Annotated in this window: 50 protein-coding genes and 1 tRNA gene (2 of these 51 cut by a window edge); 18 read left to right on the forward strand and 33 right to left on the reverse strand. The window is 70.5% G+C overall.

The genetic code is table 11. From position 1 onward, the window contains the following. Positions 1-1748, reverse strand: partial view of an alpha/beta fold hydrolase gene (locus O7632_RS29990; protein ID WP_278119184.1) — the 5' portion only. The gene continues 1129 nt to the left of window position 1, outside the view; 1748 of the gene's 2877 nt are visible here — the first part of the coding sequence; its start codon is at positions 1746-1748; its stop codon lies off the left edge, out of view. 98 nt (positions 1749-1846) lie between these two features. On the opposite strand from O7632_RS29990, the gene O7632_RS29995 reads away from it, so the two are divergent. Beyond that, entirely contained in the window at positions 1847-4177 is a 2331-nt protein-coding gene (locus tag O7632_RS29995) for an AAA family ATPase (RefSeq protein ID WP_278119185.1), read from the forward strand. A 28-nt stretch (positions 4178-4205) separates the two neighbouring features. Here O7632_RS29995 and O7632_RS30000 read toward each other — a convergent pair whose 3' ends face one another. After that, positions 4206-4727, reverse strand: a complete 522-nt coding sequence (locus tag O7632_RS30000) for a GNAT family protein (protein ID WP_278119187.1) — start codon at positions 4725-4727, stop codon at positions 4206-4208. A 363-nt stretch (positions 4728-5090) separates the two neighbouring features. On the opposite strand from O7632_RS30000, the gene O7632_RS30005 reads away from it, so the two are divergent. Continuing rightward, positions 5091-5303: a hypothetical protein gene (locus O7632_RS30005; RefSeq protein ID WP_278119188.1), complete on the forward strand. Its 213-nt coding sequence runs from the start codon at positions 5091-5093 to the stop codon at positions 5301-5303. 43 nt (positions 5304-5346) lie between these two features. Here O7632_RS30005 and O7632_RS30010 read toward each other — a convergent pair whose 3' ends face one another. From O7632_RS30010 to O7632_RS30025, 4 genes are read right to left on the reverse strand one after another with little or no spacing between them, the layout of a single operon-like run. Then, positions 5347-5835, reverse strand: a complete 489-nt coding sequence (locus O7632_RS30010; RefSeq protein ID WP_278119189.1) for a DUF3263 domain-containing protein — start codon at positions 5833-5835, stop codon at positions 5347-5349. Then, on the reverse strand, positions 5805-6818 hold the full coding sequence (locus tag O7632_RS30015; RefSeq protein ID WP_278119191.1) for an ABC transporter permease subunit: 1014 nt from the start codon (positions 6816-6818) through the stop codon (positions 5805-5807). Before O7632_RS30015 ends, O7632_RS30010 begins: the two co-directional genes overlap by 31 nt. Further along, on the reverse strand, positions 6815-7843 hold the full coding sequence (locus tag O7632_RS30020; protein WP_278119192.1) for an ATP-binding cassette domain-containing protein: 1029 nt from the start codon (positions 7841-7843) through the stop codon (positions 6815-6817). The genes O7632_RS30015 and O7632_RS30020 overlap by 4 nt, the downstream gene beginning before the upstream one ends. Before the next feature lie 56 nt (positions 7844-7899). Next, the gene (locus O7632_RS30025; RefSeq protein WP_278119194.1) at positions 7900-8685 is read right to left on the reverse strand and encodes a DeoR/GlpR family DNA-binding transcription regulator; all 786 of its coding nucleotides are present in this window, start codon (positions 8683-8685) and stop codon (positions 7900-7902) included. A gap of 256 nt (positions 8686-8941) precedes the next feature. Between O7632_RS30025 and O7632_RS30030 the strand changes: the two genes are divergently transcribed. The 3 genes from O7632_RS30030 to nagA are packed head-to-tail and all read left to right on the forward strand — an operon-like array spanning position 8942 to position 12062. Then, positions 8942-9916, forward strand: a complete 975-nt coding sequence (locus O7632_RS30030) for a sugar isomerase (protein WP_278119196.1) — start codon at positions 8942-8944, stop codon at positions 9914-9916. 41 nt (positions 9917-9957) lie between these two features. Continuing rightward, a complete protein-coding gene (locus O7632_RS30035; protein WP_278120519.1) occupies positions 9958-10950 on the forward strand; it encodes an ROK family protein in 993 nt (330 codons plus the stop codon). After that, the gene (nagA, locus tag O7632_RS30040) at positions 10947-12062 is read left to right on the forward strand and encodes an N-acetylglucosamine-6-phosphate deacetylase (RefSeq protein WP_278119198.1); all 1116 of its coding nucleotides are present in this window, start codon (positions 10947-10949) and stop codon (positions 12060-12062) included. The genes O7632_RS30035 and nagA overlap by 4 nt, the downstream gene beginning before the upstream one ends. Before the next feature lie 7 nt (positions 12063-12069). Here the strand turns inward: nagA and O7632_RS30045 are convergent, their stop codons facing one another. The 9 genes from O7632_RS30045 to O7632_RS30085 all read right to left on the reverse strand — a co-directional run bounded on the left by O7632_RS30045 (position 12070) and on the right by O7632_RS30085 (position 18289). Next, entirely contained in the window at positions 12070-12330 is a 261-nt protein-coding gene (locus tag O7632_RS30045; RefSeq protein WP_278119200.1) for a hypothetical protein, read from the reverse strand. 21 nt (positions 12331-12351) lie between these two features. Further along, positions 12352-12609, reverse strand: coding sequence for a hypothetical protein (locus O7632_RS30050; RefSeq protein WP_278119201.1), 258 nt, complete (start codon positions 12607-12609; stop codon positions 12352-12354). Continuing rightward, entirely contained in the window at positions 12602-12775 is a 174-nt protein-coding gene (locus O7632_RS30055; RefSeq protein WP_278119203.1) for a hypothetical protein, read from the reverse strand. The genes O7632_RS30050 and O7632_RS30055 overlap by 8 nt, the downstream gene beginning before the upstream one ends. 96 nt (positions 12776-12871) lie before the next feature. Then, positions 12872-13561 (reverse strand): hypothetical protein, encoded by a 690-nt coding sequence (locus tag O7632_RS30060; protein ID WP_278119205.1) that lies wholly within the window; start codon positions 13559-13561, stop codon positions 12872-12874. A gap of 56 nt (positions 13562-13617) precedes the next feature. Beyond that, positions 13618-14829 (reverse strand): ISAs1 family transposase, encoded by a 1212-nt coding sequence (locus O7632_RS30065; protein WP_278111103.1) that lies wholly within the window; start codon positions 14827-14829, stop codon positions 13618-13620. A 117-nt stretch (positions 14830-14946) separates the two neighbouring features. Next, the gene (locus O7632_RS30070; RefSeq protein WP_278119207.1) at positions 14947-15834 is read right to left on the reverse strand and encodes a PfkB family carbohydrate kinase; all 888 of its coding nucleotides are present in this window, start codon (positions 15832-15834) and stop codon (positions 14947-14949) included. Positions 15835-15836: 2 nt separating this feature from the next. Next, on the reverse strand, positions 15837-16268 hold the full coding sequence (locus tag O7632_RS30075) for an NUDIX domain-containing protein (RefSeq protein ID WP_278119208.1): 432 nt from the start codon (positions 16266-16268) through the stop codon (positions 15837-15839). A gap of 81 nt (positions 16269-16349) precedes the next feature. Further along, positions 16350-17513: a radical SAM protein gene (locus tag O7632_RS30080; protein ID WP_278119209.1), complete on the reverse strand. Its 1164-nt coding sequence runs from the start codon at positions 17511-17513 to the stop codon at positions 16350-16352. Then, the gene (locus tag O7632_RS30085; protein ID WP_278119210.1) at positions 17510-18289 is read right to left on the reverse strand and encodes an AAA family ATPase; all 780 of its coding nucleotides are present in this window, start codon (positions 18287-18289) and stop codon (positions 17510-17512) included. Before O7632_RS30085 ends, O7632_RS30080 begins: the two co-directional genes overlap by 4 nt. Positions 18290-18638: 349 nt before the next feature. Here O7632_RS30085 and O7632_RS30090 point away from each other — a divergent pair, with 349 nt between their 5' ends. Together O7632_RS30090 and O7632_RS30095 are read left to right on the forward strand one after the other, a co-directional pair. Further along, positions 18639-19397 (forward strand): XRE family transcriptional regulator, encoded by a 759-nt coding sequence (locus O7632_RS30090; RefSeq protein WP_278119212.1) that lies wholly within the window; start codon positions 18639-18641, stop codon positions 19395-19397. A 5-nt stretch (positions 19398-19402) separates the two neighbouring features. Next, on the forward strand, positions 19403-19873 hold the full coding sequence (locus O7632_RS30095; protein ID WP_278119214.1) for an NUDIX domain-containing protein: 471 nt from the start codon (positions 19403-19405) through the stop codon (positions 19871-19873). Here the strand turns inward: O7632_RS30095 and O7632_RS30100 are convergent. Then, positions 19870-20421 (reverse strand): HD domain-containing protein, encoded by a 552-nt coding sequence (locus O7632_RS30100; RefSeq protein WP_278119216.1) that lies wholly within the window; start codon positions 20419-20421, stop codon positions 19870-19872. The two genes, O7632_RS30095 and O7632_RS30100, sit on opposite strands and share 4 nt — an antisense overlap. Before the next feature lie 201 nt (positions 20422-20622). Next, on the reverse strand, positions 20623-21414 hold the full coding sequence (locus O7632_RS30105) for a phosphatase PAP2 family protein (protein ID WP_278119218.1): 792 nt from the start codon (positions 21412-21414) through the stop codon (positions 20623-20625). A gap of 148 nt (positions 21415-21562) precedes the next feature. Between O7632_RS30105 and O7632_RS30110 the strand changes: the two genes are divergently transcribed. Continuing rightward, positions 21563-22783 (forward strand): DUF4032 domain-containing protein, encoded by a 1221-nt coding sequence (locus O7632_RS30110; RefSeq protein ID WP_278119220.1) that lies wholly within the window; start codon positions 21563-21565, stop codon positions 22781-22783. A gap of 91 nt (positions 22784-22874) precedes the next feature. Here the strand turns inward: O7632_RS30110 and O7632_RS30115 are convergent, their stop codons facing one another. Further along, on the reverse strand, positions 22875-24629 hold the full coding sequence (locus O7632_RS30115; protein ID WP_278119222.1) for an NAD-binding protein: 1755 nt from the start codon (positions 24627-24629) through the stop codon (positions 22875-22877). A gap of 112 nt (positions 24630-24741) precedes the next feature. Here O7632_RS30115 and O7632_RS30120 point away from each other — a divergent pair, with 112 nt between their 5' ends. Further along, positions 24742-26331 (forward strand): FAD-dependent oxidoreductase, encoded by a 1590-nt coding sequence (locus O7632_RS30120; RefSeq protein WP_278119223.1) that lies wholly within the window; start codon positions 24742-24744, stop codon positions 26329-26331. Positions 26332-26335: 4 nt separating this feature from the next. Here the strand turns inward: O7632_RS30120 and O7632_RS30125 are convergent, their stop codons facing one another. Together O7632_RS30125 and O7632_RS30130 are read right to left on the reverse strand one after the other, a co-directional pair. Then, positions 26336-27040, reverse strand: a complete 705-nt coding sequence (locus tag O7632_RS30125) for a hypothetical protein (RefSeq protein ID WP_278119224.1) — start codon at positions 27038-27040, stop codon at positions 26336-26338. 191 nt (positions 27041-27231) lie between these two features. Further along, on the reverse strand, positions 27232-28197 hold the full coding sequence (locus O7632_RS30130; protein ID WP_278119226.1) for an AraC family transcriptional regulator: 966 nt from the start codon (positions 28195-28197) through the stop codon (positions 27232-27234). Between the two features lie 233 nt (positions 28198-28430). Between O7632_RS30130 and O7632_RS30135 the strand changes: the two genes are divergently transcribed. Continuing rightward, positions 28431-29306, forward strand: coding sequence for an NAD(P)-dependent oxidoreductase (locus O7632_RS30135; protein ID WP_278119228.1), 876 nt, complete (start codon positions 28431-28433; stop codon positions 29304-29306). Between the two features lie 165 nt (positions 29307-29471). Here the strand turns inward: O7632_RS30135 and O7632_RS30140 are convergent. Next, positions 29472-29545: transfer RNA gene (locus O7632_RS30140), tRNA-Thr, on the reverse strand. 336 nt (positions 29546-29881) lie between these two features. On the opposite strand from O7632_RS30140, the gene ugpC reads away from it, so the two are divergent. Further along, positions 29882-30973, forward strand: a complete 1092-nt coding sequence (gene ugpC / locus O7632_RS30145; protein ID WP_278119229.1) for a sn-glycerol-3-phosphate ABC transporter ATP-binding protein UgpC — start codon at positions 29882-29884, stop codon at positions 30971-30973. 132 nt (positions 30974-31105) lie between these two features. Here the strand turns inward: ugpC and O7632_RS30150 are convergent, their stop codons facing one another. From O7632_RS30150 to O7632_RS30180, 7 genes are all read right to left on the reverse strand, one after another. Then, on the reverse strand, positions 31106-32971 hold the full coding sequence (locus O7632_RS30150; protein ID WP_278119231.1) for a family 16 glycoside hydrolase: 1866 nt from the start codon (positions 32969-32971) through the stop codon (positions 31106-31108). 240 nt (positions 32972-33211) lie between these two features. Continuing rightward, entirely contained in the window at positions 33212-34543 is a 1332-nt protein-coding gene (locus O7632_RS30155) for a pectate lyase (protein WP_347403615.1), read from the reverse strand. 278 nt (positions 34544-34821) lie between these two features. Continuing rightward, positions 34822-36027 carry a Gfo/Idh/MocA family oxidoreductase gene (locus O7632_RS30160; RefSeq protein WP_278119233.1) on the reverse strand — a complete coding sequence of 402 codons (1206 nt, stop codon included), beginning with the start codon at positions 36025-36027 and terminating at the stop codon, positions 34822-34824. A 41-nt stretch (positions 36028-36068) separates the two neighbouring features. Next, positions 36069-37568 (reverse strand): mannitol dehydrogenase family protein, encoded by a 1500-nt coding sequence (locus O7632_RS30165; protein ID WP_278120523.1) that lies wholly within the window; start codon positions 37566-37568, stop codon positions 36069-36071. 71 nt (positions 37569-37639) lie between these two features. Further along, a complete protein-coding gene (locus O7632_RS30170; RefSeq protein WP_278119235.1) occupies positions 37640-38950 on the reverse strand; it encodes an enolase C-terminal domain-like protein in 1311 nt (436 codons plus the stop codon). Continuing rightward, positions 38947-40449: a glucuronate isomerase gene (gene uxaC / locus O7632_RS30175; RefSeq protein WP_278119237.1), complete on the reverse strand. Its 1503-nt coding sequence runs from the start codon at positions 40447-40449 to the stop codon at positions 38947-38949. The genes O7632_RS30170 and uxaC overlap by 4 nt, the downstream gene beginning before the upstream one ends. Positions 40450-40588: 139 nt before the next feature. After that, positions 40589-41917: a Gfo/Idh/MocA family oxidoreductase gene (locus O7632_RS30180; RefSeq protein WP_278119239.1), complete on the reverse strand. Its 1329-nt coding sequence runs from the start codon at positions 41915-41917 to the stop codon at positions 40589-40591. A 291-nt stretch (positions 41918-42208) separates the two neighbouring features. Here O7632_RS30180 and O7632_RS30185 point away from each other — a divergent pair, with 291 nt between their 5' ends. The 5 genes from O7632_RS30185 (at position 42209) to O7632_RS30205 (ending at position 47212) form a co-directional block, all read left to right on the forward strand. Continuing rightward, a complete protein-coding gene (locus O7632_RS30185) occupies positions 42209-43243 on the forward strand; it encodes a LacI family DNA-binding transcriptional regulator (RefSeq protein ID WP_278120524.1) in 1035 nt (344 codons plus the stop codon). An 18-nt stretch (positions 43244-43261) separates the two neighbouring features. Further along, a complete protein-coding gene (locus tag O7632_RS30190) occupies positions 43262-44611 on the forward strand; it encodes an ABC transporter substrate-binding protein (protein WP_278119241.1) in 1350 nt (449 codons plus the stop codon). An 89-nt stretch (positions 44612-44700) separates the two neighbouring features. Further along, the gene (locus O7632_RS30195) at positions 44701-45693 is read left to right on the forward strand and encodes a sugar ABC transporter permease (RefSeq protein WP_278119242.1); all 993 of its coding nucleotides are present in this window, start codon (positions 44701-44703) and stop codon (positions 45691-45693) included. Further along, entirely contained in the window at positions 45693-46577 is an 885-nt protein-coding gene (locus tag O7632_RS30200; RefSeq protein ID WP_278119245.1) for a carbohydrate ABC transporter permease, read from the forward strand. Before O7632_RS30195 ends, O7632_RS30200 begins: the two co-directional genes overlap by 1 nt. A 5-nt stretch (positions 46578-46582) precedes the next feature. Beyond that, positions 46583-47212, forward strand: a complete 630-nt coding sequence (locus O7632_RS30205; protein WP_278119247.1) for a hypothetical protein — start codon at positions 46583-46585, stop codon at positions 47210-47212. A 102-nt stretch (positions 47213-47314) separates the two neighbouring features. Here O7632_RS30205 and O7632_RS30210 read toward each other — a convergent pair whose 3' ends face one another. The 3 genes from O7632_RS30210 to cysS all read right to left on the reverse strand — a co-directional run bounded on the left by O7632_RS30210 (position 47315) and on the right by cysS (position 52731). Then, the gene (locus tag O7632_RS30210) at positions 47315-50008 is read right to left on the reverse strand and encodes an Hsp70 family protein (protein ID WP_278119249.1); all 2694 of its coding nucleotides are present in this window, start codon (positions 50006-50008) and stop codon (positions 47315-47317) included. Between the two features lie 81 nt (positions 50009-50089). Beyond that, positions 50090-51229: a 23S rRNA (guanosine(2251)-2'-O)-methyltransferase RlmB gene (rlmB, locus tag O7632_RS30215; protein ID WP_278119251.1), complete on the reverse strand. Its 1140-nt coding sequence runs from the start codon at positions 51227-51229 to the stop codon at positions 50090-50092. After that, positions 51229-52731 (reverse strand): cysteine--tRNA ligase, encoded by a 1503-nt coding sequence (gene cysS, locus O7632_RS30220; protein ID WP_278119253.1) that lies wholly within the window; start codon positions 52729-52731, stop codon positions 51229-51231. The genes rlmB and cysS overlap by 1 nt, the downstream gene beginning before the upstream one ends. A 42-nt stretch (positions 52732-52773) precedes the next feature. On the opposite strand from cysS, the gene O7632_RS30225 reads away from it, so the two are divergent. Continuing rightward, the gene (locus O7632_RS30225) at positions 52774-53424 is read left to right on the forward strand and encodes a helix-turn-helix domain-containing protein (protein ID WP_278119256.1); all 651 of its coding nucleotides are present in this window, start codon (positions 52774-52776) and stop codon (positions 53422-53424) included. Between the two features lie 6 nt (positions 53425-53430). Here the strand turns inward: O7632_RS30225 and O7632_RS30230 are convergent, their stop codons facing one another. Together O7632_RS30230 and O7632_RS30235 are read right to left on the reverse strand one after the other, a co-directional pair. Beyond that, a complete protein-coding gene (locus O7632_RS30230) occupies positions 53431-54117 on the reverse strand; it encodes an HAD family hydrolase (protein ID WP_278119257.1) in 687 nt (228 codons plus the stop codon). A 19-nt stretch (positions 54118-54136) separates the two neighbouring features. After that, on the reverse strand, positions 54137-55531 hold the full coding sequence (locus O7632_RS30235) for a class II fumarate hydratase (RefSeq protein ID WP_278120526.1): 1395 nt from the start codon (positions 55529-55531) through the stop codon (positions 54137-54139). Positions 55532-55762: 231 nt separating this feature from the next. Between O7632_RS30235 and O7632_RS30240 the strand changes: the two genes are divergently transcribed. After that, a protein-coding gene (locus tag O7632_RS30240; protein ID WP_278119260.1) for an acyltransferase family protein crosses the window boundary here: on the forward strand, positions 55763-57671 show its 5' portion. The gene runs 272 nt beyond the window's last position; the window shows 1909 of its 2181 coding nt (coding positions 1-1909); its start codon is at positions 55763-55765; its stop codon lies beyond the right edge, outside the window.

Below are 57671 nucleotides of genomic sequence, written 5' to 3' on the forward strand. Positions count from 1 at the left end.
GTCGGCTCGACCGGGGTGGCGTACGCCTGGTCGGAGGTGGCGACGACGATCCGCAGCCGGTTGCCGGCCTCGAAGCGGTGCACGATCGCCGGCAGGGTCACCTCGACCGGTTCCGCGTCGGCGACGTCGGCCGGCAGGCCGGTCAGCCGTACCGGGGCGATCAGCCCGCTGGGCAGGGACATCGTGCCGTCCGGGTCGACGTCGTACAGCTTGACGAACAGCACCGCCTCGCCGGTCGGCGACGCGGCCCGGACCGACACGGTCGGCGCGCCGACGACGTCGACCGGGTCGGCCAGCGGAGCGGAGTCGAAGTGGGCGTGCTGGCCGGGCACCTCCCCGGCGACCCCGCCGAGCAGGCTGGCCAAGCCGCCGGAGAACGGCAGCGCGGAGATCGCCGCCGGGTTGCCGGCCGGCGGGTTGGCGATCGGCCGTGGCGGGCCGGCGACGTCGACCGTCGCGGCATCGGTGCCGGCGGTGCCGGGATAGTCGGTCACCTGGTAGCCGGTGGCGACCAGCCCACGGTCCATCGCGTCGAACCCGGCAACCCGCGACCAGGTGAAACTGCCGCTGGGCGGTTCCCCGGCGCCGGCGACGTAGTGGTCGAGCCACTGTGCGGTGAGGAACTTGACCCGGTCCTGGTCGTTGCTCGGTCCGCTGCCGCCGTCGTGGCCGCCGGTGAACCAGGCCACCCGTACCGGGGTGCCGTTGGCGGCGATGCCCCGGGCGTTGGCGTCGGCTTCGGCGAGCGGGAACAGGGTGTCCACCCCGCCCTGGATCAGCAGCGTCGGCGCGGTGATCTGGTCCAGTACGCGGTCCGGGCTGGAGCGGTCGAGCAGGGCGACCGCCTCCGGGGTACCGCGTCCGGTGGTGGCGATCGCCAGGTAGGCGGCGCAGACGTCGGCGGCGAACCGCCCGCAGGCCGGGTCGACACCGGCCAGCCCCGGCGGTACGGCGTTCGGGTCCGGCCGACCGGTGGGCTCGTCGGCGGAGGGCTCGTCAGCGGGCGGCTCGCCGACGGTGGGCTCGCCGTCGACCGACGGGTCACCGAGACCTGTCGCGGGGACCGCGCCGTTGCCGAAGAAGAGTCCCGCCCAGCCCTTCTTGAACACCCCGTCGACCGGGTCCGCACCGGTGGACTCCGGCAGGAACGACCGGGCCAGATCGTTCCAGGTGATCATCGGCACGATCGCGTCGACCCGGTCGTCCTGGGCGGCCAGCAGCAGAGCCAACGCGCCACCGTACGAGCCGCCGACCACACCGACCTGCGGATCCCCGGCGGCGTCGGTGCGCACCTCGGGTCGCTCGGCGAGCCAGTCGAGCAGCCCGGACGCGTCCCGTACCTCGTAGTCGGGGTCGTTGAGGTGGATCTGCCCGCCGCTGAGCCCGAAACCACGGGCCGTGTACGCCAGGACCGCGTAGCCGAGCCCGGCTAGCTCCTCGGCGTCGGTGGCGATCGTCTCTTTGCTGCCGCCGAACCCGTGAGCCAGCAACACCGCCGGAACCGGGTCGGTGGCCGACGCCGACGTCGGCAGGTAGAACGTGGTGTCCAGGTCGACCGGCTGGTCACCGGCCGGACCGGAGCGGACGGTGATCCGCTGCTCGGTGGCGGTGTACGGCAGCGACTCCGGCCAGAACGCCCAGGCGACCACCCCGGCGACGAGCGCGATGGTGAGCACCGCGCCGAGCAGCCGCCGACGGTGCGGCCGGGGCAGGGCACGACGGAGTCGGCCGGAGATCGAAGTCGACATGAGCCACACGGTACGGCGCGGCGCGAGCCCGTACCTGTGAACCCTCTCAGCGACCCCGACGCGGCCGGCGGGATGCGGCGGACCGATAGTCTCGGCGGGTGGCCGACCGCGAACTGACCTTGACCGCGAGCCTGCGACCAGCGGCGTTGGACGCCCGGCGGGGCATCGTACGGCTGCATCCGGAGGTGCTGGCCGCGCTCGGCATCGCCGCCGGCGATCCCGTCCGGCTGACCGGCCGGCGGGTCAGCGCCGGGGTCGCGGCCCGGGCCGAGGCCGGAGCCAGCCGCGCCCTGCTGTACGCCGACGACCTCACCCTGGGCAACCTCGGTCTGCGCGACGGCGGCCAGGTTACGGTGTCGCCGGTGCCGACGGTGGCCGCCCGAGTGGTGCTGCTCGACGGTCCGGCCGAGATCGTCGCGGTGGTCAGCCCGGAGATGCTGCGCCTGGCGCTGCTCGGCAAGGTGGTCACCCCCGGCGACGACGTGTCGCTGCTGCCGCAGGACATCTTCTCCGACTCGGCGCACCGGGGACTGATCGAGGCGGCGCGACGCAGCCTGGCGAACACCGTCGGGTTCCTGTGGACCAGCACCCTGCTGACCGTGCTCGCGGCCGAGCCGGTCGGGGTCGGCGCGTCAGCCGGATCGGGCCAGACCGGCGTGGCACCCGGACCGGGCCAGACCGGCGTGGCACCCGGACCGGGCCAGACCGGCGCATCGGTCGGATCCGACGGCGCGGTGCTGGTCACCATGGACACCGTCGTCGGCTGGGCGCACGGCCCGGTCACCCACGGATCGACCGGCGAAGAGGTACGCCCGCTCGGCGTCACGCCGCCGCCGGCCGCACCGGACTTCGTCGACGAACCGCTGCCGAGCCTGGCCGACCTGCCCGGCCTGCGGGCCCAGGCCGACGAGCTGACCGAACTGCTCGACCTCGGCTTCCACCACCGGGAGGTGCTGGCCCGGCTCGGCACCACGGTGTCCCTCGGGGTGCTGCTCAGCGGACCCGCAGGTTCGGGCAAGTCTGCGCTGGTCAAGGCGGTGGCCGCCGCGCTGGACGCGCGGGTCGTGGCGGTCTGGGCCCCGGAGGTCGCGGCGCTGACCAACGACGCTGCCGCGCGCCGGCTGCGCGAGGCCGCCGCCTCGGTACGGCGTGGCGACGCCGCCGTTCTGCTGATCGCCGACGTTGACGCGCTCGCCCCACGCGACGAGTCTGGCCCGCTGGCGACCGTGTTCCGGCAGCTGCTCGCCGAGACGGTGGCGGCCGGCGCGGCGGTGGTCTGCACCACCAGTCACCCGGAAGCACTCGACCCCGGCCTGCGCGGGCCGGACCTGCTCGCCGTACAGATCACGGTGCCGCTGCCGGACACGGCGATGCGTCGGGAACAGTTGACCGTGTTGACCAGGGCGATGCCGTTGGAGGAGGACGTCCGGCTCGACGAGGTGGCCGGCCGGACGCCCGGTTTCGTCGCCGCCGACCTCGCCGCGCTGGTCCGCGAAGCCGGGGTACGGGCGGCGCTGCGGCAGAAGTCGGCGGAGACGCCGATGGTGACGATGGCCGACTTCGACGCGGCGCTGGAGGTGGTCCGACCGACCTCGATGTCGACCTCCACTCTGGAGCTGTCGCGGGTGACGTTGGACGACGTCGGGGACATGGCGCAGGTCAAGGAGACACTCACCGAATCGGTGCTCTGGCCGTTGACCTATCCGGACACGTTCGCCCGGCTGGGCGTGCAGCCGCCGCGTGGGGTGCTGCTCTACGGTCCGCCCGGCTGCGGAAAGACGTTCTTGGTGACCGCGCTGGCCGGCACCGGCAAGGCGAACGTGTTGTCGGTCAAAGGTGCCGAACTGCTGTCCAAGTGGGTCGGCGAGAGCGAACGGGCGGTCCGCGAGTTGTTCCGCCGGGCCCGGGAGGCCGCTCCGACGTTGGTCTTCCTGGACGAGGTGGACGCCTTGGCCCCGGTCCGGGGTCAGTCCTCGGATGGTGGGACGACCGATCGGGTGGTGGCGGCCCTGCTCACCGAACTCGACGGGGTGGAGACGCTGCGCAACGTGGTGGTGGTCGGGGCAACCAACCGTCCCGACCTGATCGACCCGGCGTTACTGCGACCGGGGCGGCTGGAGCGGCTGGTATACGTACCGCCGCCGGACGGCGCGGCCCGAGGGGAGATCCTCAAGGCGGCGGCCCGCTCGGTCCCGCTGGCCGACGACGTCGACCTGGCCGCGCTGGGTGAGTCGTTGGACGGCTTCTCGGCGGCGGACTGCGCCGCGTTGATCCGGGAAGCCGCGCTGGCCGCGATGCGAGAGTCTCTCGAAGCGTCATCGGTGTCGGCGGCGCATGTCGCGGCAGCGCGGGAACGGGTCCGACCGTCGCTGGATCCGGCCCAGGTCGCCTGGCTGGCCGCGTACGCCGATCAGCAGGCGGCCAGATAGCCGTCCGCCGTCCGACGGGCTGCCTGGCTCACACCGCCAGGTCGGTGGCGTAGGCCTCGTCGAGCCAGAACCGGGCCCGAATTTGTCCGTCTTCGACGGATATGATCGCGCCGCACCGGCGGAGCAGGTTGATGGCGGACCGATTGGCGGTGGTGGTCCGGGCGATGACGACTTGGGCCCCGAGCCGGACCGCCTCGTCGAGGACGGCGCGCAGCGCGCCCGAGCCGATGCCGCGTCCCCGTGCCGAACGGCTGAGCCAGATGCCGGTCTCCACAGCGGCCGCCTCGTCAAGCTGGGTCAGTCGGATGCCGCCGACGACGTCACCGCCGATCGTGATCGCGTACATGATGGTGCCGGCCGGCCCGAGGCCGCCGCCGCCGTAGTGGGCCCGGTGGAAGTCGCGGAAGGCGTCCCGCCGAGCCGCCGTCCAGCCGGCAGGTCCTGGTACGAGTGGCATGACCTCGCCGGGGTCGGCCTCGGCCACGGCGGCGGACAGCAACGGCTCCAGCAGGTCGTCGCCCATCGGAGTCAATCGCACGTCATGCCGCACGCCGGTAGTCTCCCAGTCCGCCGTCGGGTCCGCGTTACTCATTCCGCACCCTCCACCTACCCAGCCGGTAGCCCTTCAGACGGGTAATTGCTCAGTCCGGAGGTCCTCGAAACGGGTGGGCCAGCTGATTCGACCCGGAACCCATCGACCATGAGAGATATTGCTGGTCAGCCTGACAGGTCCGGCTTGTCCGGGACCGGGCCAGGCGGCACGCGATCTGGGCCACTGAATTCACCCGGGAGCATCTCGCCAACCGTAAGGAATGGATCCAACACCGAAGGTAGCGTGACTCGTAGGTTGGTGTCGAGGACCGCAGGCCACCCGGCTGCGATCGGCACCAGGGAACGCAGGGGGTCAGCAGACATGTTGCAGCAGCTGCACGAGAAGGGCCTACGGGCCGAACACCTGTACGCGGCGGGGGTCGTCAGCATCGCCATCTCGTTCGTGAGCTGGACGCTGTCCAAGCGCTTCGAGGCCGCCGGGATCGACCGAGCCGACCGGTGGGGCATCTTCGTCGGCGAGTGGGCGCCCACCTTCATCGCCCTCGGCAACGGTCTCAAAATGTACGAGAAGTGATCACCCACGTCACCCAGGTCACCAGCTGACCAGCGGGTCGACGTCAGCGGCGCCGGGCCCGGGACCTCGCCGCTCGTAGTCGCCGCAGCCGGGCCACCAGCACCGGCTCGGCGGCCAGTGCGGACGGCTCGTCCAGCAACTGGTTGAGCAGCTGATAGTACCGCGTCGCGGAGATCCCGAACGTGTCGCGGATCGCCTGTTCCTTGGCCCCGGCATGCTTCCACCACTGCCGCTCGAAGTCGAGGATGCGCCGCTCACGGTCGCCAAGCCCCGGACGTTCGTCCGACGCCGCCAGTCCGGCGTCCCGCGTCGGGAGGTCGGTGTCCGACGCTGCCAGCTCGGTGTCGGTGTCGGTGTCGGTGCGCTGCCGGGGAACGCTCGGCACCGTACCAGGCGCCACCGCCGGACCGGACCCGGACCCGGGCTGGGTTTCGTCGGCGGCCGGCACCCTCACCAGCGTAATCGCCGCGACCAGCCGGCGCATCCGGCGACGTGCCAGGATCAGGTCACGTCGCGGCGTCGAATCATCCACGCCGCCACGCCGAGCACCACCAGCACTGTCACCGCGATCAACCCGCCGGTGTGTAGCCAGGTCAACTCCAACGTCGACGGCACGCACTCGGCACCCCCGGGCGGGCATGCCCGCCAGTCGCTCAGCTCGACCGCGCCGTCCATCCAGGCGATCCAGTACGTCGGGATCAGCCACGCCTCCACGTACCGCGCGTCGACGAGCTCGGCCAGGAAACCGAGTGCGGACTGTCCGAGTACGAGAAACGCGAGCACTCCGCCAAGAGCCAGGGCGGTGTGCCGGCCGATCGCGGCCAGTCCGAAGCCGACCGCCGCCGCCGCCGCGACCAGTACGAGTACCCGCGACTCGCTCAGGGCGAACGACTGCCAGGCACCACCGGTCATCCCGTCCGGGTCGCCCCGCAGCACGGCGGTCACCCAGTGCGCCGCGGTCCACACCCCGACCGCCGGTACGGTCACCGCGATGGTGCCGGTCAGCAGTGCGGCGAGTTTGGTGAACAGGACCTGGAGCCGCCGTGGCCGCCACAGCAGCAGGTTCATCATCCCGCCGGAGGTCCACTCGGCCCCGACGAAGGACGCTCCGACCACGAAGAAGACCAGCGTCAACAAGCTGGAGAAGGTGTGGAGGGTGGCCGGGAACTGGTCACGGAACTCGAAGGTCGCCGGGAGGTAGTGCTCGGCCAGGAACGACTCCCGAGGCGGCGGGGTGATGCTGGCACAGTCCGGTGGGAACTGTCCGGCGTCGGCGCCGCCGCTGGTCTTGCTCCGTTCGCACTCGGCCCGCCACTGCTCGGTCCAGGTGATGCTGAGCTGATACTCCCGTTCGGCGGTCCGTTCGGCCTCGGCGTAGGCGGCGGCGTCGAGCTTCTGGTTGGTGAGGAAGGTTCCGGCGGCGACGGCGGCCAGCACGAGTAGGCCGGCGAGCACCAGGTAGCGCACGAAGCGCCGCTTGACGAGACGGCGCAGTTCCGCCCGGTACAGGTTCATCGGCCTGCTCCCTGCTGCGCGGCGGCGGTGCCGGTGGCGGTGGCGGTGGCGGTCAGTTCCAGGAACACGCTTTCGAGATCCACCGAGACGGGTGCCAACTCGCTGACGTACAGGTCAGCGCCGGCCAGCGTACGGGTGACCCAGGCCGGCTGGTCGACACCGTGCACCACCAAGTGGTCCGGGTGCCGGGTGACGGTGACCGTGGCGGCGGTCCCGGTCGACGCGGCTTTGGTCGACGCGGCTTCGGCCGACGCGGCTTCGGCCGACGCGGCTTCGGTCAGCGCGGCTTCGGCGGCCGGCAGGTCGGTGACGGCTTCCAGGCGTACCAGCAGACCACCCCGGGAATGCGCGGCCAGCACCTCGGTCACCGGACCGGCGACCACCCGGCGCCCCCGGGAGATGATGGTCACCGAGTCGCAGATCAGCTGGATCTCGCCGAGGATGTGGCTGGACAGCACGACGGTCGTACCGCTGTCCACCAGGTCACGCATCAGCGTGCGCATCTCCCGGATGCCGGCCGGGTCGAGCCCGTTGGCCGGTTCGTCGAGAATCAGCAGCTGCGGTTCCTTGAGCAGGGCGGAGGCCACCGCGAGCCGTTGCCGCATGCCGAGAGAGTAGGTCCGGACCCGGTCACCGGCCCGCTCGGTCAGACCGACCAGGTCCAGCACCGCCGGGACCCGCTGTGGTGCCACTCCCCCGGCCTGGGCAAGCAACGACAGGGTGTCGCGGGCGGTGAAGTGCGGGAAGAACTGCGGGCTCTCCACGATGGCGCCGACCTTGCCGATCACCTCCGACAGGTGCTCGGGGACGGACTGGCCGAGGATGGCCATTTCACCGCCGTTCGGGGCGACCAGGCCGAGCAGCGTACGCAGGGTGGTGGTCTTGCCGGACCCGTTCGGGCCGAGGAAGCCGTGCACCTGACCGGCCTCGACGGACATGTCGAACCCGTCCAGGGCGTGTCGGACGCCATGTCGTCGGCTCCGGTACGTCTTGCGTAGTCCGGCTATCTCCAGTACCGCCGTCACCCGCGTCGCCTCCCCGCCGCTGTGCCAGGACGACGCACACCATACGCCGGTCGGGATCAGGCGGTGATGACCGTCAGTCCGAGTTGCCGGAACAGGTCGACGGTGGCCGGGTCGGCCCCGGAGTCGGTCACCAGCGTCTCGACCCGCTCGATCGGGCAGATCCGGGCGAACGCGTGCCCGCCCAGCTTCGACGAGTCGGCGATGATCACCACCCGCTTGGCCCGGGCGACCATCAGCGCGTTCATCGACGCCTCGCCTTCGTGGTGGGCGGCGGCCCCGAGTCGGGGGTCGATCGCGTCCACGCCGAGCAGGGCGACGTCGAGGGTGACCTCACGCAGCAACGCTCCGCCGAGCGGGCCGACCAGCTCGAACGACTGCGGGCGGACCACTCCGCCGGCCACCACGATCTTCATCCGGGAACGGACCAGAAGTTCGTTGGCGATGTTCAGCGCGTTGGTGACGACGGTGAGCTGGGCGCCCTCGGCGCTGGTGTTCAGGTCCGGCCGTACGGCCAGGGCGCGGGCCACTTCGGTGGTGGTGGTGCCGCCGTTGAGTCCGACCACCATGCCGGGTGCGACAAGCGCGGCGGCGGCGGTGCCGATGCGTTGCTTCTCGGCCGAGTGCTTGGCGGTCTTGTAGCGCAGCGGCAGGTCGTAGGAGACCCCGTTGGCCACCGCGCCACCTCGGGTACGGGTGATCATTTGCTGTTGGGCCAGCTGGTCGAAGTCGCGCCGAATGGTCGCCTGCGACACGTCGAGCCGGGCGGCGGCTTCCTCCACGCTGATCCGGCCGCTCTCGGTCAGCAGTTCGAGCAGTGTGTTCCACCGTGCGTACCGGTCCATCCCGCCCACCTCCTGCGCAGATGGTGACTGATTTGCTGCACACTAGTGCTCGAAACACCCGCTGGGCAAAAAGCTGATCTGCGTGAAATCACGCCGATGTTGCCAGTGGCTGACCGTCGCGCGCACAATGACGCTCGAAAAGCTGTCTGATTGAGCTGGAACGCGCAGCGCCGCGCGCAGGCACGTCCTTCTGCGCACACGCAGGCACCTCCACCCGTACGGGTGCCAGGTTCCGGGTTCGACGAGGAGAGTGGCGATGGCGTACGTCGACGCCGAGATCGCAAGCCAGCCGGAGTGCTGGCGGTTGGCCGCCAGGCAGGCGGACGACGTGGCGCACGCGCTGCCACGCCCCGGTGAACGGGTCGCCGTCGCCGGCTGCGGCACTTCCTGGTTCATGGCGATGGCGTACGCCGGGTTGCGGGAACGCGCCGGTCAGGGAGAGACCGACGCCTTCCAGGCCTCCGAGTTCCCGGTCGGTCGCGACTACGACCGGATCGTGGTGATCAGCCGCTCCGGCACCACCACGGAGGTGCTCGCCCTGCTCGGTCTGCTCGCCGCCGCCGACGACAGCCAGGGCCGTGGCCGTGGCCAGGGCCCTGGCGACCAGCGACCGACGACCGTCATCGTCGCCGACCCCCAGGCACCGGCGAGCGCCCTCGCCCGGCACACCGTCGCGCTGCCCTTCGCCGACGAACGCTCGGTGGTGCAGACCCGCTTCGCCACCAGCGTCCTGGCGCTGCTGCGCGCCCATCTCGGCGAAGACCTCACGGCCATCGCCGCCGACGCGGAGGTGGCGGTGCGCGCACCGCTGCCGATCAACCCGACCCTGGTCGACCAGGCCACCTTTCTCGGCCGCGGCTGGACGGTCGGACTGGCACACGAAGCCGCGTTGAAGTGCCGGGAAGCCGCGATCTTCTGGTCCGAGGCGTACCCGGCGATGGACTACCGGCACGGCCCGATCGCCATCGCCGCCGCCCACCGGGTCGTCTGGGCCTTCGGCGAGATCCCCGAGCAGCTCGCCGACGAGGTCACCGCGACGGGCGCGGCGTTCGTGCACAGCCGGACCAACGGGGTGTACGCGGTACTCGACCGCTGGGCGGCGGGCCGGCAGCCGCTCGATCCGATGGCCGACCTGATCCTGGCGCAACGCTTCGCCGTCGCGTTGGCGCAGAGCCGAGGGCTCGACCCGGACCATCCCCGGCACCTGACCCGTTCGGTCGTCCTGGCGTGACGGCGACACCGGTCGGTACGGCAGACCCGGCGACTGGTCCGGTGGCGTCCGACGGCGAGCAGGTCGTCGTCGCCCTCGACGTCGGCGGCACCAGCGTCAAATGTGCTCTCGTCGGTCGCGACGACCAGGCGGTACGGCACACCGAGCGGCATCCGACCGGGGCGGCCCGGGGACCGGCAGCCGTCATCGACACCATCTGCGACATCGCCGAACACCTCGCCGACAAGGCCCGGGCCGCCGGCCAGACACCGGTCGCCGCCGGAGTCGTCGTACCCGGGGTGGTGGACGAGACGGCCGGGGTGGCGATCTGGTCGGCGAACGTCGGCTTCCGCGACGTACCGCTGCGGGACCTGGTGGCCGCGCGGACCGGCCTGCCGACGGCGCTCGGCCACGACGTGCGGGCCGGCGGCGTCGCCGAGGCCCGACTCGGCGCCGGCCGGGACAGCCGACACGTCCTGTTCGTCGCGATCGGTACGGGGATCGCCGCGGCGGCGGTCGTCGACGGAGTCAGCTACGCCGGGGCGCACGGCGCGGCCGGCGAGCTGGGTCACGTCGTGGTCCGGCCGGGCGGACCCGACTGCGGTTGCCGGCAGTCCGGTTGTCTGGAGGCGCTGGCGTCGGCGTCGGCAATCGCCCGACGCTACGCCGAACGCGCCAGCTACGCCTCCGATGCTCCGAATGGCGAGGTGACAGCCGGGGCCGCCGAGGTGGCCCGGCGGGCGGCCAGCAGCGATCCGGTCGCCGCCGACGTGTGGGCGGAGGCGGTCGACGCGCTCGCCGACGGTCTGCTGATCGGCCAGGCGATGTTCGACCCGGCGGTGGTGGTGCTCGGCGGCGGCCTGGCCGAAGCCGGCGACCAGCTCCTCGTCCCGCTCGACCACACCTTGCGGCAGCGGGCTACCTTCCACCGGATGCCGCGCCTGGTCCGGGCGGCGCTCGGCGACGGGGCGGGCTGCCTCGGCGCCGCCCTGCTGGCGTCGGACACCGTACGGCCGGCACCGGGGCCGGCACCGGGCGCGGGGGCGGCTCGGTGAGGCTCCGGGGCCGGGTGGTCACCCCGGATCGGGTGATCGAGCAGGGCTATCTGACCATCGACGGCGCGACGATCAGCGCCGTCGGCACCGAGACCGACGCGGACGGTGCCGCGACGGCTGGCTCGGGTTGGCTGGTGCCCGGTTTCGTCGACCTGCACAACCACGGCGGCGGCGGGCAGACCTTCACCACCGGCGACCCCGACTCGGCCCGGCAGGCGGCCGCGTTCCACCTGGCGCACGGCACCACCACGCTGCTGGCCAGCCTGGTCAGTTCTCCCGTCGAGTTGATGCACCGGGCGGTACGGGCCTACGCGCCGCTGGTCGCCGACGGCACCCTCGCCGGGCTGCACTTCGAAGGCCCCTACCTGTCGACCGTACGGTGTGGCGCGCAGAACCCGGCGTACCTGCGGGATCCGGACCCGGCCGAGGTGTCGGACCTACTCGACGCAGGCGGCGGCACGATCAGGATGATGACCATCGCCCCGGAGCGGCGGGGCGCGCTGGCCGCGATCGGCCGGCTGACCGACGCCGGGGTGATCGCGGCGATCGGCCACACCGACGCCGACTACGACCAGACGCTGGCCGCCGTCGACGCCGGAGCACGCGTCGGTACGCACGTGTTCAACGGGATGCGGCCACCGCACCACCGGGAACCCGGCCCGGTCTTCGCGTTGCTGGGTGCCGCCCCGGTGGTCTGCGAGTTCGTGGCCGACGGGGTGCACCTGCACGACGGCACGCTGCGGTTCGCGGCGACCGTCACCGGGCCGGGACGGGCGGCGCTGGTCACCGACGCGATGGCGGCGGCGGGGATGCCGGACGGCCGGTACGAGTTGGGCGGGCAGTCGGTGGTGGTCGCGGACGCGGTGGCCAGGTTGTCCCGGGACGGGTCGATCGCCGGCAGCACGTTGACCATGGACGCGGCGCTGCGGCAGGCGGTACGGGCCGGCATCGACCTGGTGGACGCCTGCCGGATGGCGGCCACCACCCCGGCCGGGGTGCTCGGGCTGGCCGGCACGACCGGTGCGCTGGTCGCCGGGCAGCGCGCCGACGTCGTCGAACTCGACGACGAACTGCGGGTACGCCGGGTGATGCGGGCCGGCGTCTGGCAGTGAGCCACGGTCACCGGCTGGTCAGGGTGGTGGTGGACGGTAGGCGGTAGCCGAGTTGCTGGCCGTAGGTCATCAGTGGGCGCAGGGTCGGCAGCAGGGTGGTGGGTTCCGATCGCCAATGGCGTCCCCGGTTGCCGTCCAGTCGGCGGTGTCGGGCGGAGGTCGTCTGTCGGAGTCGGAGGGCGTGCAGTCGTCGGGACGCCGTCGACCGGCCGGAGCGCCAGTCGAGCCAGCGCAGCCACCAGTCACGCAATGCGTCGATGATCGTCATTCTTCTCTCCTTGATCACTTGTCAGTTCGTCCTACGTTTGGACAGTCGGTACAGCCCGCGTCGTTGAACGAATATCTCCCGCCGCTCGGCGGCTTCTCCACTGTGGTTGATCACGTATCCGGTGAGCCAGATCCAGCCGTGATAGGTGGGCTTCTGGTCGACGGAGATGACGCGGAAGGTGAGTCGTCGGTCGCCGGCGAACTGCACGCTGGCGTGCGCGCCGATCAGCAGTACGTCGCCGGGTTTCGGCTCTGGCGTCCGTAGCAGTCGGTTATTCACGGGGCGGTGCGTCGCGGCGCGGCCGTTCCACGCCGTCCGCGCCTCGTTCCGTCGGCCAGGTGGTGAGCCCGCATTGGGGGCACCACCGGGACTTCACTTTGAACAAGAACAGTCCGGCGCAGAAGCCGAGCAGCACCGCGCCGACGAGCGCACCGATGTCTAGCATCGATACCTCCAGATGGGTCGGGTTGACGCAAAGGTCATGACCACCTCCTTTGAAGCCGGCTCTGAGGCCGCCAAGGGCCAGGTGACCTGGGTCTGCTCAGTCGTGGTTTCGCGGTGCCGCGAAGACGCCAGACGCGCGTAGCGCGGCGATACGGTCGCTAAGGTGACCGCTGGTCATGCGCTTGGCTGCTGCCGCCTCCGGCGTTTCGTTGGCGGCCCCGTACTGCCACCACGCTCGCCCGCTCGTGCGGTCGGTGACGACGAAGCGGTCCTTTACGGCGGGACCACGCACGATCAGAGTGACGGCCTCACCGTGCGCGGTCACCGAGTGGATCATGCTGTGGTGCAGGGTGTAGGTGTCGCCAGGTTCCTCGACGCGGACCATGCGAGGAGTCAGCGCCGACACGTCCACTTCGTCGGTGAAGTCGTGGTCGGTGCCGTACAGGGTGTGCGTGTAGGAACCGGTCAGGATGCGGCTGGTGTAGGTCCAGCGGTGGTTGTGCGGCCGGTCGAAGTAGCCATCAAGGAAAATGTGCAGGCGCAGCCGCCATCCGGTCGGATCGTCGTGGAGGACAAGCTTGTCGAGGATGTCGTAGTGCTCGCACAGACTGGCGAGGTGGGCGTCGTCCGGGAGCCGTTCCACGAGGTCCGCCAGGATCGCCCGGTCGTCCGCGAGTTGGTCGAGCAGCTTCGTGGCGGCAGTGTTGACCGAGGCGACGTCGTTCCAGTTCAGTGCGGAGAGCGGGCTGATCATCTCGGTGTAGGTGATCTGGGCGGCGATGGTCACGGCAGATGCTCCTTGATGAGGCTGGTGTGAGTGCGTTGCTGGGGCATGTGCCAGGGCTATTGCGTAGTCGGGTAACTCCTGGTCACGGCGTCGATGAGGTCTGTAGAACGGCGGTTCGCTCGTCGGGTGGCGCGGGCGATGTTGGGTTCGCCGTTGCTGCGGTGGTAGCCGACCGCGGTGTTACGGAGTGTGGCGAAGACGGCGGGTCCGTTTCCGGTCCGGGCGTGATGGGCATCCTCACGTAACGTGACATCGCGGACGTAGTGCAGGCGGTTCTCGATATGCCACTCCGCCCGGGCCCAGGTGCCGAGGTCGGCGGGTCGGGCCTGTCCAGCGGGCAGGGACACCGTCAGGTACGCCGTTTCGCGGCTGGTCCTGCCCTTCACCGTGCGGGTACGGGTGATCCGGACGGCCTGCTGGGCGTAGGGGAAGCCGAGCCCGCCGGGGGTCGCCACGGTGACAGCTTTGACGGTGCGGGTCTCCGTGCGGCCGTGTCCGGTGTCCCGGGTCCGGGCTCCAACCGGGACCTGCGCCCAGGGAACAGCTTTGAGCTGGGCGAACGTGGTCGGCCGGTTGGCTTTGACCGTGACCATCAGATGTCCGCCGGCGGCGGCCAGGTACTCGGCGTGTCCGGTCTGGGCGTGCAGGGCGTCCGCGACGACCAGGACGTCGGTCAGCGATCCCAGCTGGGCGGCGACCAGGCGCAGCAGGGGCGTGAACGCCGGGATCTCATTCGACTTCGCGGCGATCTGGACCTGGGCGAGCACGACGCCGGTGCTGGTGTCGTAGGCCGACAGCAGATGGATCTGACGTCCGTCGGCGAGTCGGGCGCCGCGTACGACCTTGCCGTCGACGGCGATGACGAGGCGCCACCGCCGCCCGCTGCGGGTGACGGGTGTCGTGCGTGCCAGTAGCCAGCTGGCCAGCACCGTCGACAGGGCCTGCGCGTCGACGCGGATCAACAGCCGCCACACCGTGGTCGCGGCGGGAACCCGGTCGGTGAAGCCGAGCCTCGCCCACGCGGTGCGGTCCAGGTCCCGTACCCAGTCGGCGATCGCGGCGAAGGTACATGCCCCGGCCAGTACCGCGCACACCGCGACGGCGAGCACGCTGACCAGGGGGTAGCGGCGGCCACGCGGATCACGCGGATCGGGTACCGCCCTCAACGCGGCGAACAGGCCGTGATGCTCGCTGTCGGTGACCGCCGCCGGTGGTGGCGTATCGGTGGGTCGGTGCGGAAGCAGAATCTCGGTGGGTGATGATGGCATCGGCGGGTGCGGTCCTTCTCGTGATCATGTGGCTTCGCAACTTCATGATCACCAACGGGCCGCGCCCGTCCTGCATAGACCCCCGAATTCCTCCCGAACTCCCAGCTCAGCCAGCCCTCAACCGACTACGCAACAGCCCTGGGGCATGTGCCTTGCGGCAGCGCAGTGTGCGGTGGCGACGGCGCAAGCGGCGTTCAGGGCTTCGGCGAGCCCGGATCCAGCGAGGTGGGCGTGGGCGAGTCCGCCTGAGAACGCGGCTCCGGCCCCGTGGGTGTGGCGGATAGACATGCTCGGTGCGTTGGCCACAGTGGTGCTGGTGGCGGTGCGTGCGAACGCGCCGAGCTTGCCGAGAGTGATAACGACGGCGCCGGCGGCTGTCCGCTCGTGGAGCCCGGCGGCGAGCGTTTCGGCTTGGTCGGCCTGGGATTCGTCGAGGTTGGTCTGCACGAATGCCACTTGACGATTGCGCGCGGCCGATGCCACGGCTTCGGACAGCGGGTCGCCGCCGAGATTGAGCAGCAGTGGTGCCCTGCTGGAGCTGATCGCGGCGGCTGCCGCAAGGTCGATGATGCGATAGCAGTCGATGTAGGCGAGGCGTGCGGTGGTCAGCGGTGTCGGGTCGGTGTCGTTGAGGTGATCGATGGCGGTGCCGAGCCAGGCGAACCAGGTCCGAGTTCCTGCCTCGTCGGTCACGATGGTCAATTGCGGGGTGCCTGACCCGGAAACCGCGACCGGAACGGCTTGGTGAGCAACGCCGATCGTGTCGAGAGTGTGCAGCACGGCCAAGCCGGCGGGGTCGGGGCTGACCGGGTTGCTCACGAGGCTGACGTGGATTCCGAGTTGCCGTGCAGTGAGCGCGGCGATAGGCGCGTCTCCGGCCAGCGACGGGATGATCTGGGTGACTTGGGCTCCGCTGTTTGCGGCCGGGTAGGCGGTGACGCCGAAGACTTGGGCGTACGCGAGGTAGCCGAAGCACGCCAGATCTATTCCCGTCGCTGGCGTCACGGCTACCAGCCCCGCTCTGAATACCGTTGCCCGCTGGCCACGTGCCGCAGTGCCTCGGCCACGTACGGCACCATGTTGGCGGGCAGATCGGTCAGATCGTGGAAGTTCCAGCCTACGCATTTGTCTGGCTCGGTGTTAGTAATCTCGCCGGACCAGGAGCGGGCCTCGAAGAACAGGGCGACGCGGCCGGAGTTGGTGTAGTGGTGCATTAGATGTACCAGCGGCAGTTCGTCCGCTTTGATGAGAACGCCGATCTCCTCTTCGGCCTCCCGTGCCGCGCCCGTGCGGGCGGACTCGCCGTCTTCAAGGTGCCCGGAGGGCAGGCCGAGCTGTCCGTCCGCCCAGCCGGTGTTCTGACGCTCGCCGAGCAGGACGCGTCCGTGCTCGTCGCGCAGGATCAGGTGCAGATCTATACATGCCTGGTAGCGGCCCATGAGTGGCTCCTTGTCGATCGTGTCGGACTACTGCCTTGGTGGTGACGCAAGTCGCATTCTTCGCCGCGCCGCACCGGCTGGTCAGATTGCCGAGCCGGTCGTCACGTCGGCTTTCCAAAGGCGGCACACCGGTACGATGTCCGGGTCGACCGCACACGAGGCCGAGCCCATGACCAGTTCCTCGGCAGGGCAACCACCCATGCACGAGCCGCTGACCTTGCACGATCCACAGCTCGCCTTGGCGAGCACCTGAGTGAACAGATCTAATTCGTTGGCATCTTTGTTGAGCACCACCCGGCCATCGATCATGTTGGCGAAGTGCAGGTCGGTGTCGAACAGGAAGGAACACACATAGGCCCGCCCGTCCGGGAAGATCGAGATCCGGTCGAGGGTCCGGCCGACGCACCCCCGGTAACCGTCTGCTGCGTATCCGGCCATGCGCTCGCGGCGGGCATAGGTGGGCTGATACCAGATACGCGTCTTGTGACCTGAACCGACCCGCTCCAGTTGCTCGTAGAACTCGATCCATTCGGCGGGTTGGACGCCCCACTCGGCGGCACCATGCCCCGAGCCGATCACGGAGAAGACGTGGTACTTGACCAGCGACACGCCCAGTTCGTCGGCGATGTCCAGCAGGTTCAGGCAGTCACCGAGGTTGGCCTTGTTGACAGTGCAGATGATGCGGGTGTCGAAGCCGCGCCGGCACAGCTCGGCGACCGTGTCGAGGGCTTGGTCGAAGGTACCCGTGCCGCGTACCTGGTCGTGGCTTGCCGGGCTGCCGCCATCGAGGCTGATCTGCACGTACGAGAAGTCGTCGGGTTGCATCTGAGCGAACTTCTTGCCCGCCGGGCCGAGGCCGTTGCTGGTAGTAATGACGTGCTCATAGCCTATTGCCTTGGCGTTGCGGATGATTGGGATGTAGTCGGGGTGCAGGGTGGGCTCGCCGCCGAGGATGGTCAGCTTCGAGCCGCCCATCTGTCGCCAGGTGGTCAGCGTCTTCATCACCGCCTCGTAGGGCATCTTCAGTGCCCGTTCCAGGCGGTCGCCCATGTAGCAGTGCTCGCAGCGGAGTTGGCATGCCTCGGTGATGTAGAGGTAGACGTTACGGAACCGCCCGTAGGGAATCTTGTCAACTCGTTCGGGGGTAGCGTCGAAAGCGGAGGCCGGCAGGCGGGCGTTGCCGTACGCCTCGGTCACTGCCGCGCGGTCGCGGCGCAGCGTCGGCATCGGTAGGACGGTGGTCACGGTCGTCTCCCTGGGTCGGACGGGGCGCGATGCGCCGATGCGGGGTCGGTCAGGATGGCGAAGAAGTGCCGCGCCAGGCGTGATACCACTGGCACGGGGTGGCCGGCGTCCATTACCAAACGCGGGATGCGCAGGCGCACGGCTACGGCTGCGATCTTCGGTTGGTTGCTCCGATAGCGGGCCAGTCGCAGTGCATGCAGGTGGGGTGTGTCGGTATCCCGGCGCTGCAACGCGCCATAACAGCGAGCGCAGCGTGTCGGGTCGGAGGCGGCGGACTTGGCCGGAGCGTGGGGGTCTGCCCCGCAACCAGGACACACCTGCCTCCCGGCGACCCGCGCGGCGAGGACGACGGTATCGGCTCGAAGCTCAAGTATCGCTACCCTGCGGTCCAGTGCCGATGCTATGCGGGCAAGGTGCCGCAACTGGAGTGCGGTGCCGGGAAAATTGTCCAGCAGGATCGGCCCACTGCCCGCCGGGAAACGGTGTTTCAGGAAGGCCGCGTCGAGCACCCTGGCAACTGCCTCGTCGCTGACCCAGTCAAGTCGATCGACGCTCGGCGGCAGGCCGGACAGCCCATCAGGGTAGGCGCGGATGGCCTCGCGCAGCCTGAACACGGTCGCGTCCTCGTGCGGCGCGAGCGCCCGCACAACGGTGGTCTTTCCCGCACCAGGCGGCCCGACCACGGCGATCATGCTTTGCCGCCAAGCCGAATGCGTTGACTGTCGGGCCGGTCGCGGATCGCCGATCGACGAAGACGAGGCCGCGTGCCGCGTCACCAGAGCTCCTTCAACCCGGCCAGGACGTGCTCAAGCTCATCTGCGGTCAAGACCGGCTCGGCGGTGGGTCCGTCACGGATCTCCCAACCACTGCGTGGCCCGACGGACTGCCGTTCTGGTTGTTTTTCGGCTCCGGGTCCTTTGACACCATCGCTTGCTTGCCCGTGATGTCCACGTACAACTCCACAACAGACCTCCTGTCCAGAGCGCGTCTCTTGCAGGCGACTACTCGCTGACGAGGTCCACTTTCACCGGAAGGGGTGCCACGGCGTCACGACGCACGCTGTACATGTAGGGACGTCTTGGTTAGGATAAAGTCGTCCCTAGAAGGGTTAAGAAGGGGGTAGGCATGGCGAACGACCGGCTACGGGAAGCCGTCCTGAACGCCGGCCTGACACCGCTGAGTTTGGCTGACCGTCTCGGAGTCAACCCCAAGACGGTTGAGCGGTGGATTACGCTCAACCGTGTTCCCTACCCACGCCACCGACACGCCATCGCGGGCCTGCTGAAAGAGCGTGAGGCGTACCTCTGGCCCAACGCCGCATCACCCGAACGCGTCGCACGGGTGGCGGAATCCGAGGTCGTGCACGTCTACTCCCGCCGGTCCGCCGTCCCGTACGACCTGTGGCGGCGACTTGTCGAGCAGTCCAGCGAACGAGTCGGCATACTCGTCTACGCCGGCCTGTTCCTGCCGGAACTGGTGCCTACCCTGGTCCGAGACCTTCGAGAAAAGGCGCTAGCCGGTGTCGACGTCCGGCTGCTCCTCGGAGACCCGGAGTCGGAGGCTGTAGCTCAACGAGGTGCAGAGGAGGGCATCGGCGATGCGATGGCCGGCAAGGTTCGCAACGTGCTCGCCTTCTACGGCCAGCTCAAGGAAGTACCAGCCGTTCACGCGCGGTTCCACCGTACAACCCTCTACAACTCGATTTACCGGTTTGACAACGAGATGCTTGTCAACACGCACGCCTACGGGTTCCCAGCCGCACATGCCCCGGTCTTCCACCTCCGACGACTCTCCGGAGGTGACCTGTTCGACACCTACGCCGACAGCTTCGACCGTGTCTGGTCCAGCGCCGAACCGATTTGGCCGACACCCATGGCAGGGTAGAGGCCGTGGCCAGGACCGAGCACTTCAACAACCCGGACGCCCCCCGACCCAACTCGATCGTTGTCGCCGTCACCGCGTTCGTCCTCGACGAGGATGACCGTGTGCTCCTGATTCGTCGGACGGACAACGACCTGTGGGCGCTACCGGGCGGAGCGCAGGACTTCGGCGAGTACATCGCCGAGACAGCCGTACGCGAAACCAAGGAGGAAGCCGGGGTTGACATTGAAGTGACCGACATCGTCGGCCTCTACACCAACCCCAACCATGTCATCGAGTACAGCGACGGCGAGGTACGGCAGCAGTTCTCCATCTGCTTCCGCGCCCGGTACCTCTCCGGCGAACCCACCACGAGCGACGAGTCGTCCGAAGTCCGATGGGTCGCCGAGGATGACCTGAGCGGGCTGACGATCCATCCGTCCATGCGACTGCGCATCGATCACGGCTACGAGAGGCGTCCCAAGCCGTACATCGGTTAGGACACCGCGAGCCGATCCGTGGTTCGGCCGACGGCTTCGAGCAGTGTCGGTCTGGCCCGTACCCAGAACCTGGTGACCAGGTGATCCGGGCCGTACCGCTCTTCGATTTCCGCCAGGCGGTCCAGAACGGCGACGTCGTGGCCGTCCGGGCCGGTCGTCATGTCCGCGTGCCAGAGGGCATCAGCCGTCAGTGACTGTTCCTGCGTGAACTCTGCGGCCAGCTCGTCTCGGAGGCCGCGTTCCTCCGCCTCGAACAGTGCGCACGAGTGGTGAGCCACCAGCGCGGCCACGCGGTCGGACAGCCCGATACGGCGTAGCCATCGCCCGCCGTCGAGAGCGTGCAGGCCGGTATCGGCCACGCCGGGGGCGTACCCGACATCGTGTAGCCACGCGGCGGCGACCAGAGCCTCAGCGTCCGTCGGGTCCAGGACGTGACTGATCTCGCCGGCCTTCCTGGCCACGGCCTGCACATGACGCCAACGCCGAGGTAGAGCCGCAGCCAGCTGGTCCTCGGCTAGTTCAGCCGCTCGTTGCACCAGAACCGACATACCCGGAGCGTACGGCGTCCCTAAACATCCCCGCCGGGCTTGTGGCTGTCGGTTACGCGCCCGATGCCGGCCGGCTGCCGGAATTCCGCGACGGCTGGCTGGCCCGGTCGTCGAGTTGAGGGCTCACGTACGTAACTCCGCGAAATAACGTGCGTGAGCCCTCAACTCGACGCGGCACCGCGCGGCGGAGAGCGTCAGCGGTCAGGAGAGTCCGGCTCGGCGGTCCAGGCCGTGCGGAAGGGCAGGCAGCCTGATCTCGTCCCAGACCACCCGGCCCAGCAGCCGGGCCAGCAGCAGGCCGAGCAGCAGGCCGGTGACCGAGTCGGTCAACCAGTGGAAGCCTAGGTACGTCGTACTGCAGAACACCACCACCACGGGCAGTACGCGCAGCGTCCAGTAGCCGGGGAACGGTCGGGCCGACCGCACCGGCCGGCCGTACGCCCGCAGCAGTCCGGTGATCAGCAGGGCGATCACCGCGTACCAGATGACCGTGTTGACCACGTGGCCCGACGGGTAGGCCGTCGCCGGCTCGGCGGCGGTGAACAGCCGCTCGGGAAACGGGTCGTCGGGGTCGTGCGGGTAGGCCCGGGGCAGCAGCACCTTCATCGCGCCGACGGTGAGATAGGTGGCGGCGGTCGCCGCGACGACCGGCAGCAGTGGCCGTACCGACCGGACCCGGCGGGCCAGCAGCAGCGCCAGCAGCCCAGCGACCGGGATCAGCACCTGGCCGCCCTGCCCGAGGTAGTTGACCACCCGGGCCACCCAGTAGGCGGCCGGCGGGCGGTTGGCGTCCGCCCAGTCGCGGACCGCCAGGTCGAGGTCGAGCAGTCGGCCGGCGGCGAGCGCCCCGGTCACCACGACCATGCCGACCAGCAGCAGTACGTCGGGCCACCAGCCGGTCGGCCGTACCGCTCGGGTCGACCACCAGCGGCCGGTCGGCGGCCGCCGACGGGCTTCGACGGGCCGGGGCAGCGGGGCGACGGGCTCGGGCACCTTCGACACGCTACCGGGTGCGGGACGTGACGAGGCTGTGTCCGGGGAGCGACAGCTCAGCGGCAGTACTTCCACATATAGAGTAAAAGGTGCAGATCGCCAGTGTTAGCCGAGCCACGGTAGGCGGCAACCGCAGGCCGTACCCGTCATGCTTGACTCCGTGCGGATCACCTCGGCCCTTGTGGACCCAGCGCTGCTCGACCTGCCCTGGTCGACACCGCTGGAGCAGTGGCCTGCCGATCACCTGGTGGCGCTGCCGCAGGGCATCTCCCGGCACGTCGTACGGTTCGTCCGACTCGCCGGCACCGTCTACGCCGTCAAGGAGACCGGAGAGCGGGTCGCCGAACGCGAGTACGACCTGCTGCGCGCCCTGGAACGCATCGACTTCCCCGCCGTCGAAGCGGTGGCGATCGTCGCCGACCGGACCGACGCCGACGGCGAACCCCTCGACCCGGTCCTGATCACCCGCCACCTGCAGTTCTCCCTGCCGTACCGGGCGCTGTTCTCCAACCAGCTGCGTCCCGAGACGCTGGCCAGACTGCTCGACGCCCTCGCCGCGCTGATCGTCCGGATGCACCTCACCGGCTTCTTCTGGGGCGACTGCTCGCTGTCGAACACCCTGTTCCGCCGCGACGCGGGCGCGTTCGCCGCCTATCTGGTCGACGCCGAGACCGGCGCGCTGCGACCGAGCCTGTCCAACGGCCAACGCGGCGAGGACCTGGAGATCGCCCGGGTGAACATCTTCGGCGAGGCGCTCGACCTGCAGGCCGCCGGCCTGCTGCACGACTCGATCGACCCGGAAACCGTCGCCGACGAGGTCGTCACCCGCTACGAACGCCTCTGGCACGAGATCACCTACGAACAGCACGTCGAACGCGAGTCGCGGCACGACATCGAACGGCGGATCCGCCGCCTCAACGAACTCGGCTTCGACGTGGCCGAAGTGGCGATGTCCCTGGTCGATCAGGGCTCCTACCTGGTACGCCCCAAGGTGGTCGACGCCGGCTACCACACCCGGCGGCTGCTGCGGCTGACCGGGCTGGACGCCGAAGAAAACCAGGCCCGCCGTCTGTTGAACGACCTGGACGCCTACCGGGCGGAGAGCGACCTGACCGACGAACAGCAGGCCGCGCACCGCTGGCTCACCGAAGTCTTCGAGCCGGTCGTACGGGCGGTTCCCGCACACCTGCGCCGCAAGGTCGAACCGTCCGAACTCTTCGCGCAGGTCATCGAGCACCGGTGGCGGCTGTCCGAACAGGCCGGCCGGGACGTCGGGCTGGCCCCGGCGGTCCAGTCCTTCCTCGCCGACGTGCTCGTGCACTACCCCGACGAGCAGGCCGTGCTCGGCGTCGAGGTGCCGGTCGGCTGACCGTCACCCAAGGCACGACCGTCACCCAAGGCACGACCGCCACCCAAGGCACGACCGTCACCCAAGGCACGACCGTCACCGGAGGCGCGGCTCAGGCGACGGGATCGGTCGGCGGCGGTGGCGGGTCGCTGGCCTGCTTGAGCAGCCAGCTCAACCCGGACCGGCGGGCGACCACGGTCACCCGGTCCCGGGCCCGCAACCGGTATCCGTCCGGCGGCAGCCAGATCGGTCCCGGCTCGCCGAACTGGGCGAACGCGACGACCCGTACGCCCGGATTGACGCCGACCGCAGCCAGCGTCCTGCCGTCGAGCGCGGACCCGGCGGCGACGATCACCTCGGCGACGAGCAGCACGTGCCGGTTGACCGGGATCGTCGCGATGACCTCCCGGTCCATCAGCGCGGCGGCGAACGCGGGCGCGGCCAGGTAGGAGACGCTGCGGGAGACACCGATGTTGAACACCCGCTGGAGGCGGTGGGCGAAGTCGCCGTCGAACAGCCGCAGCACGATCCGCAGATGACTGTTGATTTCACGGCCGTAGAGAGCCGCCTGCAGGTTCGTCACGTCGTCGGTGGAGACCACCACGAGTGCCCGGCAGTTGGCCACCGAGGCGTCCCGGAGCGTCTCCTCCTGGGATCCGTCCCCGATGATCAGCGGTATGCCGAGGTCTCGGGCGACCGCCGCCCCGCGCGAATCGGGATCCCGGTCGACCGCCACCACCTCGATGCCGAGGTCGTGCAGCTGCCACATCACCCGGGTGCCGACGTTGCCGAGGCCGACCACCACGACGTGCCCGTGCCGCTCGGTCTGTGTCCGGCCGTCGACCAACGCCAGTCGTGCCTTGACCGCGCCGTCCACCACGGCGGCGGTCAGCAGCGGGATCAGCGCCAGCCCGGCGAGACTCAGCACCACCTGCAGCACCTGGGCCCGGCTACTCAGGTCCGGCTCCGGATCGGCACCGCTGAGCGTCATCACCAGGGTCAGGTAGAGCCCGTACGGCACGGTGCTACCCACCTCGCGGGCCAGCATGACGCCGAAGACGAGCACCACCGCCAGTACGGTGAGCGTCGCGATGCCGATCTTGCGGGTGGCGAACGACCGCAGCGCGCGCAGCGGATCCCGCCACAACCGGGCCCGCTGGCGGGCTCGGGCGATCCGCCGGGCGGCGATCACCGGACCGAGTTGCACTCCGGCGGCCTCGGCCAGGACCAGATCGGCGCTGGCATGGTCGGCCGGGAGCACCCGGGGGTTACCGGCGTCGCGCAGGTCGGCCAGGCCGCAGACGACGTGCTCCGGGCGCACCTCGGAGCGCTTCGCGACGTGCAGCGTCCGGCCGCCGTGTCGGAAATGGGTCGGCGACACCTCGCCGAGCGCCGCCGCGACGAACGCCGGTGCGGCCATCGTCGCGTCGGAGAGGACCTCGCAATCGGGCAGTAGCCGTTTGACCCGGTTGCCGAGCCGGGTGTTGAACATGCGCATCACGACCCGCAGGTCGGGTTCGACCTCCTGGGCGCAGAGCGCGGCGTGGATGTTGCCGACGTCGTCCTGGTTGATCAGTGCCAGCCCTTTGGCGCCGACCAGGCCGGCGGCCCGGAACGTCCGCTCGTTGAGCCGGTCGGCGCGCAGCAGCCGGATTCCCTTGATGGACCGCATGTCCGGTCCGTCCGAACGTGACCGGGTCGGCACGATCACCGTGACCGTGGCGGAAGCGGCCACCAGTTCGTTGACCAGTCGGAAGGCCAGTGGATCCTGTCCGCAGACCACGTACCGTGGTCGATCGTCCCCGTTGCCCCGTAGCCGCCCCTCCATCACCTTGCGGGCGCGGTGTCGCCATGGGTCGGTGTCCATGTCCGGGATGGTAGTAAGCGCTGGCATCCACCCCGGCGGCCCGGAATCCACCCGCTGGCGGTGCTCGCGGCGGCACACTGAGGGACGACCTGACCCGGTGGGGAGGAGATACGTGGGACTGTCCGCAACGGTCGCCCGGCTCCTCGGCGTACGGGCCGAAGAGGTCGACCGGTCCACGGCCGGCACCGACCGCGTCGACGCCGGGACCGACGCGCTGGTGGTCGGCGGCGGGATCGCCGGCATGTCGGCGGCGGTGGTGCTGGCCGAACGCGGCGTACGGGTGACCGTGCTGGAAGGTGCCCCCCGGCTCGGTGGCCGGCTGGCGTCCTGGCCGGAGACGCTCGACGACGGTACGGTCCAGCCGATCGACCACGGCTTCCACGCCTTCTTCCGGCAGTACTACAACTGGCGGGCGATCCTGCGGCGGATCGATCCACGGCTCGGCATGCTGCACCGGGTGGACGGTTATCCGGTGTGGTCGACCCAGTGGCCGGCGGAGGAGTTCGGCCGGCTGCCCACCGCCCCGCCGCTGAACCTGCTCGCGCTGCTGCTGCGCAGCCCGAGCCTGCGGCTACGGGACCTGCGGCGGATGGACCGGCAGGCCGCGCTGCCGCTGTTGGCCTACCACCCGCAGCTGACGTACCAGCAGCTCGACCAGCGCACCGCCGCCGAGCTGCTGGACTCGATGCGGCTGCCGGACCGGGCCCGGGCGATGCTGTTCGAGGTGTTCTCCCATTCGTTCTTCAACCACGAGCGGGACATGTCCGCCGCCGAGCTGGTGGCGAACTTCCACTTCTATTTCCTCGGCAACCCGGACGGGCTGGGGTTCGACGCGCCGGACGCCGACTACGACACGGCCATCTGGCAGCCGCTGGCCGACCATCTGCGCCGCCACGGCGGGCGGATCGTCACTGGCGATCCGGCGGTCGGCGTCAGCCCCCGGCGGGCCAACGGCTGGCAGGTGCGGACCGGCTCCGGGGCCGCGCACACCGCCCGGTACGTGGTGCTGGCCGTCGACCCGCCGGCGCTGCGGTCGTTGTTGGCCGACTCGCCGCAGCTGGCCCAGGCGGCACCGGTGCTCGCCGAGCAGGTGGCCGGGCTGGGTGTCGGGCCCCCGTACGCGGTGGCCCGGTTCTGGCTCGGCGGTGACGTGGCGGCGGACCGGCCGGTGTTCAGCGGTGTCTCCCGCCAGCCGACCTTGGACTCGGTGACGGCGTACCACCGGTTGGAACGCCAGGCTCGACGGTGGGCGCGGCACACCGGCGGCTCGGTCTTGGAGCTGCACGCGTACGCCTGCCCGGAGGAGGTCGCGGCCGAGGTGCTGGCCGAACGGATGCGGGCCGAGTTGGCGGCACTGTGGCCGGAGGTGGCGGGGTTGCCGGTGCTGGACTGCCGGGCCCGGGTGCAGGCGCAGGCACCGGCGTTCGCGCCGGGGATGGCGGCGGTACGGCCCGGGGTGAGCACCGACGCCGACGGGCTGTTCCTGGCCGGGGACGGGATTGGCACGGAGCTGCCGAGCGCGCTGATGGAGCGGGCCGCGGTCACCGGGATCCTGGCCGCGAACCACGTCCTGCGGCGTGAGGGCACAGCCACCGAGCCACTGCGGACGATCCGGCGGTACGGCCTGCTGGCCCGGTCGACGACGGTGGCCCGGTCGACGACGGTGGCCCGCCGCAGGAGCGACGGGCCACCGGTGAACTGATCGCTCAGCTGGTCTGCTCGACCGCGTCCCGGATGTCGACGAGGGCCGCGCCGGCTTCCTCGCCGCTGCTGAAGTAGAACACGTACAGCACCAGGGCACCACGGCTCGACCAGACGCAGACCCCGCCGGGGATGCCTTCGATGTCGGCGTCGCCGCACCGCGCCGTACCGCCCTTGGGCCCGGCGTCGACGTCGGTGATGTTGGTCATCCCGAGGCCCATCGCGTCACCCTCGGTGGCGTCGGCCAACTCCTGCTCCGGGTCGGCCATCACGCCGGACACGCCGGCGATCATCACCAGGTTCTCCTGCTCGATGTCGCCGTAGAACGCACCGATGGAGCTGGTCGACTCGGGTACGTCGGCCGCCAGCCCGGTGGCCATCTCCTCGGCGAGACCCTGGAACTCGGGGTCGGTGTTGAGGTCCCGGCCGGCGAGGGTGTCCGGGGTGACCAGGCGGGTCTGGGTCGCCTCGATGACCTCGCCGACGGTGTCGCGTACGGCGAAGTAGGTGATGGCGGCCCCGCCGAGGCAGAGCACCAGCACGGCGGCGAGCACGATCAGGATGATCTTGCCGGCCTTGGACTTCTTCGGCGGCGGCGCCATCGGGGCGTCGAACTGGCCGGCGTACGCCGGGCCCGGAATGGTTCCCGCCGGCGGCATCGGCTGCCCGGCGGGTGCACCCTGGTACTGCGGCGCTGAGGGGTCGGACATGTTCTACGTACTCCTTGGCAAGGGCCCCCGTGGACCCTGACGAGACAGGCAGCTTGGAGCTTCCTGGCAACCCGCTGTGTGCAGGGCCGGCCGATAGTACCGGTACGCCGGATCACGGCGAGTGCCCGATGAGGATCACCCGCCGCCGAATCACTGCCGATCCGTTACCGCACCGGCTCGACGCAGCCGCTTCAGCCGCGTCCGGCCTGGCGGCGATAGCGGCCGGGCGGACACCCGTGGGCGCGGGTGAACGCGCGGTTGAAGGCGAACTCGGAGGTGTACCCGACCTCGTGGGCGATTGCGGCCACCGGACGGGACGTGTCACGCAGCCGGCGCGCGGCCAGGTCGAGGCGCCACCGGGTGAGGTAGGTCAATGGGGGTTCGCCGACGTGGCGGCTGAACCGTCGGGCAAGAGTGGACCGGGACACGTTGATCGTCGCGGCCAGGGTGTCCAGGGTCCAACCATGGGCGGGCCGGCCGTGCAGCGCGGCCAGTGCCCGGGCGGTGACCGGGTCGCGTAGGCCGCGCAGCCACGAGACCCCGGCCGGTTCGCCTCCGGTGGCGAGCCAGGCCCGGATGACGTGGATCAGCAGCAGATCCAGCAGGCGTACGGCCGCAGTGGCCGCGCCCGCGGTGGCCGCGCCCGGCGCGGCGGTGCCCGGCGCGGCGGTACCGCCGCGCGTCTCGTGTGCCAGCAAGTCCAGTATGGAACGCAGCCAGGGTCCGTGCTCCGACTCGTCGGCGGCCACGTGCAGGACCGGTGGCAACAGGCTCAACACCGGGTGGGCGGCCTCGGCGTCGTAGCGGTAGCCGGCACAGAGGATCCGGGTCCGGGCACCCGGCCCGTCGAGCACCAAATCCCCGTCGGCACGGATCAGGCCGCGTTTGAGGTCGTCGTCGAAGCGGCGCGGCGGCAGATCCGGGTCGGTGGCCAGCTGGTGCCGGGCCCCGGCGGGCAGCAGCACGACGTCACCCGGGGCCAGTCGCCGGGGCGGCGTCCCGTCGGCGGCGAACCAGCAGGTGCCCGCCACCACGGCGTGGAACGCCGCACCGGACCGGGCCGGCAGCTCGATCGCCCAGGGTGCCCGCGCGTCGAAGGTCGCCAGCAGGCTCGCGTCGACCCGCGCCAGGGCCAGCACGTCACCGAGCACGTCCACCCGCCAAGGGTAGGCACGGCGCGACGACGGCCGACCGACGAGGGGCACCGCGCTGGTGAGACGAACAGACAACGACCGGAGCGGTACGGGCATTCAGAATCTCACCGCCGCTCGGCAAGGTGATCGGTGCGCGGAGGAGGGAAACGTGGGCGGCCGGTGCCGCGTGCCCAGCACCACCGCAACTACGACTACGACTACGACTACGACTACGACTACGACTACGGAGGAACACGATGCGGATCGCCGTTCTGGGACTTGGCGCGATGGGCGCACGGATGGCCCGCCGGCTGCTCGCCACCGGCGAGGACGAGATCGTCGTATGGAACCGCACGGCCGAGGCGACCCGGCCGCTGGTCGAGGCGGGTGCCACCGCCGCGCCGACGCCGGCCGTGGCGGCGGCGCGCAGCGACCTCGTCCTTGGCATGCTTCGCGACGACGACGCCGGACGCGCCGTCTGGTTGCGCCCGGACACCGGTGCCCTGGCCGCGATGAACCCCGGTGCCGTCGCCATCGACTGTTCCACCGTGACGCCGTCGTTCACTGGCGAACTCGCCGCCGGGTGCACCGCACACGGGGTGGGTTTCCTCGACGCGCCGGTGCTCGGTTCCCGCCCCCAGGCGGAGGCCGGCACGCTGATCTTCCTCGCCGGCGGGGACCCATCCGTCGTACGGCGGGTCGAGCCGGTGCTCCGCCGGATGGGCGGCGCGGTGCACCACATGGGACCGTCCGGGACGGGTGCGCGGATGAAGCTTCTGGTCAACGCACTGTTCGCGGTACAGGTCGCCGCCGTCGCCGAACAGGTCGCGGCCCTTGGCGGTACGGATCTCGATCCTGCTCGGGCCGTGGAGGTGCTTGCCGCCACCCCGGTGGCGAGTCCGGCGGCCGGCGCGGCGGCCGTGGCCATGCTCGGCCACACCTTTCCGGCGGCCTTCCCGATCGACCTGGTCGCCAAGGATCTGGGATACGCCGCCGGGTCCGTCACGGGTCGGGGCGACCTGCCGATCACCCGTACGGCGGCCGACGTCTTCCAGCGGGCGGTCGAGCAGGGGTACGGCGCGGACAACATCACCGGGGTCGTCCAACTGTTCCGTACCGCCGGAATCGCGTGACTGTGGTCGGGCGGTGCCAGACCGGATCCCCGAACCTCGTCCCATCCCATCCCATCGCTCGGCACGCTGGGCGGACGGCTGTCGTGACCAGCGTTGCTGTGACGGTCGCCGTCGAGGTGTCCCGCCGTGCGAACTCACGGCGGGTTCGTCCTCGTGATGGTGCGGAGCCCCCGGCCGGGATCGAACCGGCGACATCTCGCTTACAAGGCGAGTGCTCTGGCCATCTGAGCTACAGGGGCAGTGTCGTACGCCGTCAGCATAGCCTTTGACGTGGCGTTACCGCCGCATCGGGCGGGCCATCCGATTGATCGGTCCCGCTGTCCGACCGGCTGGTGACCGGTAGCCGCAGGGATCAGAGTGGCGTTCACCACCCCGATTCCCGATAAGTCCGATATAGGGGTGAATCGTCAGGCGGCCCGGCCTTGGCAGCCGGGCAAATCCCGTTTACCGTGGCGTGACACGTGCGACACGAGGCCTTCCCGCGTCGTGCCCGCCCGTGGACCGGCGCACGGCGCCGGTCGCTCCTTCACTCGGATCGTCCGGCACGTTCCTGCCGGTGAAAGGAAGCGTTCACCATGGCTACGGTCACCTACGAGAAGGCGTCCCGCATCTACGCGGGCACCGAGCGACCCGCCGTCAACCAGCTCGACCTGGAGATCGGCGACGGCGAGTTCCTGGTGCTGGTCGGCCCGTCCGGCTGCGGTAAATCCACCAGCCTGCGGATGCTCGCCGGTCTGGAGGACGTCGACGAGGGCCGCATCCTCATCGACGACCGCGACGTCACCCACCTGCCGCCCAAGGCCCGCGACATCGCGATGGTCTTCCAGAACTACGCGCTCTACCCGCACATGACGGTCTACGAGAACATGGCCTTCGCGCTCAAGCTGCGCCGGACCTCGAAGTCGGAGATCGACCAGCGGGTCAAGAAGGCGGCAGCCCTGCTCCAGCTGGAGGAGTACCTCAACCGTAAGCCCAAGGCGCTCTCCGGCGGTCAGCGCCAGCGGGTCGCGATGGGCCGGGCGATCGTCCGCGAGCCGCAGGTCTTCCTGATGGACGAGCCGCTGTCGAACCTCGACGCCAAGCTGCGGGTGCAGACCCGTACGCAGATCGCCTCGCTGCAGGCCAGCCTCGGTGTCACCACGGTCTACGTCACCCACGACCAGGTCGAGGCGATGACGATGGGCCACCGGGTGGCGGTGCTGCTCGACGGCGTGCTACAGCAGGTCGACACCCCCCGGAACCTCTACGACGCACCGGCGAACGTCTTCGTCGCCGGCTTCATGGGCTCCCCCGCGATGAACATCAAGACGGTCCCGCTGATCGAGCAGGGCGCGGTCTTCGCCGACCTGGTGGTGCCGCTGAGCCGCGAGCAGATCTCGGCCGCGCAGGCCGGCAGCGGCGACAACCGGGTGACGGTCGGTTTCCGGCCCGAGGACTGCGACCTGGTCAGCGCGACCGAGGGCGGCATGCCGATGCTCGTCGAGTTGGTCGAGGACCTCGGTTCGGACGCCAACGTCTACGGCTACGCCACGCTCGACGGCACCTCGGAGCGGTTCGTGGTACGGACCGACCGTCGGCACATGCCACGGATGAACGACACCGTGTTCGTCCGGCCGCGTCCGGGCCAGCACCACGTGTTCCACGCCACGGACGGCCACCGGCTCTGACCCACGCGTCAGCGCGCCACCCCCGGACCCCGGTGGCGCGCCACCCGATCGTCGGCAACGCGGACGGCCGGCCTCCCCATCGGGGGAGGCCGGCCGTCCGGCATGTCCGGCCGGGATGACGCGACTAGCGGGTCACGGGTTGACCACCCGGCCGCCGATGGTCACGACGAGCCGGCCGTCGGAGGCGAACGACCAGCTCAGAGAACCGGAGTACGACGAGCACCGGGATCCGTTCGAGCCGGACCAGAACTGGTTCGAACTGTCGGAGTTGCCGATGATCCGGTCGGTCGACCCGCTGTCGCACGAGGTGTTGTTCCGGAACACCGAACTGCCGCCGTCGAAGTTGAAGTTGCGTTCCTCGTTGCCGACGCCGACGTTGTTCGACACCGTCATGCTGCCCAGGTTGCGGTTGTACGTGAATCCGTGCTTGCCGTTGCCGTACGCGATGTTGCCGCGCACGATGTGGTTGACCCCGATGTCCTCGCCGCCGAGCTTGTAGCCGTTGCGGTCGCCGTTGCCGGCCTGGCCGCCGTTGCTGAGCGTGCCGTTGTCGTAGGCGAGGGTGTATTCGAGGGTCACCGCGCCGATCGGCCCGGTGTCGCTCTTGGTGTAGAGGTCGTAGCCGTCGTCGATGTTGTTGTGGGCGACGGTGTAGCGGAAGACGTTGCCGGGGCCGACCGTGAGCTTGGGGGCGAAGCCGTCGGCGTCCTCACCGTCGGAGTCGACGTTGTCGTGCGACACCGAGCTGAGCACCAGGTTGTTGGCCGGCCACTGGTCCCGGGGCGCGCCGGCGATCAGCCGGGACAGCTGCAACCCCGAGTCACGGTTGTGGCGGGTCACCACTCGTTCGACGATGTTGTTGTTGCCGGCGAGCAGGATGCCGTTGTCTCCGGCCCGTTCGACGACGATGCCGTGGATGTGCCAGTACGATCCGCCGATTTCGAGCCCTCGGTTGGCCGAGTCTTCGCTCTGGGCCGAGAAGTTCAGCACCGGCGTTTCACCGGGGTACGCGTACAGCTTCTTGCGGGCGCTCGACGTACCGCTGTTGTTCTGGGCGATGGTGATGGTCTGCGAGTAGCGATAGGTGCCGCCGCGCAGGTAGATCGTGCCGCCGGGGGCGATCCGGGTGAGCGCCGAGGCCAGCGTCGTCGGGTTCGAGATGGTGCCGGCGGCGCTGTCGCTGCCGTTCGGGGCGACGTACACGGTGTCGCCTGACGGCGGCGGGGTGGTCGGCGGGGCCGTCGTCGGGGGCGCTGTCGTGGGCGGGGCCGTCGTCGGGGGCGCGGTGGTCGGCGGCGCCGTCGTGGGTGGCGCGGTGGTCGGCGGCGCGGTGGTCGGCGGTGGCGGGGTCGTCGGGTCCGGTACGGAGCCGATCGTGTCCACGCTGACGTCGTCGTAGCTGGCCCCGCCATAACCGGTGACCAGGGCGATGCGGCCGGACCGGTAGCTGCCGTCGCTGCCGGAGCCGATCTGGCTACCGTTGACGAAGCCCCGGATGGTGTCGCCGCTGTTCTCGATCCGCAGGGTGTACCAGGTGCCGGTGGAGACGGTCAGCGACGCCGATCCGAGTACGGTGATCGAACTGCCGTTCACCACCTGCAGTTCGGCGCGGTTGCTGTTGATCAGCGCCAGTCGGTACATCTTGGTGTTGCTGGCGACGCGCGAAGCGATACCGACGAACCGGTTGGTGCCGTTGAACGACAGCGGCTTGACGCGCGCCTGCATCTGGTAGTCCGTCCAGCTGGTGCTGCCGGCGAAGAACCGGGCCAGGTTGCTGCCGGTGTTGTCCTGCCGGAGCACCTGGCTGCCGTCGGCGACGACCTCCCAGCTGCCGCCGGACTTGGACCAGCCGCTGGTGCTGCCGTTTTCGAAGTCGGCCGAGAACAAGGTGGCCGCTTGGGCGTTGGTGGTCATCCCGACGACCAGCGCCGCGGCCACGGCGCTGGCGCCGAGCGCGGCCAACAGGCCTCGTCTGCGCGGGTGTGTGCTGCTCTGCACGGGATCTCCTTCGGGTTGGCACCACTGCTGGTGCGACGGAGGCGGGCCGGCGGTGCGCCGCCGGCCCGCCTCGTTTTCTGGTGCCGACCGGAGCGGGTGCGGGAGACCCGGGCTGTCGTCGCCCGTACTCGGTCCTGGTCGGTGGGAGCCCGTGGGCGGCGGGGCCGCCGCCGCCCACGGGGGCTGTGTCGCGCGGCCTTGGCCGCGCTAACGGCCTTGGCCGCGCTGGCGGTCGTCGCCTCAGACCGGCAGCTTGCCGGCGCCGGCGGTCAATGTGGTGTAGAGCGGGACGAGGGCGGCGGGCAGTACCGGGCCGTGCCGCAGGGTCGGTGTCCAGCCGGCGTCGGAGCCCAGGTCGGGGTCGTTGGCCGCGTTGTACGCGTCGAGCAGGCTGGCGGGCCGCAGCGGCCTACGGTGTTCGGCGACCCAGCTGCCCTTCTCGGTGAGGACGGTGCCGCCCCAGTCGTAGAGGAGGTCGGCGGTGGCGATCCCGGCACCGAGGTGGAACGCGTTGTTCTCCAGGTACGGCGCGCCCTGCACGCCCACACCGACGGCGTACTGGAAGCCGTCGCCGGACAGCTTGTAGTGGTTGTTGTAGATGTCGATCTGGCCGAACCGGATCCGGGGCAGGCGCTGCAGGCTGCCGTCGAAGACGTTGTGGTGCAGGGTGACGTTGAGCCGGCCGACGTCCGGGCCGACCGTGTTGGACGAGCCGATCAGCATGACCTTGTCGCGGCCGTCGAACCTGTTGTAGGAGACGGTGACCAGGCTGGCGGTGTGGGTGATGTCGAGCGCGCCGTCGTGCACCTGCAGTGGCCGGCCGAAGTAGCTCGGCTGGGCGCTGTCCGGGTTGTCGCCGTCGGTGAAGGTGTTGTGGTCGACCCAGACGTTCTCCGACCGGCGCACCGACATCAGGTCGTACTGCGAATTCCAGTTGCCGGCCTCGCCGTCGTTGGGTGACCAGGCCGGGAAGCAGTCGTACGCGTCGTCGAAGACGATGTTGCGGACGATGACATTGTTGGCGCTGTCGACCATCAGGGTGAGGTTTTCCAGCCGTGCGCCGCGCAGGCCGACGATGGTGGTGTTGGGTCCGACGTTGATCTGGGTGTACTGGGTCTGGTTGGTGACCGACCGACGTCGGGCGTCCTCCAGTGGACCGCTCGGGTTGACCCGGCCCCAGACCTCGGGGTCGTAGGTGGCCAGGAACTCGTCGAAGTCGTATTCGGGGTCGGCCAGGTCGGCGCAGCCGGAGATGCCCTCGAACCCGTTGACGGTTCCCTTGACATAGATGATCTTCGGCGTGGCGTTGGTCCGGTTGGTGGCGTTGTCGCCGCCGAGGGCGTCGATCAGTTCGGCGCGGCTGTCGACGACGTGGATCTGTTCCGGCGCGGCGGCCGAGCCACCGGTGGTGCCGGGGCCGGCCGCCGCCCATCCGTCATTGGGCGGCAGCACCTGCCGACCGAGCGACCGGGCTCCCCAGGACAGCCGGTCGGAGTCGTTGTCTTTGCCTGCCGCCACGGCCGTCCCCGGCAGTACGGCGACAAGCGCCACGCCGACTACGACGGCAGTCAATCTCCTCAGTCGCATTGTCACACTCCGCAACCTGTTGTTCGGATTCGACCACGTAACGCGTACGCAATCTTCCTGAACCCAAACGGTAGAATTGTTGATGAAATGTGTCAACGCAATCTGTTTGCAGATAGTTTGCAGGTCAAATAGGCAATCTCTATTTTCCCGGCGGCGATTCGCCGAGAGGGCAGGTATTCTGTCCGATTTGCTGGCTACCGGAACGAGTACGAATTTGCAATGCGTTTTCCGTCACTGTCGCAACGGGGTGCCCGGCGTCACGGTCACCCGTCGGCCACCCCCTGCTCCAGTGGCTCCAAGGGCTCCAGCCGGGCCCGGTGCGGCCGTACCGCCCACTCGACGTCGTCACCCTCGGAGAACAGTGACAGCTCGGTAGCGCTGCGGCGCAGGATCCGGTTGATCCCGTCGATCGTGAGCACCCGGTCGGCACCTGCCGAGCCGGTGCTGGACACCCGCTCCGGACCGAGCAACCGCGGCAGCGGCGCCGCCTGCAGCACCTCCAGGACGCTGGTGAACGACGCGGTCCGCGACAGTGGCGCGATCAGCGGTACGCCGACCGGGTCCCGCCGGTGCGCGAGCAGGTTCTCCAGCAGCCCGGTCCGCCCCGGCACCAGCCGCATCGCCGGCTCGCCGGGCAGCCGCAACTGGTCGGTCGGATATTCCAGCACCGCGACACCCGCCGTACCGTGCACCAGGACCTCGCCGGCCACGAAGTCCTCACCGGCGAGCGTCACGGCGACCACGATAGACAGACCGGAGTCCAGGGTGATCCGCATCGACGCCGTGTCGTCCACCTCGATCGGGCGGACCCGGTAGCGTTCCAGCTCGACCAGCACCGGCGCACCCTTGTCCACCGCCGCCGCCACCGCCAGGCACTGCATCGTCGCGTGCGCCAGCGGGTTGGCCAGCGCCCCGTCCAGTGACGGGCGGCCGTCGACCGTACGCCGACCGGCCCACGGCGAACGGTGATAGTAGGCGTCGTCGCGCTGCCAGGAGGCGAGCGTCGAGATGCCGGTGACGGCACCGAGCCGGCCGTCGGTCGCCGCGGCGGTCACCTCCGCCAGGGCAGCCGAACCCAACGCCTGGAACCCGACCTGGCAGACCCGGCCGTGCCGCGCCAACGCCGTGGCGAGCCGCCGATGGTCGGCCAGGGACAACACCGGCGGCTTCTCCAGCAGCAGGTCGGCACCGGCGGCGAGGGCGTCCAGCGCGATCGGCAGATGGGTGTACGGCGGTGTGCAGATCACCACGACGTCCGGCCGTGCCTGCCTCAGCATCTGCCGGTGATCGGTGTACACCTCGGCCCCGGCCGGGATCGGCGCGTCCAGGGCCGGCTCCACCGGCCGGACGTCCACCAGGCCGACCAGGCGCAGTGTGCCATCGTCGTGCAGTGGCGCCAGCCGCCGTCGGTGCCACAGGCCGTGCCCGCTGGCACCGATCAGCGCCACCCGGGGCGGCTCGGTCGTCACGTCGTACCTCCAGCCGTCGTCTCGGCCGCTCGTCTCGGCCGTCAGCCGGCCGCGCCGGTCAGGGTGCCGGCCACGCCGTGCCGGTGCAGTGCGGTCAGCCAGGTCACGACCAGTTCCCGGACCACCGGGTCGGCGGCCAGTTCGGGCGGGAACACCTCGGTCAGGCCCAGCAGCGCGTCGGTCACCGCCGCCGGAGTGTCGGCGCTGTCGGCCAGCGCCGCGCCGATCGCCCCGGCCAGCGGGTCGTCCAGCGGCAGCGGGGCACCGTCGTCGGCCCGGCCCTGGACGAACCGCATCCAGGCGGCCACGATCAACGCCGACCAGTACGGCCGTTCGCCGACCGCCCGCCGGTCCAGCATCGTGTGCAGCACCCGCTGCGGCAACTTCTGCGAGCCGTCCATCGCCACCTGGATGGTGCGGTGCCGGATCGCCGGGTTGGCGAACCGTTCCAGTACCGACTCCCCGTACTCGATCACCGACACCCCGTCCGGCGGGGCGAAGCTGGTCGCGACGTCCTCGGCGATCAGCCGGCGCAGCACGTCGACGAGTCCGGGGATCCGCAGCGCCTCGGCGATCGTGTCGTACCCGGCCAGCGCGCCCAGGTAGGCGATCGCCGAGTGCACCCCGTTGAGGCCGCGCAGCTTGAGCCGCTCCCAGGCACCGGCGTCGTCGGTGAGCACCGCGCCGGCCACCTCCCAGGCCGGCCGGCCGCCGGGGAACCGGTCCTCGACGACCCACTGCGAGTACGGCTCGCCGGCGATCGCCGCGAGATCGGTCACGCCGAGCTCCCGGTGGGCGACGGCCAGGGTCTCGGCCGTGGCCGCCGGCACGATCCGGTCGACCATGGTGCCGGGGAAGGTGACGTTGGCGTGCACCCAGTCGACGACGGCGTCCGCCGACCGGGCGTACGCCAACGCCTCGCTGACCAGGCCGTGCAACCGGCGGCCGTTCGACGGCAGGTTGTCGCAGCTGACCAGGGCGAGCGGTCCGGCGTCGGCGGCGGCCCGGGCGAGCAGTCCGCGCAGCAGCAGGCCGGGCACGGTGGTCGGCGCCCGGTCGGTGGTCAGGTCGGCGGCGACCGCCTCGTCGGGCCGCAGCCGGCCGGTGACCGGATCCAGTTGGTACGCCTTCTCCGTCACGGTCAGCGTGACCACCCGGATCGCCGGGTCGGCGAGCAACGCCACGATCGCGGCCGGATCGCTGGCCGCGTGCCGTACGCCGGCGAGCGCGCCGACCACCTGTGTCCGCGCACCGGCGGCGGAGAGCGTGGTGACGCTGAACAGGCCGTCCTGGGCGGCCAGCCGGCCGACCACGTCGAGGCTGCGGGGCGCGACACCGACGATGCCCCAGTCCCCGCCGGCCCGCGCGATCGCCCCTTCGGTGTAGACCGCCTGGTGCGCCCGGTGGAACGCACCGAGTCCGAGGTGGACGATGCCAGCGCCGACGTCGCCGGGACGAATCAGTGGCCGGCTGGCCGCCGGCACCCGGTCGAGGGTGCCGAGGCCGAGCAACGGTGGGTCGGCCGCTGCGGTGTCGGCCATCCCGGCCCGGCCCGCGACGCCAGCGGTATCAGCCGTATCAGCGGTGCCGGCGGTGCCGACCGTGTCGGCGTTCACCGCCACACCGGCCCGTCCGGGAAGGAATACTCGGCGATCGACTCCGGCTTCATGGTGGCGCTGTAGCCGGGCTGGTCGGGCACCAGGTAACGGCCGCCCCGGGTACGGACCGGGTCGACGAAGTGTTCGTGCAGGTGATCGACGTACTCGACCATCCGCCCGTCGAGCGAGGTGCCGACCCGCAGGTAGTCGAAGATCGCCAGGTGCTGCACGTACTCGCAGAGCCCGACGCCACCGGCGTGCGGGCAGATCGGCACGCCGAACTTGGCGGCCATCAGGATCACCGACAGCACCTCGTTGATCCCGGCTATCCGGCACGAGTCGATTTGGCAGACCCGGATCGCCTCGGCCTGCATGAGCTGCTTGAAGATGACCCGGTTGGCGGCGACCTCGCCGGTGGCGACCCGGCAGCGCCCGTCGGACAGTTCGGTGACGGCGGCGGCGATCCGGGCGTGGCCGAGCACGTCGTCGGCGTGCGTCGGCTCCTCGATCCAGTACGGGTCGACCTCGACGAGCCGGCCCATGTTGGCGATCGCCTCGTCGACGTCCCACACCTGGTTGGCGTCCATCATCAGCAGGGCGTCCGGGCCGATCTCGGCGCGGATGATCCGGGCCCGGCGGACGTCGTCGTCGATCGGCCCGCCGACCTTCATCTTCATCGCCCGCCACCCGTCGGCGTACGCCGCCCGGGTCAACGCCCGTACCTTGTCGTCGGGGTAGCCGAGCCAGCCGACCGAGGTGGTGTAGGACGGGAACCCGTCGCGCTCCAGCTCGGCGAGCCGGTCGGCCTGGCCGACCAGACCCTTGTCGAGGATCGCGGCGGCCTCGTCCGGGGTGATCGCGTCGGTGATGTGATGGAAGTCGATGCTGGCGACCAGCTCCTCGGTCGGCATCTCGGCCAGCAGCCGCCACAACGGCTTGCCCGCCAGCTTGGCCCGCAGGTCCCAGACGGCGTTGACCAGCGCACCGGACGCCATGTGGATGACGCCCTTTTCCGGGCCGAGCCAGCGCAGTTGCACGTCGGCGGTGAGCGAGCGCCAGAAGGTGACCGGTTCGGCGACGATGTCGGCGACGGTCCGGCCGGTGACGTGGTGGGCGAGGGCACGTACCGCCGCGCAGGTGATCTCGTTGCCCCGGCCGTTGGTGAAGGTGAAACCGGCGCCGAAGACCCCGTCGGGGTGGTCGGTGCGCAGCTCGACGTAGGTGGCCGAGTAGTCGCCCTTGTTGATCGCGTCCGAGCCGTCGCCGGCCGCCGCGGTCGGGAACCGCACGTCGTGCACGTCGACGCCGGTGATGGTGACGGTCATGACAGCTTCTCCCCGATCTTGAAGACCCGCTTGGGTAGCCGGTAGGCCAGGTCGACGATGGTCTCGGCCGCTTCGTCGAGGTCGAGCCGGTGCTCGGCGACGAGCCGGGCCAGAAAGCCGGCGTCGATCCGGCGGGCCACGTCGTGGCGGGCCGGAATGGAGCAGAACGCACGGGTGTCGTCGACGAAGCCGGCGGTGTTGTAGAAACCTGCGGTCTCGGTGACCGCCTCCCGGAACCGGCGCAGCACCTCCGGCGAGTCCAGGAACCACCAGGGGGCGCCGAGGTAGAGGGCGGCGTATCCGCCGGCGAGCGGGGCCAATTCCCGGGTGAAGGTGTACTCGTCGAGGGTGTAGACGACGACCCGCAGTCGCGGATCGTTGCCGTACGCGTCGAGCAGTGGGGTGAGTGCGTGCAGGTACTCGGTGGCCTGCGGGATGTCACCGCCGACGTCGCGGCCGTGGGTGGCGTACAGCCACTTGTTGTGGTTGCGCACCGAGCCGGGGTGCAGCTGCATCACCAGGCCGTCCTCGATGGACATCCGGGCGAATTCGACAAGCATGTGGGCCCGGAACGCCTCGGCGTCTTCGGCGGTGGCGGTGCCGCGCAGGCCGCGTCCGTACAGTTCGGCGGCCTCGCGTTGCTCCAGCCGCAGGGTGAGCGCGGTGAGGTGGCCGTGGTCGGAGCTGGTCGCGCCGGCGGCGATGAACGCCTGCCGGCGGGAGCGCAGCGCGGCGAGGAAGCCGGCGTACGTGCCGGTGTCCTCGCCGGTGATCGCACCGAGCGCGGCGACGTTGTCCGCCCAGTCGTCGAATTCGAAGTCGACGACGTTGTCCGGCCGGAACGTGGTGATCACCCGGCCACCGGGGCCACCCCAGCCGTCGGCGGCGAGCTTGGCGTGCCGGCCGAGATCGTCCAGGGGTGATTCGGTGGTGGCCAGCACCTCGATGCGGAAACGCTCGAACAGGGCCCGGGGCCGGTACGCCGGTTCGGTCAGCTTCGCCGCGATGGTGTCGTAGACCTCGTCGGCGGTCCGCGCGTTCAGCCCGACCGTCACGCCGAAGACCTCGGCGAAGGTCTTCTCCAGCCACAGCCGCGACGGGGTGCCCCGGAACAGGTGCCAGTTGGCGGCGAGTCGCCGCCAGATGGTCCGCCCGTCGGTCTCGGTGGCGTAGTCGCCGTCGCCGGCCGGTGGCCGTGGCCGGGTGCCAGGCCGGGTCGGTACGCCGAGCTCACCCGGGGGGATGCCCTGGCTCAGCAGCATCCGGGTCACGTAATGATCGGGTACGACGAGCAGCCGGGCCGGGTCCGGGAACGGCTCGTCGTCGGCGAGCAGCGCTGGGTCGACGTGGCCGTGCGGCGAGATGATCGGCAGGTCCCGCGCGTGCGCGTACAGTTCGCGGGCGATCGCCCGCTGGGCGGGCTCGGCCGGGAAGAGCAGGTCGGCCCGGGAGCCGGAGGCACCGGTCGGGTCGACGGCCGGATCGGGTGGGGAGGACACGGAAGCAAGCTCCTCGCGGGTACGGGGTAGGGGTCGGTATCGGTGTCGGTATCGATGTCGGACCTGAGTCTCCGTGTCGATGTCGGACCGGAGTGTCGATGTCGATGTCGGACCGGGGTCGAGGCCAGGGGCGGTACGGTCAGTCGACCGTGAGCAGGTCGGCGACCTGGACGGGCTGGCCGGTCTCGAAGGACCGGTTGGCGGCCAGGCCGGTGAGCAGGGCGAGTGCGCCGTCGCGGGCGGTGGCGGCCCGGCCCATCGGGTCGGTCTCGCCACCGAAGAGCACGGCGGTCATCTTGGCGTCGGCGCCGCCGTGCCCGGCCCGGGTGTAGCCCGCGACCGGCACCTGGCGGGGCTGTTCCCAGAACGGCCGTACGGTGATCTTTGCCCAGCCTTCCTCGACGGCCGCCTGGACGCCGTGCAGCGCGGCGCCCTTGAGTTCTCCGGCGGCGTACGGGCTGACGAAGTCGCTCTCCACCACCTCCAGTTCGAGCCGACCCCGGCTGCCGTTGAACATCACCCGGTAGCCCTCCCAGGGGGCGTACGCGGTGAGGTGGTAGGTCATCGTGGCGCCGGTCGAATAGGTGGCCAACACCGACATGTCGTCCTCGATGGTCACCCCGGGGGCGAACACGTTGCGGTCGCGGTGGTAGCCGTCCTCGGCCTCGGCTTCCAGGTAGAGCGCGCGTAGCTGCGGGTGGGCCGCCAACTGCAGGGCGAACGGATCTCCGGCGGCGGCGACCTCGCCGTGCGCCCGGTCGTAGTCGCGGGCGTAGCCGTGCCGGCGACCGGGTTCGCCGTAGAAGAACAGCCGGCCGGCCGCGTAGACCCGCACCGGGACCGCGTCCAGCCACCAGTTGACCAGGTCGAAGTGGTGGCTGGCCTTGTGCACCATCAGGCCGCCGGAGTTGGCCTTCTCGCGATGCCAGCGGCGGAAGTAGTCGGCACCGTGCCGCACGTCGAGCAGCCATTCGAAGTGGACCGAGCCCACCTCGCCGATCTCGCCGTCGGCGAGCACCTGACGGACCCGTTCGTGCAACGGGTTGTAGCGATAGTTGAAGGCGACCCGCACGGTGCGCCCGGTCTCGGCGACCGCGTCGAGGATCCGTTGGCAGCGGGCCACGTCGACGGTCATCGGCTTCTCGGTGATCACGTCGCAGCCGGCGTGCAGGGCGGTGACGATGTATTCGTCGTGTACCCGGTCGACGGTGGTGACCAGCGCGACGTCGACTCGTTCCTTGGCCAGCATGGTGCCGAAGTCGGCGGCCGGGTAGGTGGCCACGGCGTCCCGGCCGAACTCCTCCAGCCAGGCGTTGTGCGCGTCCATCCGAGCCTGGTTGAGGTCGCAGAAGGCGACGAGTTCCGCGCTGTCCCGGTGGTCGAGCACCAGGGAGCGGACGAACATCTCGGCACGGGCGCCGGTGCCGACGAGCGCGTAGCGCAGCCGCCGATCAGGTTCTGGGGACATGCTGCTCCGCCTCCGGTTGGCTGCAAAGGTTTGCAGCAGAAGCTGCCACGCGACGGACACCTTCGTCAATGGATCCTCTCAAACTGGAGACATTTGCCCTGTTTCACGAGGTTTTGAACACCCAACAGGACGTCGGTCGCAACAAAGCCGTAATCGAAGACCGTTGACACATGAGCAACCGTTTGCATTAATTGGCGGACCAACGTGACCCCAGCCACACCGGTCACCGTCCACACCACCGGTCACCGCCCACGTCACCGGGCGGCGACCACCGAGACCGAAGGGCTACGCGTGCCAGCCACCATTCGCGACGTCGCGCGGGCCTCCGGAGTGCACATCTCCACCGTCTCCCGCACGTTCTCGGCACCGCACCTGGTCAACCCGGAGACCCGCAGCCGCGTGCTGGCCTGCGCGGAACACCTCGGTTACCGCCCCAACCGGGCCGCCCGAGCACTGATCACCGGACGCACCCACAACATCGGGCTGATCGTCGCCGACATCGCCAACCCGTTCTTCCCGCCCCTGATCAAGGCGGCGGAGAGCCAGGCCCGCCACCGGGACTACCACATCTTCGTCACGGACACCAACGAGGATCCGGCAGCCGAGGAAGAGCTGGTCCACGCCCTGGCCAAGCAGGTCGACGGGGTGCTGCTCTGCAGCCCCCGGATGAGCAACAGCCTGATCGAGCAGCTCAGCCGGGACGTGCCGCTCGTCGTCATCAACCGTCAGGTCACCGGCCTGCCGACCGTGGTGATGGACGTCGGCCAAGGCGCCCGGCTGGCCGTGGAACACCTGATCGGGCTGGGACACCGCCGGATCGCCCTGCTCGGTGGCCCGCGTGGTTCCTGGACCAACCGGGAGATCCGCCGGACCGCGTTGGCCGCCGCCCGCGGCGCCGACGTCACCTTGACCGTCATCGGCCCCAACCCGCCCACCGAGGGCGGCGGCATCGCCGCGGCGGACCAGGTCCGCCGCGCGGAGGTCACCGCCGTCCTCGCCTACAACGACCTGATGGCGATCGGCCTGATCGAAGGGCTCGACGCGCACGGGATCATGGTGCCCCGGGACGTCAGCGTGGTCGGCATCGACGACATCGCGCTGAGCCGGCTCACCCGCCCCAAATTGACGACGGTGGCCACACCCAACGCGGCCGCCGGCCGGGCGGCCGTCGACATGCTGCTCCAGCATGGCGACGACCGTCGCACCACCGCCCAGGTAACGCTCCAGACCGAGTTGGTCATCCGCGACTCGACGGGCCCGGGACCGCACAGCCATGCGGACCCGGGCTACGTGGCTGCCGCCGCACCGGTCGACGTCGCCTCCTAACCCCAAGGAGTGAGCGCAATGCACCCCGCAACATCACCAGCGGCGAACACGCCTGCCACGCGTGCTCACCGTACCCCTTTCGGCCGACGTCACCTGCTGCGCGGCATCGCCGCGACCGCCGTCGTGCCGCTGGTCCTCGGCGTCGCCGCCTGCGGCGACGATGAGGCATCGACCGACCCGAACGCACCGGTCACCGTCGAGTTCTTCTGGTGGGGTGGTGAGGCCCGGGCCGAACTCACCCAACAGGCCCTCGACCTCTACCAGGAGAAGAACCCCAACGTCACCATCAACCCCACCTGGCAGGCCTTCACCGGCTACTACGACAAGCTGGCCACCATCTCGGCCGGCGGCAACGCGCCGGACATCTTCCAGATCGACGACAACGGTCTGGCCGAGTACGCCGGCCGCAACGTCACCCTGGACCTGACCGAGTACGTCTCCTCCGGTGACATCGACCTGAGCAACCACCCGGAGAGCCTGACCCAGTACGGCCAGATCGACGACAAGCAGGTCGCGGTCGCCGCCGGCGAGAACACCCCGGCCCTGGTGTACGACAAGACCAAGATCGCCGAGCTCGGGGTGGCCGAGCCGGAGACCGGCTGGACCTACGAACAGTTCATCGAGTGGGGCGCCGAGGTCACCGCCAAGGCCGGCGGGAACTACTGGGGCGCGATGGACCCGAGCGCCGACTACAAGGCACTCTGGCTCTGGCTGCGGGCCCAGGACAAGGAGTTCTACAACGGCTCCGAGCTCGGCTTCACCGAGGCCGACCTGGTCGAGTGGTTCCAGATGTGGCTCGACGCCCGGGAAGCCGGCGCCACCCCACCGGCCGACATCGTCCACGAGGCCGTCGGCGGCGGCGTCTCCGACCAGCTGGTGGTGACCGGCAAGGGCGCCACCTCGTTCATGTGGTCCAACCAACTCGCCGAGCTGGGCAAGTCGACAAGCAACGAACTCGGCGTCGCCGCCTACCCCGGCGACCCCAAGGGCCAGTGGGCCCGCGCCTCGCTCTACTGGGCCGGATCCCGGACCACCGACCACCCCGAGGTCGTCGCCGACATCATCGACTTCCTGGTCAACGACCCGGAGGCGGCGGAAATCCTCGGCGTGGACCGTGGTCTGCCCTCCAACCTCGACAACCGTACGGCCGTCGAAGGCACGCTCGACGACCCGTACATGACGATGACCGTCGAGTTCGAAAACGAGCTGATCCCGCAAATGGGCGACGCGCCGTCGCCGCCGCCGCAGGGCCACGGACCGCTGCGGTCGACCCTGGTCACCGTCGCGGAAAGCGTCACCTACGGCCAGGCGAGCCCCGCCGACGCCGCAGCCGAGTTCTTCCGGCAGGCCGCCGCTACCCTCGAGTAGACCCGCCGGGCATCCCGGTCGTGGTGCCCGTGCCGGCGTGTACGCCGGCACGGGCACCACGACCCACGACCGCAGAGAGGAGCCAGCTCGTGGCCCTGACCACGAAACCCGGCCCGGCCACGACCACGACAGCACCCGCCGACCCGCAGCGCAAGCGGCGAGGCAGCGCCAAGGGCGGCAGCCGGCGACACGGCGAAGGCCTCGCCGGGTACGTCTTCCTGTCCCCCTGGTTGCTGGGGTTGATGGCGATCACCGCCTTCCCCATGCTGTTCTCGCTGTACCTCAGCTTCACCAACTACGACATCCTGTCGTCCTGGGAGTTCGTCGAGTGGGTAGGCTTCGACAACTACTGGGACCTGTTCACCACCGACCAGACGTTCCGCCACTCGGTGTGGGTCACCCTGGTGTTCGCCTTCGTCGCCGTACCGCTGAAGTTGGCCGCCGCGCTCGGCGTCGCGCTGCTGCTCAACCGGGAGTTTGGCGGCGTCGGCCTGTTCCGCAGCCTGTTCTACCTGCCGTCGCTGCTCGGCGGCAGCGTCGCGCTGGCGCTCATCTGGCGGGCGATGTTCAGCGGCGACGGTGCCTTCAACGACTTCCTCGGACTGTTCGGCATCGCCGGACAACCGTGGGTCAACGACCCCGACTGGGCGTTGGAGACCCTCATCGTGCTGGCCGTCTGGCAGTTCGGCGCGCCGATGGTGATCTTCCTCGCCGGACTCAAGCAGGTGCCCGTCGAGCTGTACGAGGCGGCTTCGGTCGACGGGGCCGGCAAGATCCGGCAGTTCTTCAACGTGACCCTGCCGATGCTCTCCCCGGTGATCTTCTTCAACCTCGTGCTGGAGACGATCAACGGCTTCCAGGGCTTCACCGCCGCCTTCGTGATCAGCAACGGCACCGGCGGCCCGGTGGACTCCACGATGCTCTACACCCTGTACCTCTACGAGAAGGGCTTCACCGAGTTCCAGATGGGGTACGCGTCCGCCCTGGCCTGGGTCTTCCTGATCGCCATCGGCCTGATCACCGTGCTGTTCTTCAGCACCGGACGCTTCTGGGTGCACTACTCGGACGGAGAGAACGACTGATGGCCACCCACGCTGCTCCGATCGCCCGCCGCCGCGCCACCGGTCGCCAGTCCTCCGGGCTGCGCAGCCTGGTCCGGGTGCTGATCCTGGTCGTCATCCTGATCGTGGTGCTCTACCCGCTGGTCTGGGTGCTCGGCTCGTCACTGAAGTCGCAGACCGAGGTGGCCAGCAACCTGTCGGTGATTCCGCAGGACCCGACCTGGGCCAACTACCCCGACGGCTGGAACTACCTCCAGAACATCTCGTTCGGCCGGTTCTTCTGGAACAGCACGGTGATCTCGGTGGCGACGGTGATCGCCAACGCGGTCTCCTGCCTGCTGGCGGCGTACGCCTTCGCCCGGCTGAAGTTCCGGGCCCGCAAGGTCTGGTTCGCCATCATGATCGGCACCCTGCTGCTGCCCAGCCACGTACTGATCGTGCCGCAGTACATCATGTTCAACACGTTCGGCTGGATCGACACCCCACTGCCGTTGATCGTGCCGAAACTACTCGCCACCGAGGCGTTCTTCGTCTTCCTGATGGTGCAGTTCATGCGCGGCATCCCCCGGGAACTCGACGACGCCGCCAAGATCGACGGATGTTCCCCGTTCGGGGTGTTCCGGTACGTGATCCTGCCGCTGGCCCGACCGGCGCTGGTCACCACCGCCATCTTCTCGTTCATCTGGACCTGGAACGACTTCCTCACCCAGCTGATCTACCTGCCGAGCGTGGAAAGCTACACCGTTCCGATCGGGCTACGACTGTTCATCGACTCGACCGGACAGACCTCGCTCGGGCCGATGTTCGCCATGTCCGTACTCTCCTTGCTGCCGGTGTTCCTTTTCTTCCTGGCCTTCCAGAAGATGCTGGTGCAGGGCATCAACACCAGCGGCCTCAAGGGGTGACAAACGTGACGACAGCGGGGCGGGACGCCGAGCCGGTCGACGAACCGGCACCGGTGTCCCGCCCCGACTGGCGGGACACCCTGCGGGCCGCCGCCGACCTCGCGCTGCTCGGCATCGTCACCACGATCGCCGCGATCCCGATCGTCACCACGGGTGCGGCGCTGGCCACCGCCAGTACGGCGATCCACAGGTGGACCGTCGACGGCAGCTGGCCGAGCCTCGGCGACCTGCTGCGCGGATTCTGGCGGGCCCTGCTGCCCGGTGCCGTCGCCACCCTCGCCGGCCTCGCCGCGTTCGCCTTGCTCGGCGGCAACCTGGTGCTCATCTCCGCCGGGGTGGTGCCCGGCGGAGCCGTCATGCTGGTCGGCACGCTGCTGCTGATCGCGGTCACCGCCGGACTGGCCGGCACCGTCGTGGTGCAGGTCGGCCGCCAAGACGGTACGGGTTGGCGGGCCGCCACCCTCACGGCCTGGGGGTTCGCCCAGCACCGGCCGCTGGTGGTGCTCGCCGCCGCCGGCGTGGTCAGCCTCGCCGCGCTGCTGGCCGGCCTGGCGATGCCGCTGCTGGCCCCGATCCTGCTCGGCTACACACTGTTCGGGCTGCACACGGCGCTGCGCCGACTCGCGTCGGGCTGAGCACCCGGCTGAGCACCCGGCTGAGCGCCCGGCTGAGCGCCCGGCTGAGCGCCCGGCTGAGCGCCCGGTTGAACGTTGGGCTGAGCGCCAAGCCCAGACCGTTCAGTCGGTGAAGCGGCTCACCAGGAAACCCGCGTCGGTGGGGCAGACGATCCGGGACTGGTCCCACGAGCAGGCTTCCGCCCGTACGCCCCGCAGCAGCCCCAGCTCCTGCACCCCGGGGGCGGCGGCGACCGACACCCCGGCGACGCTGGCATCGTCGGGGTAGCTGCTCGGATTCTCCGCGAAGACCAGCAGGTTGCCCCGGTCGAGCCGGACCGCCACGCCGTCGCGACGCAGCACCTCGTTGCCCTCCGGGTCGAACAGCACCGACAGATAGCCGCTGGACGTCTGCCGCAGCAGCACGTGCTCCCCCACCGGCACCATCACGTCGAACCCGGCGGCGTCGGTGCGCCACCGGACCTCGCTGCGCGCCATGTCGACGACCACGAGTTCGTTGGTGTCCGTGCCGAACCCGGTCGCCTCCAGCAGGCAGACCCGGTCCGGGCCGCATCCGACGATGCCGTTCAACCGACGGGTGTCGTCCTGCGGGGTGTAGAGGTTGGCTGGTTCGTCCGTACTGGCCAGGTCGTAGGAGGTCAGCCGGTAGCCGCCGCCCGACGCCGCGACCAGCAGCCGCCCGTCGTAGACCATCGCGATGTCGGTCGGCGCGGCCACGTTCGGCCGTTCGCTGAGCAGCTCACCGTCGCCGGCGTCGAAGATCCGGGCCGAGCGTGTCGCGGTGATCTGCACCAGCCGTCGGTCGTCGCCCCGGTCGGGAGCGAAGGCACCGCCGAAGGCGTCCGCCGGGCCGGCCAGGTCCGCCCGGGTGACCATCGGATAGACCACGCTGGCGGTGTCGTCGTACTGGTCGGCCGGGTTGTCGTGGGACCACCGTTCGTCGCCGTCCCGGAGGTCCAGGCCGACGAGCCGGCCGCCTTCGACGTCGGACCAGACCAGGACGTCGTCGAAGACGAACAGCTGATCACCGTCGTCGATGCCGAAGGTCCACCGTTCCCGCCCGTCGCGCGGGTCGAACACCACGACCGGGCTGCGGCTGTCCGCACCGTACGAGTCGCCGGTGGCGATCAGCGCGTCCGGGGTGGCCCGCAGGCCCAGCCACCGGTCCGCCCCGACGCTGGTGACGGCCTCCCACCGCTGCTTCGCCGTGGACGGGTCGATCGCGACGACACCGAGCCGGTCATCGTCCCGGACGAAGGCGCCGTACGCCTTCCCGTCCACCAACTGGGTGTAGTAGTCGCTGCCCGACCCGGCTTCCTCGGGGAGGACAAGCGCGTCGCCGACCTGGGTGAACGCCCGAAATTCGATCGCCCGGGCGGAGTCCGGCAGGAAGTACAGCACGGCGGCCGCCACCACACCGGCCAGCGCGAGGCACGCCGCCGCGACCAGCCAGGTCACCGGCCGACGATGCCAGGCCGGCACCGGGGCGGGTCCGGCCGAGTCCGGATCCGTCCCCGGCGGGCCGGCGGGCGGCACCGACCTGGGTGGATACGAGGGCTGTGCCGGCGGATACGAGGGCTGTGCCGGTGGACCCGACGCCGGTCCCGCGACCGACGGTCCCGCGCTGACCGGCGAGACGACCGGCGGACCGGCGGGCGAGACCATGGTGGCCGCCTCGGCTGGCTGTCCCAGCTCGGCCAACGCGCCCTCGGCGACCGGCAGTTCCGGCTGCTCCAGTACGGTCGGCGCGATGCCCAGTTCGCTGTGCAGCATCCGGGCCACCAGCGGCACCCGCGACGAACCGCCGACCAGGAACAATCCGGCGAGCTGGTCGGCACGGAGCTGACTGGCCGCGATGACACCGGCCGCCGCCGTCACGCCCCGTCTCAGCAGCGGGGCCGCGACCTGCTCCAACTCCTCGCGGGTCAGGTGCACCGCCTGGTCGACCCCGGGTACGGCGACCGGTGCGACCACCGACCGGGACAGCATCTCCTTCGCCCCGCGTACGTCGTCCCAGAACCGCCGCCGATCGCGCCACTGCCCCGGCGTCGACGGCTGGACCAGCCGCTGCCATGCCTGCGGATCGACCCTGGTCACGACGGTGCTCAGGTGCTCGACGAGCGCGGCGTCCAGGTCGAGGCCACCGAGTTCGGGGACGCCCCCGGAGCCGATCACGTCGAACCGGGCCCGGCCGCTCGGATCCGTACCCTCGTTGCGGACCACGGCGATGTCGAGCGTGCCGCCGCCGAAGTCGAAGACCGCCAACGCCTGCCCGACCGGCACCGGCCGGCGCAACACGTCGGTGAAGTAGCGGGCCGCCGCGACCGGCTCCGGGACCAGCCTGGTCCCGGCCGGCCCGGCGGGCAGGACCGGGGGCCAGCCGGCGCGGGCCACCGCCCGCACCAGCACTTCGCGGCGCCGCCCACCCCAGGTCGCCGGGTAGGTGAGCACCGCCGGTGGCAGGAAACCGACCGCTTCGACCGCCGTCCGGGCGACCGCGTCCAGCACGGCGGCGAGCAGGTCGACGGTGGGCACCTCGTGGCTGCCGAGCAGCACGGCGGGTTCGTCGACCCGACGTTTCGGGTTGGGTTCGAACCGCGCCGGGTCGGTCTGGGCGAGCCGTTGCGCGTCCCGTCCGACGTGCAGCCGGTCGCCGAGAAACACCCCCGACGGCAGGATCGGTCGACCGTCGAAGAGCAACGGGCGGGTACGCCCGTCCGGCCACCGCAGCACCGCCACCGTGTTCGAGGTGCCGAGGTCGACGCCGAGCGCGTAGCCGCCGTCCTGCCCTGCCATCCGCTGATTCCTCCGCCACCCGAGACGACGCCGACCTGCGCATGCTACGGGTGGCTGTCTCGTCGATCAGCAGTCAGCCGGTCAGTTGACCTCCCGGCGGCGGGCCACCTCGGCGAGGGTCACCGCGGCGGCGACGCTCGCGTTGAGCGATTCGACGTCGGAGTGCATCGGGATGCTGACCCGCAGGTCGCAGGTCTCGCCGACCAGGCGGGACAGGCCGCGACCCTCGGAACCGACCACGACCACCAACGGGCCGACGGCGGCTTCCAGGTCGTACAGCCCGGTTTCGCCGTCGGCGTCCAGCCCGACCACGGTGAACCCGGCCGACTGGCAGGCCTTGACCGCCCGGGTCAGGTTGACGACCTGGCTGACCGGCATCCGGGCCGCCGCGCCGGCGCTGGTCCGCCAGGCGGTGGCGGTCATGCCGGCGGCCCGCCGTTCCGGGATGAAGACGCCGTGCGCGCCGAACGCCGCAGCCGAGCGGATCACCGCGCCGAGGTTGCGGGGATCGGTCACCCCGTCCAACGCGACCAGCAGCGGCGCCGGTCGTTCACCGGCGGCGGCCAGCAGGTCGTCGAACGGCTCGTACGCGAACGCCGGCACCTGCAGCCCGACGCCCTGGTGCAGGACCCCGCCGGTCATCCGGTCCAGTTCGTTGCGAGTGATCTCCAGGATCGCGATGCCCCGGTCACCGGCGGCCCGGACCAGCTCGGTGACCCGGTCGTCGACGTCGAGGCCCTGGGCGATGTAGAGCGCGGTCGCCGGCACCTGGGCGCGCAACGCCTCGACCACCGGGTTACGGCCGACCAGCAGCTCCGGGGCGTCCTTCGGCGGGTGCGCCCGGCGGCCCGGGGACACTCTCGGCCCGGACCGCGCGCCGCCACGGCCGACCTTGCCGCGTCCGGCCACGTCGCCCGCGCCGGCCCGGCCGGTGGTCGCCCGGCCGCCCCCGGCGCCCCAGGTGGTGTCCTTGGCGCCCGGCGTACCGATCTTCGGGACCCGGCCCTCGGCGGCGGCGGCCCGGCGTTCCTTCTCCTGTTTCCACGCGGTCTTGCTGGGCAGCTTCTCGGTGCCGGAGTATCCCTTGTGCCAGGGCCGCTCGTCAGCCGGCAGGGTGCGGCCCTTGCCGGCCAGGCTGGAGCGGTTCTTGCCGCCGGACCCCTGAGCCGTGCCCTTCTTGGGGGTGACCCGTCGGCCACGTCGCTGCGAATTGCCGGGCATCAGGTCTGCTCTCCAATGGTCCATCGGGGTCCGTGCGGGGTGTCTTCGACCGTGATGCCGGCCTGCTTGAGCTGGTCGCGTACCGCGTCGGCGGCGGACCAGTCGCGGCGGGCGCGGGCCTGCGCCCGCTGGTCGAGGGCGAGGGCGATCAGGGCGTCGACCGCGCCACGGAGCTCGTCGGCCGGCCCGGCGTCGCCCCACGCCGGGTCGAGCGGGTCGAGGCCGAGTACGCCGAGCATGGCGCGAACCCGGCCCAGGCTGGCCCGGATCGCCGCGTGGCCGGTGTCGGCACCACCGGCGTCGGCACCACCGGCGGTGGCGGTGTCGGCGGCCGCGCTGGCGGCGGTGCCGCCGGCGGCCAGCAGGTTGTTGCCGTCGCGGACCTCGTCGTGCAGCACCGCGAACGCGGCCGAGGTGTTGAGGTCGTCGTCCATCGCCGCCGCGAACGCCGCCGGCACCTCGGCCGGCACGACCGGCGCGACCGGCGCGACGGCACCGACACGTTCCACGGCTCGCCGGACGAAACCTTCGATCCGCCGGTAGGCGGTGGCACTCTCCCGCAGCGCGTCGTCGGAGTAGTCGATCCGGGACCGGTAGTGCGCGGCGGTCAGGTAGTAGCGCAACTCGGCCGGCCGTACCCCGATCGCGGCGACGTGACCGAGGTCGACGACGTTGCCCAGCGACTTGCTCATCTTCGCCGCACCGAGGTTGAGCAGCCCGTGATGCACCCAGTAGCGGGCGAACGGCAGGCCGGCCGCCTTCGACTGGGCGACCTCGTTCTCGTGGTGCGGGAAGGTCAGGTCGAGTCCGCCGCCGTGGATGTCGAACTCGGCGCCCAGATAGCGCCAGCACATCGCGGAGCACTCGATGTGCCAGCCGGGGCGGCCCGGACCCCACGGCGACGGCCACGTCGCGTCGGCCGGCTCGTCCGGTTTGACACCCTTCCACAGGGCGAAGTCGCGCGGATCCCGCTTGGCTCGCCCGACGCAGTCCTCGGCCGGCTGCATGGCGTCCAGCCGTTGCCCGGACAGCGCACCGTAGTCGGCGAAGGAGGCCACGTCGAAGTAGACGTCACCGCTGCCGTCACCCGCCGGATAGGCGTGCCCGCGCTCGATCAGCCGCTCGATCAGCTGGTGCATCTCCGGGATGTGTCCGGTGGCGCGCGGCTCGTAGGTCGGCGGGAGCACGTTCAGCGTGCGGTAGGCGTCGGCGAGGATCAGCTCGTTGGCGTACGCGATCGACCAGAACGGCTGCCCGGCGGCGACGGCCTTGTCCAGCACCTTGTCGTCGACGTCGGTGATGTTGCGGATGAGGACCACCCGCATGCCACGGTGGGTCAGCCAACGGCGCAGCACGTCGTAGTCGACGCCGGAACGAAGGTGACCGATGTGCGGGGCGGACTGGACGGTGACGCCACACAGGTAGATCGAGACCTCGCCAGGCTGGCGGGGCACGAAGTCCCGCACGGACCGGGTCGCGGTGTCGTACAAGCGGAGCGTCACGCTACGAGGGTACCGACTGGCGGCCGTCCGTACGCTGTCGGTGTGGACGCGGGTGGTACGGAGACCGCGCAGACCCTGGACCGGGGGCTGCGTCTGCTGCGGTTGGTCGCCGAGGCGGCCGGCGGGGTCACGGTCACCGAGGCCGCCACCCAGTTGGGGGTGGGTCGGGCCGCCGTCTACCGGCTGGCCACCACACTGACCGCGCACGGCATGCTGCGCCGCGACACCGCCGGCCGGCTGCGGCTCGGCGCGGGCCTGCTGCACCTGGCCCGGCGGGCGCAACCGTTACTGGCCGACGCCGCGCTGCCGGCGCTGCGTCGGCTGGCCGAGCAGACCGGAGCGACCGCGCACCTGACGGTCGCCGAGGGCACCGAGGCGGTGGCGCTGGCGGTGGTCGAACCGAGCTGGACGGCGTTTCACGTGGCGTACCGGACCGGGTCGCGGCATCCGCTGGACCGGGGGGCGGCGGGCCGGGCGGTGCTGGCCGGTCGGGCGGGCGACGGCCAACCGGTGGCCAGCAGCGGCGAGCTGCAACCGGGGGCGTACGGCGTCGCGGCGGCGGTGCTCGGGGTGGCTGGTCTGGAGGCGAGCGTCGGTGTGGTGTCGTTGACGCCGCTGGATCTGTCTACTGTGGGCGTACTAGTACGGGCCACGGCGACGGATCTCGCCCGGCTGCTGGCCGGCCAGGCGTGAATACCGTCAGATCGAGAACAGGTCGGCGAGCGCGTCGGGCAGCTGTGCCAACGTGGTGACCTGGGCGTCCGGGCGCACCTCCACCGGGCAGGACTCACCGCGCCGGTTGAGCCAGATCGCCCGCAGCCCGGCCGCCTGCGGACCGACCACGTCGTGCGGGATCGAGTCGCCGACGTAGACCACCCGGCCGGCGTCGGCGACCCCGGCGGCGGTCAGGACGGCGTCGTAGAACCGCTGGTCCGGCTTTTTCGGCAGGCCGTCGACGTGCGCGTACACCTCGAAGGAGAACTGGCCGCGCAGCCCGCACCGGTCGGCGCGGCTGTTGCCGTTGGTGGCCAGGCCGATCGCGTACCGGCGGCGAAGTCGGTCCAGGGCGGGCAGCGTGTCGGCGTACGGCCGGCTGAGCTCGTACCGGCGGGTGAAGAAGATGTCGGCGATGCGGTCCAGTTCGTCCGGCAGACCGACCCGGTCCAGGGAGCGGGCCAGCGCGGCCCGGCGGATCGAGGTCACCGGCGCCGACGGATCGGCGGCGAACGCGGCGGTCCAGTCGGCGGCCATGTCGTCGAGGGTGAGCCGCCGCGCGGCCGGCGTCAGCCGGCGCAGTTCGGCCAGTACGGTTTCCAACGCCCCGGTGACCGCGGGCCGCAGGTCGACGAGGGTCTCGTCGACGTCGAAGACCACGGTGTTTATCACCCCACCAGGGTAGGACCGGTCAGCCGGGTCGGGTCATCCGCAGTACGTCCAGCGCCTCGTCGAGTTCGGCTTCGGTCAGCCGGCCGGCCTCGACATGGCCGCGCGCGACGACCACCGCCCGGATCGAGGTGTTCTCGGCCAGGGCCTGCTTGGCGATCGAGGCCGCCTCGTCGTAGCCGAGGTGACGGTTGAGCGGGGTGACGATCGACGGCGACCCTTCGGCGTACGCCAGACAGGTCTCCGGGTCAGCGGCCAGGTCGGCGACGCAGCGCCGGGCGAGCAGCCGGCTGGCGGCGGCCAGCAGCCGGATCGCTTCGAGCAGGTTGCTGCCCATCACCGGCAGCATCACGTTGAGTTCGAAGTCGCCCTGGCTGCCGGCGAACGCGATCGTCGCGTCGTTGCCGATCACCTGGGCACAGACCTGGCGGACCGATTCGCAGACCACCGGGTTGACCTTGCCCGGCATGATCGACGACCCGGGTTGCAGGTCGGGGATGCGCAGCTCACCGAGGCCGGCGCGCGGGCCGGACCCCATCCAGCGAATGTCGTTGGCGATCTTGTAGAGGCCGACGGCGATCGTGCGCAGCTGCCCGGACGTCTCCACCAGGGCGTCGCGGGCTCCCTGGGCCTCGAAGTGGTTACGGGCCTCGGTCAGCGGCAGCCCGGTCGCGTCGGCCAGCTTGGCGATCACGGCAGCGGCGAACCCGGGCGGGGTGTTCACCCCGGTGCCGACGGCGGTGCCGCCCAGCGGCAGTTCGGCGAGCCGGGGCAGGATCGAGCGCAGCCGTTCCTGGCCGTAGCGGACCTGCGCGGCGTAACCGGAGAACTCCTGGCCAAGGGTGACCGGGGTGGCGTCCATCAGGTGGGTACGGCCGGACTTGACCACGGTGGCGAACTCGTCGGCCTTGCCTTCCAGTGCGGTGGCCAGCTCGTCCAGGGCCGGGATCAGCTCGTGCACCACCTGGTGCGCGGCGGCCAGGTGGATCGAGGTCGGGAAGACGTCGTTGCTGGATTGTGAGGCGTTGACGTGGTCGTTCGGGTGGACGGGGTGGTCCAGTTCGCGGGCGGCCAGGGTGGCCAGGACCTCGTTGGTGTTCATGTTCGACGAGGTGCCGGAGCCGGTCTGGAACACGTCTACCGGGAACTGGTCGTCGTAGCCGCCGGAGGCAACGTGCGCGGCGGCGGTGGCGATCGCCTCGGCGATGCCGGCCGGGATCACCCCGAGATCGGCGTTGACCTGGGCGGCGGCCCCTTTGATCTGGGCGAGCGCGCGGATCTGGGCGGATTCGATCCGACGGCCGGAGACCGGGAAGTTGTGCACCGCGCGTTGGGTCTGTGCCCGCCACAACGCGTCGGCGGGCACCCGTACCTCGCCCATGGTGTCGCGTTCGATCCGGTAGCCGTCGTCGCGGATGCCGTCGTCGCGGATGCCGTCGTCGCGGATGCCGTCGTCGCGGATGCCGTCGTCGCGGATGCCGTCGTCGGTTTCGGTCCTGCCCTCGTCAGTCACCCTTCCATCCTGCCCCGGCTGGTCGCCGTCCGCAGATGATGCGGCACCCGACGCGGTGCAGGATGCCCGATCCCGCCCGTGCTAGGGCGGCCGGTCGATGCCACTGAGCGGTGCCGGGTGTGCTATTCGACGACAGTGTTCGCGTTTCGTACATCTTGGTTGGCGGGGGCGCAGATCAGCATGACCACCACCACCGGACCGATCGCACGGGTCCAGCCCACCGTGGTCCAGCCCGCCGTACCCCAGCGGCTCTCCCCGCACCCGGCGCCCACCCAGAGATCCTTTCGCGAGGACATCGCCGGTCTCCGCGCGGTCGCCGTACTGCTCGTGGTGATCGGCCATGCCGGCGTCCCGCTTCTCGGCGGTGGATGCGTCGGAGTCGACGTCTTCTTCGTGATCTCCGGCTTCTTGATCACCGCGCACCTGGCGGGCGAGTTACTGCGGACCGGCCGGATCTCCTTCGCCCGGTTCTACGCGCGCCGAATGGTGCGACTGCTGCCCGCTTCGATCCTGGTGGTGCTGGCCACGCTCGCGGCCGCCTGGTACTGGGCCTCCCCGATGTTCACCCGGGCGGTCGCGGGCGACGCGCTGGCGAGCGTCGCCTACCTAGTCAACGTGCGCCTCGCCGTCCAGGGCACCAACTACATGGCAGCCAGCGACCCGCCGTCGCCGTTGCAGCACTTCTGGTCGCTCGCCGTGGAGGAGCAGTTCTACCTGTTCTGGCCGCTGATCCTGATGCTCGGCTCGCTCGCCTGGTTCCGGCGGGGCGGCCCCAGCCTGTTCGCCGCCCGTACCGTGCTGGTGGTCCTTGGCGTGGTGTCGCTGGGGATCTCCGTCTGGCTGACCGACCACAACCAGCCGTGGGCGTACTTCGGCCTGCAGGCACGGGCCTGGGAGCTTGCCGTCGGGGCCCTGATCGCGTTGTCGGTGGACCGGCTCAACAATCTCCCGTCGCCGCTCGCCGCCGCGATGAGCTGGTGCGGGCTGGCCGCCATCGTCGGCTCGGCGGTGTGGTTCACCGATGTCACCCCGTTCCCCGGCGTGGCAGCGCTGCTCCCCGTTGGCGGCGCGGCGCTGCTGATCGCCGCCGGATGCTCGGTGTATCGAGGGGGCGCGGAGTCCGTTCTGCGGCTCTGGCCGATGCAGCAGATCGGCCGACTGTCGTACAGCTGGTATCTGTGGCATTGGCCGGTGCTCATCCTCGCGCCGTACGCCCTGGGCCGCGAACCCGGGACGGCGACCAACCTCGCTCTCGTCGTCGCCGCCTTGGCACCGGCGTACCTCTCGCTCGTCCTGGTGGAAGACCGGGTCCGATTCCACCGGGCGTTCCGCGATCACACAAGGGCCGGGCTCTCGCTCGGCCTGGCACTGAGTCTCGTCACCGCTGGCGCGGCTGTCGTGATCTTGGGGCTGCCAGCCACCGTCGAAGGGCGTGGAGTCGCCGTCGACACGGCAGCCGAGCTGAACGCCGACGGGGAATCACCGGCCGAGAAGCTGACGGCGCTCATCGCCGCGAGCGCGGCCACGACCACGATGCCAGCCAACCTGACCCCGCCGGTCGCCACCGCCAAGTCCGACATCGCCCAAGACGACGGGTGCATCTCCGACATTCAAGACACGGAGCTCGTCGACGGCTGCGATCGGCACGGCGCCCCGGACGGTGGCACGACGGTCGTGCTGTTCGGTGACTCGCACGCACGCCAGTGGTTCGACGCGGTGGACGCGGTGGCCCGCGAGCGCGACTGGCGGCTGGCCCAGGTGACCAAGGGTGGTTGCCCGGCGTCGAGCGCCCTGGTGTACAAGGCCAAGGAGGAGCCGTACGTCGAGTGCATGGAGTGGCGTGAGAAGGCGATCGCCCACATCATCAGCCTTGAGCCCTCGATCGTGATCATGACGGAACGCGAGGTCGGCGCACCGCCGCAGAACTTCGACGGTGAGCCCGGCCAGGCCTGGGCGCAGGCGTGGCAGACCACGATAGGTGCCCTCGAGCCGACCGGTGCCCAGCTTGTCTGGCTGGCCGACACGCCGTACCCGCAGGGCACGG

It is taken from the genome of Solwaraspora sp. WMMD406 (assembly GCF_029626025.1).
Taxonomy (GTDB): Bacteria; Actinomycetota; Actinomycetes; order Mycobacteriales; family Micromonosporaceae; genus Micromonospora_E.

What these genes read in the sequence shown, in the direction of transcription:
- O7632_RS30005 (WP_278119188.1), top strand. Translation starts at nt 5,091, where the DNA reads ATGTTGCAGCAGCTGCACGAGAAGGGCCTACGGGCCGAACACCTGTAC.
- O7632_RS30015 (WP_278119191.1), bottom strand. Translation starts at nt 6,818, where the DNA reads ATGAACCTGTACCGGGCGGAACTGCGCCGTCTCGTCAAGCGGCGCTTC.
- O7632_RS30025 (WP_278119194.1), bottom strand. Translation starts at nt 8,685, where the DNA reads ATGGACCGGTACGCACGGTGGAACACACTGCTCGAACTGCTGACCGAG.
- O7632_RS30030 (WP_278119196.1), top strand. Translation starts at nt 8,942, where the DNA reads ATGGCGTACGTCGACGCCGAGATCGCAAGCCAGCCGGAGTGCTGGCGG.
- O7632_RS30045 (WP_278119200.1), bottom strand. Translation starts at nt 12,330, where the DNA reads ATGACGATCATCGACGCATTGCGTGACTGGTGGCTGCGCTGGCTCGAC.
- O7632_RS30055 (WP_278119203.1), bottom strand. Translation starts at nt 12,775, where the DNA reads ATGCTAGACATCGGTGCGCTCGTCGGCGCGGTGCTGCTCGGCTTCTGC.
- O7632_RS30065 (WP_278111103.1), bottom strand. Translation starts at nt 14,829, where the DNA reads ATGCCATCATCACCCACCGAGATTCTGCTTCCGCACCGACCCACCGAT.
- O7632_RS30075 (WP_278119208.1), bottom strand. Translation starts at nt 16,268, where the DNA reads ATGGGCCGCTACCAGGCATGTATAGATCTGCACCTGATCCTGCGCGAC.
- O7632_RS30090 (WP_278119212.1), top strand. Translation starts at nt 18,639, where the DNA reads ATGGCGAACGACCGGCTACGGGAAGCCGTCCTGAACGCCGGCCTGACA.
- O7632_RS30100 (WP_278119216.1), bottom strand. Translation starts at nt 20,421, where the DNA reads ATGTCGGTTCTGGTGCAACGAGCGGCTGAACTAGCCGAGGACCAGCTG.
- O7632_RS30110 (WP_278119220.1), top strand. Translation starts at nt 21,563, where the DNA reads ATGCTTGACTCCGTGCGGATCACCTCGGCCCTTGTGGACCCAGCGCTG.
- O7632_RS30115 (WP_278119222.1), bottom strand. Translation starts at nt 24,629, where the DNA reads ATGGACACCGACCCATGGCGACACCGCGCCCGCAAGGTGATGGAGGGG.
- O7632_RS30125 (WP_278119224.1), bottom strand. Translation starts at nt 27,040, where the DNA reads ATGTCCGACCCCTCAGCGCCGCAGTACCAGGGTGCACCCGCCGGGCAG.
- O7632_RS30135 (WP_278119228.1), top strand. Translation starts at nt 28,431, where the DNA reads ATGCGGATCGCCGTTCTGGGACTTGGCGCGATGGGCGCACGGATGGCC.
- ugpC (WP_278119229.1), top strand. Translation starts at nt 29,882, where the DNA reads ATGGCTACGGTCACCTACGAGAAGGCGTCCCGCATCTACGCGGGCACC.
- O7632_RS30165 (WP_278120523.1), bottom strand. Translation starts at nt 37,568, where the DNA reads ATGGCCGACACCGCAGCGGCCGACCCACCGTTGCTCGGCCTCGGCACC.
- O7632_RS30170 (WP_278119235.1), bottom strand. Translation starts at nt 38,950, where the DNA reads ATGACCGTCACCATCACCGGCGTCGACGTGCACGACGTGCGGTTCCCG.
- O7632_RS30180 (WP_278119239.1), bottom strand. Translation starts at nt 41,917, where the DNA reads ATGTCCCCAGAACCTGATCGGCGGCTGCGCTACGCGCTCGTCGGCACC.
- O7632_RS30190 (WP_278119241.1), top strand. Translation starts at nt 43,262, where the DNA reads ATGCACCCCGCAACATCACCAGCGGCGAACACGCCTGCCACGCGTGCT.
- O7632_RS30200 (WP_278119245.1), top strand. Translation starts at nt 45,693, where the DNA reads ATGGCCACCCACGCTGCTCCGATCGCCCGCCGCCGCGCCACCGGTCGC.
- O7632_RS30210 (WP_278119249.1), bottom strand. Translation starts at nt 50,008, where the DNA reads ATGGCAGGGCAGGACGGCGGCTACGCGCTCGGCGTCGACCTCGGCACC.
- rlmB (WP_278119251.1), bottom strand. Translation starts at nt 51,229, where the DNA reads ATGCCCGGCAATTCGCAGCGACGTGGCCGACGGGTCACCCCCAAGAAG.